Below are 52,766 nucleotides of genomic sequence, written 5' to 3' on the forward strand. Positions count from 1 at the left end.
CCAGGCCGCCCTCAGCCGGAGCCAAGATCAAAGAGCCAGCGCGCACCGTGGAGGTCGCATGCTTTCTTCGGTATTGCCTGTTCACCACCACAGACCAGTTGATCCTTATGGTGCAGCGCCGGATCGCCGATCTGTGGCGTCAGGCTGCCGCCGATGTCCCCGCTACCGTCAATTGGGCCGCAATGTACAAAACGCTGCTCGGCGAACTTGTTGCCTTGAGCGCGCAAGGTGCGGTGCCAGATGCTGAGTTGCGTGCCCGTCTTGAAGCCTTGATCACCGAAACCCAGAAACGCAAACCACCGAGCAGGGCCTCCCTGGTCCGCGAGGGATTGATTGATGGAATTCGCCCCGTGCGGTCGTTGCTCGTCGCCATTGCAAAGCTGCCCTGGCAGGCCACCGGCGAGCATCCTGCCATCGAGTACCTTGCCAAGCTGCAAGCTTTATATCTCAAAGGATCCAGAAAGCTGCCAGTTGAAGTGGTGGCACCAAGTCTGGGAATGATCTGGCAGGTTTCGATCTCCAGCCCAGACCGGGAACGGGCGTTTCAGGCGTTGGAGGTGGCCACCCTGTTTGCCCTGCGCCGCGCGGTGCGCAATGGCTCGGTCTGGATTGAGCACAGCCTGAGCTTTCGGGGTCGTGCGCGCTTGTTCTTCACGGACGAGCGTTGGCAGGCAGAGTCCAAGAAACACTATGCCCGTCTATCGTTACCCAGCAAGGCTGCCACTTTCTTGAAGCCTTTGCTGGCCAGAGTAACTGCCGGTGTCGATGCGGTGGCCGCTGCAGCCCGCAGTGGCGTACTGCGCGTGGATGATGAACTCCATTTGTCGCCATTGCCCGCAGAGGACGAAGACCCAGAAGTGACCAAGCTGCGCGCGGCTTTGGATCACCGCATCGGTGAGGTTCAATTGCCGGAAGTGATTCTGGCCGTTGACGCCCAGGTGCGCTTTAGCTGGATCATGCTCGGACGTGAGCCGCGCTCTACCGACGAGCTGCTGATGGTCTATGCCGGCATCATGGCCCACGGCACCAGTCTGACTGCGGTCGAATGCGCGCGCATGATTCCGCAATTGTCTGCCACCAGCATTCGCCAGGCCATGCGCTGGGCGCGGGACGAACGGCGTCTGAGCCAGGCCTGCCAGGCTGTGCTGGAATTCATGCAGCGACACCCGATTGCCGCCACCTGGGGGCGGTCCGATTTGGCATCTTCTGACATGATGAGCATGGAGACCACCAAACGGGTGTGGCAAGCCCGGCTTGATCCTCGGCGCAACACACCTTCCATTGGAATCTACTCCCATGTAAAAGACCGGTGGGGCATCTTCCATGCGCAGCCCTTTGTGCTCAATGAGCGCCAGGCGGGCGTGGCCATTGAAGGTGTCATCCGCCAAGAAAAGCTGGAGACCAGCCAGCTTGCTGTGGATACCCATGGCTACACCGACTTTGCCATGTCACATGCCCGTTTGCTTGGTTTTGATCTTTGCCCGCGGTTGAAGGAACTCAAACAGCGCCACCTCTTTGTGCCACGCGGCACCAAAGTGCCCGCAGAAATCGCTGCGGTGTGCGAAGCCAATGTCGACGTCGCTTTGATCGAAAAGCATTGGGATAGTCTGGTGCACCTGGCAGCCTCGGTCATGAGCGGACATGCCAGTGCGGTGGCAGCTCTTGCGCGGTTCGGTTCTGCCGCCCAGGGCGATCCAATCTATGAGGCTGGCGTGCAATTGGGGCGGTTGCTGCGTACGGCGTTTTTGGCTGACTACTTTGTCAAGGACGCTTTCAGGAACGAGTTGCGCCGGGTGCTCAATCGGGGCGAGGCTGTTAACGCCCTCAAGCGCGCCATTTATACCGGCCGGATCAGCCCGGCGCAGGCCAAACGTGTCGATGAAATGCAGGCTGTGGCCGATGCGTTGAGCCTGATGGCCAACATCGTGATGGCGTGGAATACCTCACAGATGCAGGCGGTCCTGGATCGCTGGTCGAACCGCCGCCAGGTCATTCCACCGGAACTGATCGGGAAGATTGCGCCCACCAGGCTGGAGAGCATCAACTTGCGGGGTGTGTTTCGCTTCCCGGTTGACCGCTATGCTGACCAAATCCTGCCTTCGCGGCCAAATGCATCGATAACTGGCACCAATGGATGAAACCGACCACGGTTTGACGCCACGAATCGCAGATTTGAAAGTGAACAGGAAAGTCAATGAAATCAACGATCTACCAACACCACCTCCGCGCCAGTGCTAGCTTTTCGTACCGTCACTTATTGCACTGAAAACGAGGAGACCCCTTACCGGATCCATGTCCGGGTTGCCACTTCATTCACGTGAAAAAGGTCACGCACCTGCTTTGCGAGCTATCCGCAAAATTCCTGCATTCGTCTACGCATCGCCTCAGGCCGCCTTGCGCGCGAACTGCGCGGCGAATCGTTCCCTCGCCTGCCGCTCCGCTTCGTCGGGATCCTCTAATGACTCGTAGGCGATCGTGTCCTTGGTGAGCAGCAACTGCATCACGTCGAGGTCAATCGAATGCTCGACCAAGGGCAGCTTGACCAGCACCATGCGCTGTTGGCCGATGCGATAGGCGCGGTCCTCGGCCTGTTCCTTGATGGCCCACGTCCATGGCAGACCACCGAAGAACACGTGGTTGGCCTTGGTCAGCGTATGGCCGACACCAGCTGCGGCGGTGGTCCCGATGAAGCCCGTGGTTTCCTCGTCGTTCTGAAACTGTTCCTTGGCACGCTGCCGCTTTGTGGGGCTGTCGGTGCCGACCATGGTCACGACCTTGTGGCCGATCCCGGTCAATCGGTCTCGATACAACTGAACCGTTTCCTTGAATTCGCAGAAGATGAGGAAGCTATCGTCTGGGCCGAGTTCGGACACCATCTGCACGATGCTGTCGACCTTCAATGCTTCGATCAGCATGCGCAGGCGGCTGATCTTGGGCAGCGCCAGCAGGCCGCCGTCGTTGGCCACGGCATCGTAGCGTTCGCGCAGGTCAGGCGGCAGCCGCAGGTAGACCGGCTGCACTTGCTTGCCCTTGAGCGTCTTCAGGACAAGATTCTTCTTGCGGCGCAGCATCCACTTGGATGTCGCCTGACGCAACTGGGCCCGGAATGTGGCGTCGCCCGTGAATTGCTGCGAAAACTGCTTGAGCGGCAGGTTGCCCAGCGGATGGCCGGACAGGCGCAACAGCGTGTGGAGCTCGGTTTCCCGATTCAGGATCGGCGTCGCAGTGAGCAGCATGCGGGTCTCGACGTGCACTGCGATGTCGAAGGCCTGCCGCGTGCGGATCGCGCTTGGGTTCTTGAGGTTGTGCGCCTCGTCTATCGCCAAGATCTGGAACTGGTCCGCATGGGGCACGATTTCGCCAAGCAGCCCGTAGCTCACGACGACCCACTGCGATGATGCGTTGTAGCGCTCCGTCGCGATCGTAGCCTCCGGCGCGACCATGCGAATCTCCCTCTCCCAGTTGTAGATCAGGCTCGTGGGGCAGACGATCAAAACGCGACCAACCAGCCCCTGCTGCACCATGCGCTGCAGGCGGATGACCATGGCGACGATGGCCTGCCGAGACTTGCCCAAGCCCATGTCATCGGCAAGCAATGCCGAGTTCTGGATCAGCAGGTGTCGGACACCGTCCCGCTGAAAATCGAACAGATCCGGGAATTTGCCGATCCAATGGCCGATTTCCGCCTCTGTAATCTCGTCGGCCGCATGTGCAGTGGTCTGAGCGAGATAGAGTTCGTTGGCGCTGTCCTCGCTGCCGGCTGAGAACTCCGGGACCGCATTGTTGAACGTCTGGATTGACGCGCCATCATTCCCGCCGGTCAGCGAAAACGCATCGTCGACCATGCTGTAGACACCGGCGACGAGGGTGACCTGATCCTCGGCGAGCATCAATTCGCGCAGCAAGTTCTCGCGCAGCATTTGCGGCGCGGTGGACATGAACTTCCACGCCCTCATCGGGGCGAGATACACGGCGCGCATGGCCTTGGCCATGGCTACCGTAGCCGGATGATAGGTCCCGACGAGCGCGGACGCCGCGCCGTGGAGCTCGTAGATGCTGTACTTGAGGCCGGCGGTAAAGGCCGAAGGCTGGACCGCCTCGGCGGCCGCTTTCACTTCCGTCTGGAATCGAGGCAACTCGCTACCGAGGTCGCGCTTGGAAGCGTTGCACAGCGCGCGGATCAGATCTTCGCCGGCGTTGTCGATGACGTGGCGGGGAATCCGCCAGTACCGGCGCAGTGCTGCCGGCTTTTGGTTCTCGCCGATGTAGCGAGCTTTGTAGACATCCGATTTCAGGATGCCGGGGTTCGTCTCGTGGTGCGCGAACTGTATGGCGTAGTCGAAACCGTCGTAGACGACAGATTTAACGAGTGGCCCGCCGCCGGCAGGCTTCGCGAGAGCGCGCAACACGAGTGCCATCAAGCGCCCTTCCTGTCGCGGGCAAGATAGGCCATCGCAGCGGCACGGGCCTTATCGATCGCCGGAGTCGGGTTGGTCACAACGCCTTCCGGCAACGGGATACCGAGGTGGTTGTGCAGGGAACGCAGCAGCTTGTTGTTCTCGCGTACGAGACGTTGCTGTGCGGGGATCTTGAGAAACCAGCACAATACCTCGCGGGCGGCGAGCACGACGACCGTCAGGATCAACAGGCCGGTCAGGGCGGAACCGAATGACATCGGTGGCATCAGCACACTCCAGTGGGCGCCTGCGGGCCTACAGCCCACGGGTCGGTGATGAGAGAGGATTTCAGGGCGCGCCAATGGCAGCCGCGATCGGCCAGCACGGCAGCGAGCAGCGGGAAGCTCGCACGGCCTTCCGCCCAGAGGGCGAACAAGGCCCGTAGGCGGCCATCGGGGCCCATGGCATCGATGGGATGCTCGATGCCGGCGATCTCCACCAGCACGCGTGAAAACTGGCCGTCGCTGCCAGCAATGCCGCCGCGCGCGTCGTCTACCGCCAAACCGATGTCACCGCCTGCCTGCGTAAGCAGCTTGGCCAAGCCGATGGCCAGTAGCGCCACAGGACCCAGTGCGGCGCCGCAAGCATGCTCGGGCACGGATACGTGAGCGACCGCCGCCAACATTTCGCGTAGGTCCCGGCCGCTGTCGTGTGAGTAGGTCGGAACACGTAGGTGTCGGTCGTGGGCAGAAAGGTGGCTCACGCGTCTCGCCCTCGGCGGCGCCCGCCATTGAATACTTTGTCGTAGAGCGACAGGATTGACTCCTCACCCTCACTACTGGCATCGGCCTTCGCGCGCAGCGCTAACTTCTCTCTAGCGACCCAGAGCTGGCGAAGCAACAAGGCGCCGCTGTGAGCATTCGCAATCTGCGGGTGCTTCTCTGGATCGGCCGCGCCGGCGTCGATTGCGGCCATGATGAGGTCGTGATCGGGCTGTGTCTGCAGATCCTGAACAGACTGGGCGCTGCGCTCGATACCGGGGACAAGGGCGGCCACATCCGGGCCATAGCAGACGACACCCTGCCTGTTCACGAGTTCAAGTACCTTGCGGCGCAGATCGTCGGACGTGGGGAGCGTATGCAGGTTGGCGGCTTCGCTGTCGGACAGTGCATAACGGTCCACAATCTCTTCAATGGCAACACGCGGGCGGCAGCGCGATTCCAGCAAGGATTTGCCGTCCTCGGCCACGATGGCGATCTCGAAGATGTCGAGTGAAGAGCCATGACCCACGGGCAAGATGTGGATCATTACCCGGGCCACTGGCTTTTCGACGGACTTGGGATCGATCACCACCGGTTTGTCGGCGTTCAGGCCTGCTTCGATGCCGGCACGCTCGTCTTCTGTGAACTTGAAGCTGTCGACTGCCTCGATCAGGCCCTTGAGGGCGCCATCAATGTTCGGCCGCTCTGCGGCGCGTTTGCGCGAGAGCTCGTACAGGTAGTGACTATAGATGCCGGCCACTTCCGTGAACGCCACCTGCCGCCCGACGTTGTCGATCAGGATGAAGAGCCGGCGATCCAGTACGCGCAGCCAGCCCATCTCGGCGGCCTGCAACACGCCCAGCGTGCGCGCCTGCTGGAGCATTGCATAGATGATCGTGCTGACATAAGCGTGGCGCTGCATGATCTCGCGGACCCTGCGCTTGCCCTTGTACTGCTTGAGCGTGGCGACGGCCTTGGTGGTATCCAGCGCGAACGTGTCGCTCGCCGCGTCGTATGACTGGGACTGCTTCCAGCATTCTGCCAACAGCGCAGTCGTGGCGCGCAGCGCGTCATCGTATTCGTCATCCGGCATGTCCTGATCCGTCGCGGCGATGCGCGGGGCGAGGATGGCCATCACCATCAGTTCGGTGCGACTGAGGTCCTTCCAGCTGCCGCGCCAGAGCTTCCCCATCTGGCCCCGGAATACCGCGCCTGCGCGTTCACGATTGACCGCGTAGTCACCTTCGGTCTTGGCCCGAACCATCAGCTTGTGCTTCATCACAAACTGCTTCTCGGTGTCCGGCATGCGGTATTTGCCCTCGTTGACCGATTTTTTGGTGAGGTCAAGCTTCCGGAAGAGCTGCGCATGCGGATAGATTTTGCCCATCGCATCTGTGAAGGTGTGCAACGTGTAGGGCTTCGGCCGAGCGAAATTTTTGTGATTCAGCGGGTTGGTGGCCAACGAGCGCCGCGCGATCCAGACGGCGAGCGGGATGATGCAGACAAAGGCGGTGAAGAGGTTCGCGTGCAGGCTCGACGTCGTCATATGCTCGATCTGCACCAGCGACGGATCGGAGACCAGAAAGAACGTGAACCACTGACGGAAAATTCCGGCCACCAGCCACGCACTGGCCAGCATCACCCCGATCATCATCAGGGGTGTCGCATATTGACGCAGCGGTGTTAGGCCTCGCAGTGGCAAGGAGAGGAAGCGTGCGATTACGCCTGTAGCGACGAGCACCCCGCCCGCGACGAGCGCGCCCCAGTGGCTGAGCACCACAAATGCTGCGAATTCGGCAACGCGGATATGGCCGTATGCGGTAGCGATGGCCGTGTGGAACCGGTCCCACAGGATCCACGCGAAGATGACAATCACGAAGACGCCGAAGATCAGCATCAACGGATCAATCATCGGCTTGGATTGGGATTTCTGGGAACTCATACGGCGGCCGCGAAGAGCGCAGTGGTCTTTTGGACGCGAGCGGCGTGCTCGGCGTCGCGTTGGAGGGCGGCGAGAATCGCCGAGATTTCGGTGTCTATTTGTTCAGCGCCGAGCTCAGCCGTGCGTTGCATCGTGCCCACGACGGCGGCGCGGACTACCTGCTGCAGCGCTGGGATAGTGATGCGCTCGACAGCGGCAGCGCGGGCGTCAAGATCGGCCGCCGCGACAGCAAACCAGCTGCAGATCAGCGCCGCGAAGTCATCAATGAGCACGGTGGGAATCTGCTCCAGATGCTGGGGTGCCAGCTGGGAGAGGCGTGCCAGATTTTCGTAGAAGGCTGCTCGACTCCTATCCGGTGCAGGGGGCTTTGCCTTGGTGCCGATATCCTCCGCCGTCGGCTTGGCGTCTCGGCTCCGATGGCCAGCCTTGCGCGCCACGCCCATATTGATTATGGCCTCCACGTGCGTACGCAACGCTTCCTGCAGCGTCGGCGCATGGCGTATGGTGGCCAGCATCTCACTAGCCTCACGCGCGATCGCTGCGCGGTTCTCAGGGAGGTTCAAGTCCCGCCCGGCGGTGAGGATCTTGGTGATCCGAGCCGACAGCGGCTCAGCGTGGGTGCCGATATACGCGGTCCATGCATCCAAGCCATTCGCGCGAACGTAGCTGTCCGGGTCGTGTTCGGCCGGCAGGCTGACGAAAGACGCGGTCTTGCGGTCGCCAATGACTTCCAGCACAAGCAGTGCGGCGCGGTTGGCCGCTTTCTGGCCGGCACCATCGCCGTCCATGGCAAACACCACATGGTCGGCCAGCTGAAAGAGACGCTGCAGCTGGTCACTGGTAATGCTGGTGCCCAGCGCGGCGACCGCGCGGCCTTCCCCATGCTGATGCAGAGCCACCACGTCCATGTAGCCTTCCATCACGAACGCGGTACGCGTGCGGCGGATCTCTTGCTTGGCCAACGCCAAGCCGTACAGTTCCCTGCCCTTGCGAAAGATGGTGCTCTCGGGAGAGTTCAGGTACTTCGGTTCCTCATTACCGACCGTGCGCCCGCCAAAGCCGATCACGGTGCCGGCCTCGTTTTGGATCGGGAACATGACCCGACGGCGGAACTTGTCGACGATCTCGCCGTTGGTGCGCTCGACGACGAGCCCCACTTCCACGAGATCCTTCAGCTTCACGCCGGGGAAGTGGGCAATCAGGTCACCGGAGGCGTAGCCGATGCCAAAGGCCTTGGCGGCATGGCCTGTCATCCCGCGCAATTTCAAATACTCCTTGGCCTGCGGACTGGCCCGCAGCTGACGCTGGAAGATGGTATCTGCGGTTGCCACGAGACTCTGGAGGTGCGTTTGGCGTGCCTGCGCCTGCAGGTCGGCGGGCGTTGGTACCTCGCGTTCCGGCATAGCGATGCCGGCGGACTGGGCCAGTTGCGCGACGGCTTCCGGGAAACTGTACCCGTCGTGGTCGATCAGCCAGTCAAAAGCGGTCCCGTGCGCGCCGCATCCGAAGCAGTGGTAGAACTGTTTGGTCGGAGAGACGGTGAAGGACGGCGATTTCTCGTTGTGGAACGGGCACAGGCCCATAAAATCCCGGCCCGCCTTGCGTAGTTGCACATAGGGCTGGATCAGCGCGACGATATCCGCGCGCTCGCGGATCGTGTCGAGAAAGGCCTGCGGAAATCGTTGCATCTCAGCGCCCTGCCGGCCTGCAGGTTAGCTGGCGGCCGTCGGCAGACACCGCAATCCCGGTAAGGCCTGCGTCGGCCATAACGGCCTGCAGATCCTGCGGCAGTTGCGAAGCGTAGACGCGCAGGGACTTGTTAAAGCGAAGCTGGTAGTGCGAATCCTGTCGGCTGACTTCGGTCAGCAGCAGGCGCTGGCCCATCGACACGGGGTGACGCAAGGCATAGCGTACGCCATCCTCTAAAGCCGGCACGTCGCCGTGAAACGGCAGGCCTTGCGGCTTAAAGACGGGACGCGGAAGCATCTGGCGTGGCTGGCAGTGTCGCAGCCCGGCGTAGATACCGTGCAATTGCGCAGCGTCGGGAACGGTCACTTCCCGATACAGCGTGGTCGTCAGCGCGCCGCCCCACGCCAGCGGGGGCAGCAACGAGAGCAGCACGGCAGTAAGAGTCAGAAGACGCATGGGCCCGGATGGCTGGAGACGATATGGGCGCATTATGCACTGCCCGGATAGAAAATAAAAACTAAATTCGCATCCAAAATAGTGTAAATATGAGACAACTAGCTTCGTTCCGGGAATTCGAAGGTAACTTTCCCGTCGCCGCCCAAAATCAGGGCGGCCGTGAAGGCCTTCTTGGTCTTCGTGCTCTTGAACTTCGAGATCTGACCGGTGCGACGATGGGTCAGCAACGCTGTGACATCGGCATCGGTCAGCCGGTAGCTCGCGGTTTCGCCGAAGATGATGAAATCGCAACTGCCACCCTTCGCCGCCCCCGCTTCGCACTTGAAGTGCTCCCCGATCTTGTAGACCTTGGCACTGCACTTGGGGCAGGCGCCCAGCGCCGTCGCGCCTTCCGCCGGCGCCGTGGGGCGCTCCGGAAACTCGAACTTCAGATCGGAGAAGTCTTCGGTCCAAACCAACCGGGCGGCGAACTTGTTACCGCTCTTCGTGCTGACAAAGCCTTCCAGTTCCGGGGACTTGCCTTGCAGGATCTGCCCCGCTTCGCGCTCGGAGATAGCGCGCTTGCACAGGTCGCGCGAGATCTTCACCGGGCATCCGTTGCCGACGCACTGGTAGGCGTACTTGCCGACCTTTACCGGGCTATTGCACTTGGGGCAAGCGGCGTCGAGCATCTTGGCCTCAGCCGCCGGCGTCGCAGCCGCCTTGGCACGCAGCGTGTCAATGGTCTGTGAGGCCAAGGCACGGATGCCGTCCATGAAATCGCGGCGGCTGAAGGCGCCTTGGTTGATCTGCTCCAGTTTGTGTTCCCACTCACCGGTCATTTCCGCAGAGGCCATAAAGCCGATACCGCTCTCGCGCAGGAACCGGATGCCATCCATGGCCTTGCGGGTCGGCACGAATTCGTTGTTCACGCGCTCCATGAACGGGACCTTGGGCTTGCCACCTTTGCCCTTGTTGTTGAGCAGGCCTTCAATGATGGCCGCTCGCGTGGCAGGGGTGCCCAATCCCTTGCCTTTCATGGCGTCCGCCAGTTCGGCGTCTTCGATGGACCGGCCAGCGTGTTCCATGGCCGACAGCAGCGAGGCATCGGTGTAGCGCTTCGGCGGCTGGGTCTCCTTGCCCTCAGCGCGAACGGATACCACCGTGGCCGACTCACCCGGAGTCAGCTTGACCAGCTGTTTCGATTCCTGATCTGCATCCTTGCCATAGACCTCAGTCCATCCCGGGACCACGAGCACGGTGCCTTTGGTCTCGAAGTACTCGCCCGCCACGATGGTCGTGCGCGTGGTCACCTCGCTCTCGGCGTCCGGATAAAACGCGGCGACGAAGCGTTTGGCGACCAGATCATAGATGCGCTGCTCGTCGGCGGAGAGGCCGCTGGGCGTGGTGAGGGTTGGGATGATCGCGAAGTGATCGCTGATCTTGCTGTTGTCAAAGATGCGCTTGTTTGGCACCACCCAGCCTTGGTCGACCGCCTTGCGGGCATGCGGCGCGAGCGCGCCTGCAATCTTGCCCAGCACCTGTTTGGCCGTGTCGACGTAGTCCTCGGGCAGCGCCTTGGCGTCGGTGCGCGGGTAAGTCAGCACCTTATGGGTCTCGTACAGCGCCTGAGCAATTTCGAGCGTGCGCTTTGCAGAAAGCTTGAATTTCTCATTCGCTACCCGCTGCAGCGTGGTCAGGTCGAACAGCGACGGCGGCGCTTGGCGCGTCGGCTTGGTCTTGTCGGTCACCGAACTCGGTGCGACGTTTTTGCAGCGATTGACGATCTCCTGCGCTTCCTCGGCCGTAAAGAAACGCTCGGCCTTCGCATCGCCATCGGCGCCGGGCTGGAAATGCGGGTTGTACCACCGCGCATCGTATTCGCCGGCGGCCAGTCCAAAGCGGCCGTGCACTTCCCAGTAGGCCCGAGGCTTGAAGGTGAGGATCTCGTTTTCGCGATCGACCACCATGGCGGTCACGGGGGTCTGCACGCGGCCGGCGTTCTGCACGTCGGCCTCGCCGAAAATGTGCTGCTGGAAGGCGGTCAGACCGCGCGTGGCATTGGCACCGATCAGCAGGTCCGCCTCCGAACGCGACAGCGCCGCGAAGAACAGGCCCTTCATCTCCTCGCTGGAGCGCATCGTGCGGTAGGCTTCGCGGATGCTGTCCTGCGTCATCGACTGCATCCACATGCGCTTGGACGGTTTCCGGCAGTCGTGGTACGCAATGATGTAGCGGTAGATCAGTTCACCTTCGCGCCCCGCGTCACAGGCATTCACGATGGTGTCCACGTCACCGCGCCGGAGCAGCTTGCCGATGGTCTTCAGCTGGGAGTGGGTCTTCTCGATCGGATTGAGCTGGAAGTGCGTTGCCATGATCGGCAGCTTCCACAGATCCCACGGGCGGTCGTCCTCGGGATTGAACGTAATCTCGACGAGGTGGCCAATGGCATTGGTGATGATGGCGTCGTCGCGTTCGTACCACTTGGAGCCGCCCTCCGTGACGTCGCGAAAGCCGCCGAGCGCCTTGGCGATGTCGGCGGCGACTGAGGGCTTCTCGGGAATAATCAGTACCTTGCTCATAGCGAGTCCTTTCAATGAGTCGGCGATGCATCGCCGGCCGACTGTTCGGCCGACGGCACCTTGGCTTTCACCGCGCGACGACGGACAAGGCTCTGAAGGCGGGCGCACAGGGTGCGGGCGAGCCGCCAGAGCCGGTGGTGGTCGGAGAGATAGCGCAGATAGGCGCGGAATTTGAGCCCCGGGTAGGAGCGGCGCACGGTGAGTTCGCCGTTCAACTCGGCTAGTTCGCCACCCTGCATGCCAAGGTGGATCTGGTTGGTCGAGTAGACGTGCATCACGTTCTCCAGCCATCCCTCGACGGAGATTGCGACCCTGCGCACGCCATTGTCGAAAAACGACCGCAAGAAGCCGACCTCTCTGCAAATGAGGAGCGGTTGCTCCGGGTGGCTCCCCTCCACGATGAAGACTTCACCGGTCACGCGGGAGACATAGCGCGCACCGATGAACGGATAGTCGCTGATGCGGCAGTCGTTGACGATCCACGACGGCACAAACGTGCCGATAGCGAGTTCCTCATTGCTGAGGCGGCGCACCTGCAATGCAGGGTCCTGCAGCTGCTCGCCAATCTTGCCCCGGATCTCGGTGAATACGCGATGCGGGTCCAGATGACGGCGCTTGTGTTGGTGTTCGACGCGCCTCGCCATCAGCCTGCATTCCCGGAAGGGGCCGACTGGGCTTCCCAGAGGCGCCAGCCACGTGTGAAGCAGGCGTAAGTGCCGGCACTGGCCACCAGCGTCAGGCCGAGCGAGATGGAAACGTTGCGGCCCAGAAAGAGACTGGCGAAGGCGATAAAATTGGTCGCCGAAGCGAGGCCGAACCACAGCATGGCCTCGCGCCTGACACGATCGCCCTGCTGCCAGAGGATCAAGATGCGCGTCGCGCCGGCATATAAGGCTGCTGTCGCGGCAAGCGTGGCGAACGCGGCGGCGGCTGCCGTGGCGTTCGGCAGCACGTTTGCGACCATGAGCCACCCGGCGGCGGCGGCCAGCACCAGAATCAACGCCTTCGCGTAGCGAGGCAGCGGCTTAGTTGGCATACTTGCTTTCATATCCGTAGGCGCCTTCCGGCATGTTGTCGAATCGTTGGTATTCCCCCAGCCACTGTGCTGGAGCGGTCCCGACGCCGCCCTCGCGGGCTTTGCCGATGATGATTTCGGCCATGCCCTTGTAGTCGCTGTCCGGGTTGTAGACCTCATCCCGATAAAGCAGGATGATGATGTCCGCGTCCTGCTCGATCGCGCCAGACTCGCGCAGATCTGAGGGAACAGGCCGCTTGTCCGCACGCTGCTCCACGCTACGGTTGAGCTGCGACAGCGCGATGACGGGGCAGCCGAAGTCTTTGGCGGTGCCCTTCAGCTTGCGGGAGATCTCGCTGATCTCCAACGCTCGGTTCTCGGCCGTATCGTCACCCTGCATCAGCTGGAGATAGTCGACAACGATCAGCGACACCTTTTGACCGGTTTGCTGCTCCAGCATGCGGACCTTCGACTGCAGTGTGGCGGGTGTGAGGGCTGCAGCGCTATCGATGCGGATGTTGGTGGGTTCATAGCGAGCGAAGAATGTCGTCAGACGATCGTATTCTTCGTCGATCAGCGTCCCTTTTTTGATGCGGTGGTAGTCGATGCGCCCTGCCGCACTTGCCGAGCGCATCACAAGCTTCACGAGTTCCATTTCGGCGGAGAAGACTGCGACTAGTGGGAGCCTGCCCTGTTCGTCCGGGTCCCCGAACATGCCGTGGTTGTCGGCGTATTGCATGCCGAGCACGGTCTTACCCATGCCCGGGCGGCCGGCGACGATGACCAGCTGTCCGGGTTCGAGGTCCCCGATGCGCTCGTCGAGGTTGTTGATGCCCGATCGCACGCCGCGAACGGTGCCCTCCTGCTTGCGCTGGAGGTGTTCGACCATCCGCCGCAGGTTGGTTTGCGCGTTGTCCAACAGTTCGATGTGGGTGGCCGTTGTCCCCACGCCCATTGCGGTCGCCTGCAGCTTGGCACCCACGTCCATGGGAGTCAGGCCGCTACCAATTTGTGGCAGCGTGCGCTGGATCTCCTCGATCTGTTTGGCGAGCTGTCGTCCCTTTGACTTTTCGGCGATGACCCGCGCGTACTGGTCGACGTTGGACATCGCGTACGGGGTCGCGGCGGCCTGCTGCAGGGTCTCGCGAAGCGAGTCGTGGAATCCTTGCTCGCCGGCAATCCGGTTGGCTAGCAGGACGTCGTCGATCGCCCCGCCCGCCTGCACCAGTGCCTGCATGGCGCGGAACGTCAGGCGCCCTTCAGCGGTATGGAAGTCCTCGGCGGTGATGTGGAGTGCGGCTCGGTTGTACGCGTCAACCGGCCGATCGCCGAAGAATGCTCCGATGAGGGCGTATTCGCTCTCCCGGGAGTAGATGGGCTCGCCAGCGAGCGGCGTCATTGGGCGGCCTCTGGGGGCTGGGGCGCTTTGCTCGCGGGCGCAGATCTGCGGGATTGCGCCGGCGCACAATCTTCCGGGCCAGCCAGTGCGGTTGGTGAAGCTGACAGCAGGCAGTCGCTTTCGCCGTCGGCGGTCGACCACAGCATGGCAGCGCAGATGACGGCCGTTACGCCGATGGCCACGAGCCTTTGCCGCACGGTTTGAGACAGCACAACCCCACTCCTGAAACTTGGATTGGCGTCGATGATAACGAAAAAAACATTATATTTCCATCCAGCAGTGCGGCAAAGTCATCGGGAAGACGGTAGATTGGTAGAAAAACCAACAATATTGGACGGATGTCCGTCTGTGGTGCGATGGCACGTTGCGTGAGGGGCTGGCGAAAAAAAACCGCGCCAACGGCGCGGTCAATCTCTACTCACGGTACTACTACCACTTCACGGTTCGGAAATCTGCGGGTTGCTCTGGCTCGGCTGCTGACGCCTGCCCTCAGTGAGGGCTGGCGTCAGGTCCTTGGCGATCGCAGCGAACAGGCGGTCGTAGGCCTCAGCGGCCACGGCGCGCTCGGGCCCGCGCGGATAGATCGAATGCGAGGCATGGGGCCTGTCCTGCGCGCCGTAGACCAGATACTGGCTCAGACGTCCTTCCTGACGCTCCACGATATCTTGCACGTAGGATTCGAAGCCGCGCGCCGCCATTTCGACCGGCGTACTCCAGTACGGCTTGGAGCGGAAGCCATCGTAGTACTTGGCATCCGTCAGCATCGACGTATCGTGCTTGTGCTTGCCCGGTTTGAAATTGGCGACGTCCGCCACGGCGTTGTCGGTCCGCTGCTTGTTGCTGATGGCCAATGACGCCACGACATTCAGAATGTGCCGGGCGGTGAGATCCTCGACATCGCCGCCGTATTCGCGATAGGCATCCACAATCGCGCCTTGGAAGCTATCCGCATTGGCGATCGACTGGATGCCGTATTCCGCCAGTTCCGGCACGGCGCACAGATGCTGAGCCAGTATGGCCTTGGCCCGGCCGCGAAAACCGTCGTCCCGGCGCTCGACAGGCAAGGTGCGCTCCAGCGCGGCCATGCGGCGGTTGAATTCGGCCGTCAGCGCCTCGGTGAGCGTGAGCCGCTGGCCGTGTTCAACCTGATGGCACATCCTCTGCGCGACCTCTTCCGGCGTCGCATCGCGCACGTTCAGGAAGGAGATCGTGCTCTGCAGTAGGAAGGCGACGCCCGCCCGGCCCGATATCAGCTTGCCAAGCGGCATCTCCGAAACGGGTTGCGTGCGCGACAGATCGTAATGCTGGGCCATCCAATAATCCAGCGCATGGAACCACTCGTGCGCGACCGATCCGGCGCCACTCATGCGGGTCAGGTTCATTACCGTCCGCATCGGTTCGAAATGGGCAGCACCGGCGCGATGCCCCCCGGCGCCACGGGCGCCAAAGGCGATCGCCATGGTCCCCCCCAGCCCCATGGCTTTGTCGGGCAGGCGCAGCGCTTGCGCGAGATCCGCAAAGCCATCGTAGGCGTGGTCGAGCACGATCTGCCGTTCATGCTGCGGCAGCCAGTTGCCATATTCCAGCCCGCGAAACCCAAAGCGCGTAAGGAACATCTCCTCGGTGACCGGTTGCCCGTCGCGGAAATCTGGCCCTCGGCGCGCAATGTGCGCGAGATGCTCGAATTCCGGTACCGGCTTGGGCACCTTCGCCGGCGCGTCCGCTGGCGCATCCGGTGCGGCGGCGGCTTCGGCCTTGAATGCCCAATCCCAGCCGAGCCCGGTGGCTGCGCGGGCACGATGAAGCGTGCGTTGCAGTTCCGGATAGTTGATATTCATCACGCCGTTCGGCATTGGCCTGCCGATGGCCTTCATCAGTTCGCGGCCAATGGCCCGGTAGCCCGCCCCGTCACAGAACCAGTGACTGCGGTCCCAGACATGGTACGGATCGTTGACGAGACCTGTCTGTGTGATGATCCGGTAGTAGGCGCCCGCCAGATCCTCGACCGTACGAACGTCTGCCAGCTCGATCTGGATCACCGTCGCGGCACGCACGAAACTCGCACAGCGTTCCGGCGTCAGCGGCTGCGCCGCGCGCGACCTGAGCATGTCCTGCTTGGTATTGAAGCCGCCGCGCTGGGGGTTTACCGGGAAGGCGTTGCGCAAATCCCGGATCAGATAAGCCACCTCGGGCGCGACACCGCGCTCGCGCATGGCGAGCAGGTCGAGCTTCGGCCAGACGTTGTCCTTGATGACGAGCTTGCTGAGTTCGCGCTCGTTCATGCTCGCGAGCTCTTCCTCGCGCAGACCGACCTTGGCCAGATCCTTACGGGCGCCCCCGATCTTTTCGCCGGCGTCCTCGCGCCGCCCTTCCGCCAATGGCGCACTGCGCTGCCGCACCGCGTCGATGACCGCCCGCACAGCCGGCTGAATGGGCTGCGCGGCAGCCAGCTCATGTTTCTTCTGCGCCAGCGTTTCCTGCAGCGTATTGCGGAACTGGGAGAGGAAGTGCAGGAAACCCCGGTCGAATGTCGTATCAAAGGCGCTGGGCTTGATGCCCGACAGGGCCATCAGTGATGCGGCATCGACCAGCCCCGCCTTCTTGCCGAACGGCTTCACGGCGAGCCGCATGGCGCCGGCAATGAAATCAAAGTCCTTGTCGACCTGCGAGACGAGCGTCTCGTTGTTCCACGACGCGGGGTCCAGCAGTCCTGCCGCATTCAGGCCTTCGTAGCGCTCACGCACCGCGTGCATGTGACGCAGGAACGTCAGGTGCGCTTGCGCACCCGGAACTTCCACCTCGGGCTCGGGAACATGCAGGGGATTGATTTCGAGGTAACGCGCGTCGCGCAACACCAGCAGTTGCTTGCCCGGATGGGCGTAGGCGATGGGGATACCCCATTCGAAGCGTTCACGCTCGACGCCTTCGATATCGCCATCGTTGGCCTCGACCGCCGCCTCATAGGTCGGGTAGACAATCGCGCAGGCCGACAGGCGAGGGGCTTTGATCGGATATCCGTCCATCCCAAGCGTGGCCATTCGGACGGCCGATTCGACGGCACGTACCGGGTGGAAGGCGCTGTAAGCACTGAGTATCGATGCCAGTTCTTCCTGCGGCATCTCGGCCTTGGGGACGTCGGTGTACTCCAGCACCAGATTGACTGGCAACGCGGACCGCTGTGCGGCCAGTGCGGCCATCCGGTCGCGCGGGATCGACCAGTACACCCCCGATTCTGCGCCGTCGAAACGCTGCAGGCGGCTGATGAAGCTGCGTACGGTGTCGGCCGTAACGTACTCGTGATCGAAATGCTTGATCTCGCGCAGGCCGAATTCCTTGACGTCGTCGGCATGCAAGGCGGGGACGAACCGGCGAATAAACGGCGCCGCGACGTCACCCATCGCGGGCGAATAGAAGTACAGGTGGCGCTTGGCCTCATTGGTCAACCGCTCGATCTCGCGGCGTGACAGCTGTTCCCCGACAGCGGCATCATGCGCTCGTTCGGCCCCGGACCGCACTTCGGAGGCGAGGTACGTAAATCCGACGTCGCGCATGACGCGCAGCAAGTCAGCCTGCGGGCCGAGACCGCTCTCGCGCGCGAAGCGTTCGCGGTCGAGGATGGCCAGCTTGAGAAAATTTCGCCCGACCGAGGGGTTCCACGCCACCGACAGGCGGGCGCCGAACCTCGTAAGATCGGGCCACCACATGCGCATGCTGGTGTCAGCCATGCTCGCTTTCCTCACCGTCACGACGCGCATCGTTGTCCTCGAAGTGGAGCCATTCGCCGCAGATGGGTGCGTGAAGCGACAACACGTCGACTGCACTCACTTCGTCCACAGCGCGCCCACGATGCGTGCCGCAAATGAATTCTTGTTGTTCCCGCGTCAGCGACACTTCGAGTTCTAGTACGGTGCTGACGAGGAGCTGCACGCGTAAGCGGTCTTCATCCCGTGGTGATTCCGCGACCGCCACTACCAGCATCTTTGCGGCAGCGGTGTCATCCAGTACAGCCCCGCCATGGCCCTCCAGTTGGAAGGGCATCGGCCAGTGGTGCGTGAACGTCGCCCAGAACAACTGCCCCTGCTGGACGGCATCTACGCCTCGATAGATGGAGGTCACGGTGTCAGCTCGGATCCGGTGCTCAGGCCAACCTTGCTCAGCAGGCGTTCGACCAGTTGCATCATCTGTTTGAGCTGCTCGCGCACGCGTTCCGCAATCGTGCGCAAATACACACCACGGTCTTCGCCAAAGCCCGGCAGATTGATGGTTTCATCGACTACCTTGGTGATGGCCTTGCTTACCCGTTCCCTGCTTTCATCGGTTGAGTTTGGGTAATCTTTAGTTACGCTTTTTACTCGGGCGTCGAAATTATCGCAGGCTTCTTGGTAAGCCCCCACGAGAGTGGGGTGCTTTTCCCATAGCTGGTCCATGCCTTCCTTGAGGGGGCGCAGGTCGGGATCGGTCGCGAGATTTTGCATGATGGTCTGCACCGGCATGCCGTGCTCGTGGGCGAACGACTGCATCTGGTCCTCCCAGACGGTGAAATCTTCGGTCGCGCGCAACTTGTCGGCGGCATCGACGACATCCTTGCAGGCGGCGTCGATCCGATCGAGCTTGTACTGGGAGATGAATTTGCCCGAGGTGTAAAGCGCAGAGGCCTCGCCGATCGACATCGCCTCGCCTGCTGGCACGGGCACCTGCGTCGCAGGTGCGGCGTCCAGTCCCATCTGCGCGTGCGTGCGCTTCAGGTGTCGGGCGGCGCTCGATAGGGCGAGGAACGGCATGGCGAGCCCTCGGCCGACCAGATCGGCCACGCCGGCACCAGCGCTGCTGCCGGCGGCCACCATCTGCTGCGGCGGCTGGCCTTGGCCGCGTGCAGCGCCCTTGCCGGCGTGCTCCGGGGTCGCGGGCGTCTGTGTATCATCGGCGTCCGCTTGCGGCTGCGCAGGCGTGCTGGCGGCCGCGCTCGGGACGGGGGCGCCGCCGTTAAGCGAGATCTTTAGGCGCTTGCCGCGCGGCGGCGCTGCGTTCTGACCGCTCAGCGCACGTTGGGTCGCCGCCAGTTTTTCGTCGAGCGTGCTTTCGCTGGAGACCTGCGGGACCGAGTCGAGCAACGCGACGCCCTTTGGCGTCGCCGTGCCAAGCTGGACCGCCTCGGGGGCGATCTCCTCCTTCGACATCTTGCACAGGTTCGCGAGATCGGCGATCGACTGGATGCTGGCAAGCGGATCGGCGGTCGGCCCATCCGTGGCCGGGGTCGCGGCCTGCGTGGCCGCGCTTTCTTCCTCCGGCGTCACAGGCGCCTGTACGTCGGCAGCAGCCGGCTCCGCCGGCGCGCCCTCGGGGGCCACCACCGCAACCGGCTCATCCGCCTGCGCAGCCGCCTCCAGTGCTGCAGCCGGGATCACGTCGAGCAGATCGGCAGCCGAATGCACATCGGCCAGCACGTCGGTGTCGGGCGTGTCCACGTCATCGCCGGCCAGACTCGGGTCGGCCAGCGGTTGGTCATTGTCTGCGCTTTTCAAAGAGCCGAGAGTAAGCTTCTTTGCCATGATTCACATTCCTCGTTGGGTTCCCACTTTGTCTTCGGCCGCCGCGTCCGGCGACCTGCCTCCCTGCCGCCTTAATTCGTCTTTCGCTGCGCTGCGACTGCGACCGCACGGCTGTACGTCGCGTCAACGCGCGGGTTGAAATACGCTTGCGTATTGAAGGCGAGGCGCGTGGCCAGCATGCCTTCCATCCGAGCGTACTTTTCTTGTATCCGGGCTCGCAGCCAGAGCTTGGCGCCCCGGATGCGGGCGATTTCGACCCATAAACCGCGAGTACTCATCTCGGTCAGACGAGTTTCCCATTCCGTATCGAGCGAGCGCCGCAGCATTTCGGCTTCGACTATCTGCTCCTCGCTCATGCCTTCGTACGTTTCGTACGGCGGCGTGTCCGGCATCCCGTAGCGCTCGGTTTCGGCGACGCTCGGCTGCGCGGCCTGCGCTTCCTTGGCCTGCTCGTCGGAGCTGGCCGCGTTCGGGTTGCTGCTCAGGCCGCCCCCCACCGGGGTTGGGGCCGCGCCACCGGTGCCTTGGGTCACCGTGCCGGCATCGGCCGTGTGAGGATAAGTCTTGCACATGTATGACAGCGGGTTGCGCATGTAGCGGCTGCGCGTGCTGTCGGTCCCATCGTTGGTCTCCCGCAGCTTGGTGCCGCCGTAGCCCGTCACATACTCCAGATGCAAGTGGACTGGCAGACCGTCGCTATGGTCCATGTGATTCGAAGTGCCCCCAGCGACCCCGATTTTATCCCCAGTTGCGACCCTTTTCTGCCCGACCCCCCCTTCGGCATCCTTGAAACCGATAGCGCCGCCGCTTTTGATCGACGGCTCGACCTTGGCCAAGTGGCTGTAGAGCAGGATGTCCCCGTTATCACGCTTGATCGCCACGCGGTTACCATAACCCGAACCCCAAAACCCCGCACCAATAACAGTGCCATTATCGGCGGCCAGCAGGTCGGCACCGGTATTTCCGTTGCGTGCGCGCATATCCACGCCCCAATGGGTCCGGGGCGCCGAGTAATGGCTGAGGTTCCGGGTCTTACCGAAGGTACTGGTTACGGTCACCGGATTCATCGCCACCGGGTCGGCCAGACAGGCATCGGCAAGAACCGAGGGCATCGCGGACGACACGGCGGCCCCCACCATCAACTGAGCAGCGGTCGGGATGCGCATCACTGCACCTTGGCCCGCGCGGCGCGGTCTTGAGCCTGCTGGGCGGCCGCGTCGGAAAGAACGGCGATCCCCTGCCCGCCGTTGACGCCCCCAGCGTTGCGGGCACGGGCGGCCAGCATGGCGGCCGTCAGGCCTTCCATGCGGCCGGCCTGTTGGTAGGTCTGGTTGAGCAGGTAGAGCTCGGTCGCGGACATTTTGGCGTATTCGACCAGCAGGCCGCGTTCGCTCATGGATGCCTTGCTCTTGGCCCACTCTTCGTAGTTGTCGCCGCCGGCGTAGGTGCCAATCTTGGCCTGCAGGGCGTCCAGCACGCTCTGGCCGGCTTGCCCGTCGCCGCGTCGCTCGGTCCACGACTGGATGCTCTTGAACGAGGCTTGGCTGACCGAGCGGATGGCGTCTTCGCTGCGCTTGGCGTCCAGATAGGACTGGCCTGCCGGTGTCTTGGCGGTTTCGGCCGAGATCGCGGTGCGCGGCACGCCAAAGAGGTTGTTCAGGAACGCATTCTTGGCGGTGTTCTGCGCCGAGTTAATATCCGCCGACGCAAAGAGATTGGCGGCGTCCACGTCGAGCCCCGCATACTGGCCGGCACTCGCGCACAGGCCGGCGGCCGCCTCGTCGGCCGTGCAATAGATGCCCTTGGCGTCCTGCAGCCGGCGCGTGAAAATCGCGGTCTTATCGCGGATGAAGCGTCCCGGCCCCGCGTCAAGTTCACGGATCACCTTGTCCTGCATATCGCGGGCGGCTTCACCAATGGCCACTGCTACGCCTTGCGAGCGCGTCACTTCCCCGCAGGGGTCGTAGCCCTGACCGGTCGCGGCGTTGTAGTCCATGATCGTGCTATGGACCGTTTCGCGTTGCGACAGGTCCGCAAACACGCTGGCCATGCCTTGCTTGGCCCCCATGTTGACCGTCGTTTCCTTTTCGGCCGACGCGTTGATCTGCATGGCCAGCACCTTCATGGCCGACTGCACGCGCATGCCGTTGAGCACGCGAGACACGGCATAGGTCTCCATCATGCCGTTCAGGGCGCCGGCGACCGTGCCGGCCGAGGCCGTGATACCGGTCGACCAGATGGAGTCGACCACAGCGGGGCAGCCCCAGCCAGCAGCGAGTCCGGAGGCGGACAGCAGGGTCGCCGAGACGATCAGCTTGTGGACGGTGTTGAGGCGCTTCATCGGGCCACCTTTCGTGCGGCTTCCTGTGCCAGCGCGACTTGTTCGGCGCGGGCGGCCAGTTGAGCCTGCCCGCCTTGATTTTCGAGCTCCAGCAGCGCCGCGAGATTGGCCTCGGTGCGCAGGTTGCTGCGCAGGTTCTGCTCCAGCTGCTTCAGTTGCAGGCCCTGAATCTTGACGATGTCCACCAGCACGCCCCGCTGGGCTTGGCTAGCCTGATCCTGCGCCCACTGCATGGCGCGCGAGGTACCGAAGTACTGGCCAATGCGTTCGGCCATCGGCGCATTCAGCGTCTCGGTGTCGATCTGCAGCGACTTGAGCGAGTTGGCGGCCAGCCCGAGGTAGGCATCCTTCTTTTTCTTTTCCAGCACATAGGCGCTGCCTTCCGGGGTATTTACGACCCCCTTGGGCAACGCGGCGTCGGGCATGCCGATGATGTTGTTGATGACGGCATTGCGTGCGGTCACCATGTCGGCCGACGTGTCGGTGTTGAAGATCAGTGCCGCATTGGTATCGCCACCGGGGATCTTGCCCACGCTGCTGCACACGCCGGCATCGACATCGGCCTGTGTGCAGAAGAGCTTGCGGTGCTGGTCCTCGCGGGCGCGTAGGATATCGGCCTGCACGCCGTAGCGCCCGCCGGTCGCTTCGACTTCGGTGCGCAGACGCGTGGGGACAGCGGTGCGGGCGGTGGTCTCTGCCTTGGCAAGCGTCTTCACCCCCGTTAGCTGGCCGCAGGGGTCAAAGCCCTGCGACGAGTAGTCGAGCATGATCTTGTCGACCAGCTTGCGGTCCGACACGTCCTTGACCACAGAAGCGAGTGCCTCCTCGGCCTGCGTGCTAACGCGGGTGTTCTTTTCCGAAGACTGCGCCAGCTGTTGGGTCATGACCTTGAGGGCCGAGATCATGTACTGGGTCTGCACGGTGTCGGTGGCGATCAACTGGGCGCCGATCGCGCCCACGTTTGCCACGAGCGCGGTCGCCGCCGCACCGGCAGCGGTTACCACGAGCGGTTCCGTGCCGCCACAGGATGCCCACGCCACGGTCGCGCTGGAGGTCAGCGCGACGAACGTGACGGCGGTTTTCTTCAAACGGTGCGTGCGGGTCATTGCGTATTGGCTGGTTTGCGGGCTTCGCCGGCAAGCTGCGGGGTATGAGCCTCGATCTGGCGCATGAACGAGAAGCGCGCCATCGAGAGGTAGGCTTCCTCCTTGCGCCGGACAGCTAAGGCGCTCACGCACTGGGCGTCCGTGCAGGCCCCGGCACGCGGCATGGCCTTGACCGGGACGATGTTCTTCACGTAATCGGTGGCCGCCTCGGTCTGATCCCAGCCGAAGGTCTTGCCCGGGGCCAGATGCATCGAATAGTCGCTGTCGCCGCCCTGCATGCCGTTGGCATTGAGCGTGCAATAGCCGGCTGACGCTTCGGACACGGTGCAGTACCGGCTCAGGTGCCGGCTGTTGCGATCGGCAAGCTGGGCGGCATAGGGAAATTTGGTCGCCTTGACCGTGGTGCCCAGCAGGCCGGAGACGCCGCCCGCGTTCACGCGCCCGGTGTCCGACGTTGTGTAGATGCGCTGCATCCCCGCCTGAGCACTCTGGCCCGTTTTACCGGACGTTTCCTGCACGGCTCCGGCCATGGCGAGCTGGTAGCACGGGTCCGAGAGCTGTCCCGTCGGGCCGAACTCTTCCAAGGACTTGCGCACCTGCGAGGTGTTGTAAATGTCCACGATGGCCGAGCCCAGCGCCTGCATGGCTTGCATGCGCAACTGGTTCTTCTTCTCCGCCGACGCCTCGGTCTGCTTGGCCACCGCCTTGTAGGTGCTGGCAAGCTGAGAGATCTGATAGATCCACGCCATCACGCCTTCGGCATGCGCGACGGCCGGCAGCGCCATGGACACCATGAGTGTCATGGCGCCCACCAGTCGGGAAACGCGGGTCCGCATTGTCATTACCGGCCAAACACAGAGGTGCCCACCGTGGCGGGCGTAACCGGCTGGGCCTGCTGCGGCTGCTGCTGGTATTGCGGCGCGGTCTGGTAACTGGTCATCGGTGCGGGACTGGCGGCCGGTGTGCTGCTGTAGGCCGTCGGGCTTGTCGGTGTCACCGGCGTGTTGGCCGGCGCCGTGATGGTTGTACCGCCACCGCTGATCGTGGTGCCGCTCGTGCCGGCCGGGGGGCTGTTGGGCATCGTGTTGGCCGGGATGCCGTCGAGCACGCCCTTGACGGTCACTTGGCCGCCATAGCTCGTGCCATAGGAGGCGACGCTCTGTCCCGCAATCGTGGTGTCGATCTGCGTCTTGAAGCCCGTCACGACGCCCACGGCATTGTTGTACTTGCCGATCACGTCGCCCATGGCGTTGCGCGCAGCCGTACACACCTTGCCCACCGCAGCCTCGCTGGCTGCCTTGATGGCGTATTGCGCGGCTTCGGTGATCCAGCCCACCGGATCCGGGATCAGCTTCGACAGGTCGAAGCTCGTATTGAGTAGCGAGTCGATACAGGAGCTGGCGGAGCCCACGGCAAAGTACTTCGAGACGTCGGTACCGGTCACGCCGATCAGCTGGATCTTGCTGTTCACGGCCTGCTGAATCGAGTCACTGATCGGGCACGGTGGCGCTTCGGTGTTGGCCGCTTGATATTGCTGCGCGGAGACGGACACGATGCCGACTGCGCAGGCACCGCCCACCGCCCACGCCAGCTCGCGCGGTTTCGGGAACTTCGCCGCGAGGCGGCGCAGATCGGGAAAGGCCATCACTGCACCTCCATATGTCGGCTGATCGCGCGCATGACCATTTCGGTGTTGTCCTTGCTGAAGGCGCGGGAAAGGATCTGCGTGCGGAACAGGGCGCGCACGCGGCGGAACATGAGCCCGGCGTTCACATCGTCGGTATCGTTGCTCTTGCAGTACGCCACCAGCTGCACGAAGAATTCGGGCTGCTGGGCCTGCAGCCCGTGCAAGATGTAGAAGACGCTGGACGCCTTGAGGGCGGCCATCGCCTGCACGAACGCATAGTTGTTCGGCTGGATGCTGTCCCGGTAATCCCGCAGGATGTCTGCGAGGCGGGCCAGCTGCGTGCGCAGACGCTCGCGGACTGCGGGCTCCTCCCGGACGTCGCTAAATCGCTGCACGGTCCACGACTCCACCGCATCCATGAAGCCAATCACCGAGAACAGCGTCGCGGTCCGGTCTACCTTCAGGAAGTGCTGATTGACGTGCGTGGGATCCAGCGAAAATTCCTTGAAGAACTCCGGCGCCTCACGAAAGGCTTCGTGCTCGGTCACCAGTGACTGGACAGCTGGTTCCACAAAATACCTCGCAGTAGTGGGAATTATTGGTATAGTCTAAGTGATAACGCAAAAAATTAAAACTATTTTTGTATTCGGAGCCGATATGAAAGTCTTTTCGTGGCTGGCCAAACGCCGTCAGGTCACACAAATGCTCGCGCACATTGACCACTCGGTGCGCCAGCGGCTGGCCGAGCGCGAGCCCATTTGGGCCGAGTGCAACGCCGACATCCAGCGGGACTACGTGCCAAGCACGCGACCGCCCGAGGCGAAGGCCGCTGGCAAGCCCAGCCCGGCCCCCGTCGAAGCGGTGCCGGAATACCTGCGTTGACCCGGTCACCCTGACAGCGGGCCACCCTGCCCCCTCGCCTGCCAAGCAAAACGGCCCGCGCTGCGGGCCGTTTGTCATGGGGTAGTCCATCGCCCTACTGGGTTGCGGCCGGCGCGCCCGTTGCAGGCGACGCCGATTCCGGCGATGCCGGTAATGCGGACGTTGTCGTGTGGCTCGCTGCCCGCACGCAGACATCCGACACCGCCGGGACCTCCTTGGCGCAGCGCGCCTTGATGGTCTGGGCGAGCTCCTCTTTCTTGCGGTCGCTCTCCGAGAGCGAGTACATGCAGAAGAGCACCGTGGCCGCCGCCAAGGCCAGCATGGCGATCGACGGCCGCCAGCGTCGCGCCCCATCCTTATTCGTCAACGTGTCCATATCCATCCTGTTGTGGCGGTACCGCATTCAGCCCAGTTCCGGGGACTGGCCCACCAGCCGGCGGGCATGCGCCGCGCCAGACCCTTAAGGTTTACGGCAACCCACCCTACCCACTAACCCACCCAGAAGTGGGATCCCTTATTCTTTTCCCGTCGGCAGAAGCCCCGCCGCCCTTGCACTACCTGCCGCCCGGCCGTGCCGAGACCGCTTCCATACTCCTTTGCGTGCAACCGCATCCACCCCGCAGCCCTTGCTGCGCACCACATGGCGCCGCAGGCGCCAACCGGCTTTCGCCGGCCTTGTGCTCACCTACCGATCCAACGGAACCCACCCCAGCCGCACGGCTGGCGGGGCGCCGGTGTTGCCGGCGCCCTTGCGTCACCACGCTCGTCTCTGCGGCCTCGCGGGCGCGCGCTCCCTGTATCGCTTCTGGCATTCTTTGACATTGCAATACCAACGCTGACATCGCACTGTCTGCCTTCCCATAGTGCAAGGCCGGATGACGCGGTCCGCCGTCGCTGACCTTCACCGTCACGGGGCCGACATGGCAGTACTGTGTAGCCGCGTGTAGATCTGCTGCGCGATGACGTAGTCGATCAGGTGTTTGCCATGCGGAGTCGCGCTCACGAAGGCCCGGATCTCCGCCGGTGAGAAGGAAAACCACGCCGGCAGTTTGAGCTTGCGCTTGGCCGCGCTGTCTGCACTGTTGCACTGCTCGCACACCACCGTCGCGGGAAACCGCCCATACGGCCCATTGAACTGCAGATGGTCGCCGCTGTGGTCGTGGTGTTTGTGGTACCCGCCGACCCAGCCGTAAAAGGCGTCTGGCCGGTGCGGGAAGCGCAGGGTCCAGCGCAGAATCTCGAATGTCGTGCGTGCGCAGCCCGGGCAGCGCCAGTCAGGCGGCAGCCCTTGAAAGATTAGCCTACAGTGCTGACCATCGAAGGCCGCAAAGTCGTCCGGCGTCGGTATCCGGCGATCGCGGTTGTGGTCGACCACTTTCTCACGGTCTCGGTCCCTCAGGCCCGTGCCCCGACACAGGATACAGCCCGGTTTTGGAGTGCGGGGTCGTTCCTGCGGTGGCACGCAGCGGCACAGGCTGCTGGCGCGCAACGCTTGAAGGGCGGGGAACGTGTCGGCGGGTGGAAGTGTCATGGTGCCTTCAGTTCAGGCGCTCGCCATCCAGCGCCACGCACCACTTGTGCGTGAGCGATGCACTGATCGCCTGCAGCAGGCGGTAGACGCCCCGCGCAGGCTTTGCCTCGACGCGCACCCCATCTACGCACAGGCCACAGTCCTGCCAATCAGCATAGACCGTGATCGTGTGCCGGTTCGTCGCGTGAGGGGCGAGAAACTGGCGCAGCGTGCGCAGGTAGCGCAGGGAGAACGTGGTATAGACGTCGGCAATCACCGCATCGAAGGCGGCGTCGACGGTGGCATCCAAGGTGGCGCGTTCAGGCAAGTCCCCGGGCCGCGCCGGTGTCCCGCCGGTCGGAGTCCATGCCCGGACGGCGTCGCGCAGCGCCAGCACGGCAAGCCCGGCGGGCGCATAGGCTGCATCAGCGCGCCCGCCGGCGGGCGCGCCCCTCACCTCCTGCAGCGCCACTGGCGCTCTGAATGCTTCGACAGACGACATGAACCCTCACCTCATGGGAGAACATCATGGCACCGATGATATATACTCGGAGAGTATCTGTCCACCATGGGCGGCTAGACGTTGATGGGCTCGTGTTGTGCCGGGAGCACGATGCCGGCACGATGCCACGTGAGAACCTCGCCGATGTACTGCCGCGCCATGCCGGGCATGTCGCGTTACTGGTTCGATGTGGACGGCAGGAGCCAGTTGTCCAGCGCACGCTTGCTGGCGCCAAACCGCGCGGCAAAGGCCGTGCGTCCGAGCTGGAGCTCGGCCATGGCTTCGCGCAGGAACTGTTGCTGCGGGCGCTCCGCCTCCCTCATATCGCTCACGTCCCACATAGCGCGCCGGGTGGCCATCCTCTTAGATCCAGCTTTCGAGGATGTTCGGGTCGTCCCGCTCACTGCGCGCAAGCCGAATAAGGCCCGGAGGCAGCTGGGCCCGCAAGGCGGCAAGCGTCTCGGCCTGCAGGATGTCATCGGTGAGTGTGTGGCCGTCACTGTCGACTTGAAACCGGCGCGCAACGAAGGGCGCAGCGCTGCCGGCTGGCATGGCGTAGACCGTCCAGATATCGAGGGCGTTATCTTGCGTCATCGTTCGCTCCGTGCGAGGTCAGCGTGCTCACGCGCGCTCGTCTGGGCGGTGCGGCGTCCCGCCAAAATTGTGACGGTTGTAGGCTTCCCGCAGTTGCGCGTCGGTCGTGTAGCGCGTTTCCAACCACGGGAACGGAATACGCAAGAAGTGGTTGTGCTCGGCCTCGGTGAGCTCGGTCCAGCGATAGGCATGCCCATCTTCGCCGGGCACTGCGAGCTCGCCGTTCCAATAGCGTTCGAGCGCGCGCAGGCGCTGCTGGCCGTCAAGCAACAGGTAATGGTTGTGATCGTTCGTATAGGACCAGTTGACCATGTACGCACCGGGACTTACTCCCATCCAGAGACTTTCAAGAAAGGCAATGCACTGATCGTCGCTCCAGCGCTCACCACGCTGGAAGTCGGGGAGCTTGAAGCCCAGCACGCGGCGTCCCGTGAAGGTCGGATCTTCGATGCGGTCCTTGTTCCACAGGAGTGCACTCAGCATGCCTTGCATGGCAGAGCCATAAAACCTGCGGGCGGGGTGGCGCAAGGGCGCGGCCGTATCGTTAGTCATGGGATGTCTCGGCGTGAAGGTTATCGGGCGGCTCAGGATGGCCGGCAGTTATCGCAATGCCCGTCGGGCGCGTCGCCTTCGCCGAGCAGTTCGTGGCTGTCCACGTACCAGTCGCAGCCGGGGCAGGCCTCGACGTTCGCGTCAAGCAGCAGCGTTTCGAGCGTCTGAACGTCCAGTCCGAACTGGGCACAGGCGCGGTCGAAGCCGTTCACGTAGCCGGTAACGAGGTCGGCGATGGCGGACAGGTGTGGATGGGGCATGGCAGCGCGCATGGGCAGCGGTGGCGATGATCTCATCATATATACTCCACGAGTATATTTCAAGATGGTAGCGGCAATGTGCGACGACCCGGCGCCGTGTCCCGCCACGGGGTCGGCCCCGCCCCTCCCCACACTCTACACCGGGCCTGCCGGCTGCGTAGACAGGGCTGACAGGGCTAACAGGGCTGACGGGGGGGCCGCCCCCAAGCGTCGTCCGGCCGAGACGGTCTCGGCATGGCGGTATTTTGAGGGACCTCTATCCCACGGTCCCGGTCGCCACGCGTGCCCCGTCAGGCCGGACTCACGAACGGCTCCAGCCACTGCGCCAGCCCCTCGCGCGCCAGCGCCGGGTCGGCCATCAGCGGCGCGTACGCCGGGCCCAGCCCTTCCAGATCGCCATACAGGTCCACCACCTGCGCACCGTACGTTGCCCAGTGATGAGTGAATCCGTAGAAGCGGCAGAGCGCCGCCGCGATGCCCAGATTCGAGACGAGGATGCGTCCAAAGGCGGCCTCGGCCACGCACCAGCAGTAGAGCGCGGCGCGCCGCGCGTCAACCTCGTCTCCCGCACTACCCTCGTTCTTCCGGCGCGTCACGTAGACGTCCTGATTGCCGATGTCGTAGTGATGCGTGATCCGGTAGACCACCGGCAGATCGACATCGAGCTCCTTGGCAGGGTCGAAATCGTCGTAGTGCAGCGCCTCGTCTTGCGTATTGTCTGAGGCATCCTGCGCATCCAGCGCGGTCACGCCGCCGGCCGCCGGCGCCAGCGTGTCGAGCCGCTGCGGCCGGCCTATCGCCGCCTTCATTCGGTTCCAGTCAGGAAAGTTCTCGGCGGCGGCCACGGCCTGCAGGCCGTGATTAAGCGGAATAGCGTGGCCCAGTGCGGTCAGGCGCGCGGCAATCCGTTCGCCCCGGCGCTTGGCCTCGTCATGGGAAAGCGTGCAGTTCATTCGTGATCCTAGGGGACCAGCGGATCCGCCGCGTGGCGGCTTTTGGCGCTCGCTCTTGCCAATCGCTGGTCAGGGACTCGGAACGATGGAAGGGGTTCGTACCCTGCCTTAACACCACCGCGAACGAATCGCGGCGCGAGCGGACGGCGGCAGGTGGCCTTGGCCAAGATCATCGCAGTTTCCACCCACAGTGACAAGGCAACGCGACGCCCATGCGAGTACGCTTCATGATCGTTGCGAAAATGCCTTCCATAGCGCGATCGCAGCCCCTTGCGTGTCAGTCAGCGCCAGTGGGCCTGCACCCACGCGCCCACCCATGGCGCAGCACGATAGAGCCCCCACAGCACGGCGGCGACGCAGAGCACCTTGACGCTCGCTGGCCAGCCCGCACCGGGCAAGTCCGGGGGGCCGTCTTGCCACGTGTTGTCGCGCGCATCGAGCGGTTCCCGTGGGGTGCGGCGCGCCGGGTCACGCAAGGCACGCGGCGTGTAGATGGCGGCCTTGAGCGCGCGCTCGCCGTCGGCGTCGCTGCGGCGCCAGCGCGCTCGCGTCTTGACGACGCGCAGTTGGCCGGGTCTGGGGTCGTTGGCGCGCGGCATCGGTATTATCTCAGAGGTGGCGGCGGTACCGGAGGACGCCCGAGCGGCGGTAGTACGGGACGCTGGCCGTGCACGGTGCGCGCGAGCTCCTCGACTTTTTCCCGGTAGACCAGATCCTGCGAGAAATCGATGTAAAGCCGTGTCGACAATGCGGGGATCTGGATGGGTTGCAAGCCGGGTTGACGAATGATCGGCACGAACTTGTCCGTGCCGAGCTGTTGCATCAGTTGCCCCATTACGAGCGTATGCTCGAAACCCACACCACCCCTACCGTCCAGCACCTTGCGCACATAGGTTTCGGTGCACACCATCACGACGCGATCGCTGGTGGTTACCCCGCGCCGCATGAAAGCCTCCAGATCCTCGCCCGGATTCACGTGCCACTGATCGAGCAGCACCTCGACCGCGTATTCGCGCAGATGAATCGCCAGCTGGGCGACCCACGCCTTGTGCGCCGGCGTGTCGTGCGAATACGAAAGGAAGACCGTCGGTGGGCGTGCGGCCACAAGCGGCGCCATGGCGCCGGCGGGGATGAGCCCCCCCTGCTCCAGCACGCGCGGGAGCGCCACGTTCTTGACGGCCCAGTGTGTGCGGTTCATTTCGTACCTTGCATCGATATCGAGCGCATAGAGCAGCTGCTCAAGTCGGTCCATGGGGATTGGGGGGATACGCGGATCCAGTTCGAACGAGATCCCATAACCGTCGTTGCGGTGGGTAATGCCGGTGATGCGCCCCACGCGCGCCGCCTTGCCGCAGTGCCGCTCATAGGCGAACAACGTAGGCAGTGACTGCAGCTGGCTAAACGACGCGTCAGACAGGGGGGTGAAGCGCGATTTCACGATGTCATTCGTGTATTCGAACAGACGATCCTTCCCCATGCTCCATGACAGGCCATCCCACGCCTCATGGTTCGCGCTGACCAGCAGGTTGTAATGCGTTGTCTCCAGACCCACGTCCCCTCCCGAAATCGATCGCCCGCCGGCTGGCGGATTGCGCTGCAATTATGACCTGCGCCACGCCAGCCGCCATCGCCGCGCCCCGTTGAGTATCGACTACTCGGGTCCGGACAATTCCAAGCCCGACAACAGGCCGACTGCGGCCAAGGATTCCATCCATTGGCGGACCTCCGACGACTCGGGAAAGTCCACCAGAGAGCAGAGCGTGAAAAGTCGGCCAACTACCAAGCGCTTCGCGGACTCCATATCGTCCACGGAGGGCGGATCTTCCGCGACCAGCAAGGCGAGCCATGCGTCGAGCGCATCGCGCGCTTCCGCCACCATTTGCGCGTGGAGCGATGGCGTATCGTAGTAGCGCGCGAGCTCCGTCACTTGTCGTCGAATACTCCACACCACGTGGGGGATCAAGGCTGCTCCTCTGTGGGCGCTATTCCATCTCGCAGGCGGGATCGATCTTCAGATTCTTGGGTTCGGGGCCCACGGACGTCTCGGCGGCCGTCATCGCGTCCCGCCCTGCAGCAGGGCCTCGTCGAGATCCGTATCCGTTTCCTGCAGCCGGCCGGCGAAAGGCACCGACCCATCCCCCTCATTCCAGTAGCCCTCCACCTGCATCTCTCCGTCCACTGGACGCAGGCGCATCTCCAGCGTGAAGGGCGCGCTGGCAACGCCCGCCTCGCTCGCGGTGAGCCCTTGGCCCGCGTACGTTTGACCGACGGTGCGGTGCAGACGGTGCTCAAAGCGCCAGTGCCCGTCGTCGGTCACCGACTCGCCCGCGACGATGAGAGCGTTGTCAAGCAGGCGCAACCGGATGACCTCCAGCGAGCAGCCTTCCCAGTTGGTATACGGCAGGCTGCCGGACCACACCGGCTCCATCGGCCCGACCCAGTGCACGCCGGCCGGCGCATGGTGGCGCTCAGGCACCACCAGCACACTGCGGCCCCGGGCAATCGCGTCGCGCACAAACTGCAGCTCTACCTCTCCCGGATCTGGGGACCGCAGGACGAAGCAGACAGGATCAAGTCGCCAGATTCGCGCCAGCACGCGACGGAATCCGTCGACGTCGTACGTCGCGCGGTCGACGCCCAGAATGGCCGATGCCGTGCCGGGCTGTGAAGCGGTTGTCATGTCCATGTTGATACGTTGCTGTAAGGTTGATCGTTGCACATCCACTCGACGCAGGGTAGGCAGGCCACCGAGCCCGCTGTACAGATCAGAATCGCCAGCGATCGGTGCCCCGGACGATTTGCTCAAAGTCGCCGTCATCCGACAGGATATCCGGAACCGTCTTGCGGTAGTACACGGCCCGCCAGTTCACGACAATCTCACGCTCGGGCTGGTGCCATGACACCTGCCCGCCGTTTCCTTTCAGCCCGAGATCGTCGATGCGATCTTGCACTAGCCCGATTGCGTCAATCGGCATACGAAAACGACGTGCTTGGGCGATTCGTACGAATTCCATTTCCTCGCGTTCGGCCGCGAATTTGCGCAGCATGCGTTCGCGCTGCGCGTTCACCGAGATTGTTCGGAGGGGCAATTCTTCGTCTGGCTCTAGGCGCTCCGATTCAAACGCGTCGTCAGGCGTCCACGTATCGTGGGCAATGAGCTTGGCGTGCCTGCGCCGTTCGCAAACCAGCCAGACGCCATTGCTGATTGGGGCGTGGCCATCATTCGGGTAGAAGACCGCTAGATGATAAGCCTGTGATCCACAGCAGAAGCACCGCTTGCGTTGACCGGCCTTCGGTCCGCTCGCAAACTCTTTGATGTCCTCGAACTCGTGTTTATATTGGCTTACGAGCTCAAAGTCGTTCCGAACTACGATGATGTTTTCGAAATGCCGATGGGCGTTCTTGCTCCAGTTGTAGCTGCCTGTGACGAGTACCGCGTCGTCGATGATGCAGAATTTGTGATGCATCAGCGCACCGCCACGTGGCGTCACCTGAAAGTGGTCGATCTCTGGTCGCGTGAACTCGTCTACGATGCCGATGTTCCGGCGATCATTGTAGTAAGCGATTTCAATTTTTACGCCGCGATCGGCTAGCGCATTCAGCGTGGCGCTGTACCGCTCAGCGGTCATCCACGCGATGCAGATCTGCACAGAGTATTGCGCCTGCATCATGGCGGCGATCAGTTGTTGCTCGATGCCTTCGAAATGCGCTGTAATCATTGGGTCAGACGGTTCGGATGAACGTAGGATAGCTGTCGAGACATCGCCTCATGGCGAAGGCGACTCCGTGATCGCGCTGGCGATCGTGCCGCCCGGCACATTGGCCGGTATCGCCACCGGCGCCACCGGCGCCGTCGGCAGGCGCAGCGAGAACGCACAGAACTGGGCCGCCGGCACATCGGCCTCCATGGCCTCGCGCAGCGCCGCGATCCCGGCGGCCTTGTCGGTGCCGGCGGCCTGCACGCGGGCGCTCATGCGGCGCGCCTGTGCCATCCAGCCCTCCGCTTGCAGTGCATCGGCAAACTGGTGAGTGATGCCGGCTTCCGGCAACGCGACGGGCAGCGTCATCCAGCCCCGCAAGAGGGTGAGGCGCCGGTGCTGGCGATCGCCCGGGGTGTCGCCCTGCGGACGCTTGGCAAACAGCAGCGCGAAATCGCTGGCCCAGTAGGCGGCCGCCTCGGGGTAGGCGGCGATCTCCTCGCGCACGATGTGCGCGTGATCGAGATCGTTGTTCAGCAGCATCAGCCCCGCGCGGATCCCATTGTCCGTGATGGGCGTGCCGTGCAGCCACTGCGCGTGGTCCACGTCATACCAGCGCACGTGCAGGAGTTCGTGATACACCTGATGTGCCTTGGTGTACGCGGGGCAATAGATGTGCCACGCCTTGCGCCCGGCCATCGCGTCGCTTCCGCACACGCGCGCGCCCTCGCCTGTGATGGGGCTTACCGCGCCAATGTGGATCTCCACCTGTACGCCGGCGCGCTGCAGCTGCTGCTGTAGCGTGGTCACCGGGGTCAAGTCGCCGACTACGGTCGAAAGGTCATACGCGAGCATGAGTACGCGTCTCCAGCGCAGGTTGCCCAAGGGCAAGGTTCAGTGTGGAATCCATGGGGTCGTGCATCAGCGGTCGATCGTGGTCTCGGAATGGCGGCCTTTTCCGGGCGGGCAGCCCGCTTAGTTTTCAACGCCGCCGTCTGCGTCCCTATTCGTATCAACTACCGCTTTGAACACCCGCTGAATTTCCTTGTTGCGCCGCGCGAGGATCGGCGCGCGCGGCACCTCACGCGCCATGCCGGTTACCACCTCCTCCCTTGGCTGGCCATGGCGGCAGCGCGGACACCAGTGCGGCCGCTTGATGGTGTTCGGCGTCGCCCACCACTGGTGGCCGTCCGCACACTCGAAAAGCAGGTGGTTCTTGTCTCCCCTATAGATCCGGGACAGGCACCGCCCCATGCGCGCCCGGGCAATTGCCTGTATCTCGGCCAGCCTTTGCGCCGCCTGCGCCGGGGTCATTGGCTTGGGCCGGTCCGCACAGACCGGACACCACGAGCCCCGGTGGCGCAGGTTGGCAGGCTGGGCCTCCCACTCGTGACCGGCGCCGCAGCGAAACAGGTGCAAGCGATGAATGCCAAGATAGGTGCGCGACAAGCATGCGCCACCCCGCGCGGTAGCCATGGCCTGCACGTCGGCCAGTGTCAGTGCCGAACTGTGGGCGGATCCACAGACGGGGCACCAGCGCCCCCGGTGCAGTACGTTTGTGGCCCGTGTCGACCATTCGTGTCCGGCGTCGCAGGCAAATCGCACGACCGATTTTGTATCGACGAAGTCGGTCGCGTCAGACAGACAGCGTCCGCCCTTGGCGCTTGCCAGTGCAACCAGATCGGCATGCGTGCGACTGGTCTTCACCGGTCCGCCGTGAACGGCAACGTCAGGAGGTCACCGAAATCCGCGATGTGGATCTCGATCTCGCGCAGCACGCACTCGCTGGTCCGTGCGTTAATCCAGTTGATCGTCTTCTCGAAACGCACCGATGGCAGGCGGGCGCGGATAAAACCGAAGAGCGCAACGCGGGACGCGTCGCAATCGAGCACGGCCACGTCCCCATCGTCGTCGGTGAGCACAAGACCGCGCGTGCGCAGGCTCTCGTGCCACTGGCGCTTGAGCTGCGTGGTCGTGTCGCGGGAGCGCTCGCCAAACAGGTTGCAGCACAAGGTCACGCGGCAGCCATAGGGGCTGAATGCCGCGCGGTCGGTAATGTGGCCAAGGCCTTCGTGGCGCCACCAGTTCTCCAGCCGCTTGTCGAGTGCCTGCAGGCCGAGCTGGACGGCCTCCGGCGCCTGCGCCTGTCCGATCTGGGCTTCCAGTTCGCGAACGCGCAGGTTGGCCGTGCGCAGGCTCCGACTGCGTTCCTCGCGCTCCTCGGCAAGTTCGCTGGGGATGCCCAGCACGGTGGCCAGCCCGGCCAAGGTATGTTCGGAGACGCGCAGACCCGTGATTGCGCGTTGCTCGGTCAGCGCCTTGCCCGGCTGCAAGGCATCGCCAAGCGTGTGCAGCGCGAGCTGCAGGTGTAGGATCTGTTCGAGCGCCTTGGCCCGGGCGTGTTCCGTCAGAGTGAGGGGGGTGTCGCTACCCACCAGCGCGGGGAACTGCAAGACCGTTTTGGACATGGGCGGCAGCCTCTCAGTGCCGGTGTTTCTCGGCTGCGGTAGCCTGCGCCCACTCTTCCAGCACGCGTCCGGTCCGCCCGTCTACAGTGCGGCCAAAGTCCGCGCTCAGGTAGGCGAAGTTGACGCGCAGCCGCAGCAGCCACAGCCACGGCGCCGAGCACGCCGGCGCCGCCGCGTCGCGGGAGTCATAGAACTGGAATCGGAAAGCCATCAGCACCCCTCGGGTTGATAAGAGAAACTTTAACGTTATTTTTCTATCAAACATGAGAAAATATCACTGTTTCTATGCACGAGGACCGATCAGGCCGATACCGGAGCAGCTGCTTGGGCCGGAAATTCGATGCCCAGATCTTCCAGCACCACAAAATGCCACTCGTACGGCGCGATCACGGCGAAACCGACCTCCTCAAGCGCGAGCGCGACGTTGAACAGATCCTCATAGTGCTTGTTCACATACGCATCGGCAATGGCACGCCGGGGCACGATCAATGTGGTGTGGGCGGGATCGAGGGCAAGACTTGTCGTCGGCACCCGCCATTCTCGCTCCCACGTCCAATCCCCATTGCGGCGGTCCGGCTGGTACCGCACGTAACGGTACTGCATGCTCGCTGGCAACGCGTCGTATTCATTTGGCGCACTATGAATCACCGGACGCCCGCCTTGGGCGTAAAGCCAGTCGCGGGTGACCATGACGCCAAATGGCTGGTACCGCATGGCAGTCGGATCGCTGGCCATCATCTGCGCCAGCGCCGTCAGCGGCGCTTCCGTGAAGCAGGCAACCGAGTGACCGCCCTTGATATCTTTCGTGGACCCTCGCAGCCGGCGTTCGTTCACGATGCTTTGCAGCACCTGCTCGGCCGACAGCTCCGCGCTGTCGCGTGTGAGATGGATCAACCGGTTGGAAAGATCGCCACGGATCATGGTGCTGGATTCCTTCAATAGGGTTCGTCTGCGGTCATCGCCGCGCGTATTGCCGAAGGTGGCCCGTCACGCTCACTTGAGATAGTCCGGACAGCCGTTCTCGGCGGCGCTTGGCATATGCGGGTCAACAAGATCGGCCATCACACTGGCCCCCGGGCCGTTATCGCTGCGCGTCAGATGATAGCCTCGACACTGGTTACAGCGGTAGACCCACAGGGGTGTGCCGGTCGCCTGCTGCCGCGTGGCGCCCCATGCCTTGGCGCTGAGCTCGTCGGCGAATCGCTGCTTTGACGAACACTGCTTGGCGCGCCGCAAGCGCGTCATGCCCTGCTCGCGCGTGGGCGCTGTCATAGCGGCGTCACGTCGCCCGGCTTCAGGATCAGGTTCATAAAGGTGTGCACGCTCAGCGCCACGCGCTTGCGCTTGGCCCGTCGCAGGATCTCGAACTGGTCGGCCGCATGCTCGACGATCAGCCCACAACCCTCGGGCACCTCGGCCGGCTGAATGAGGCCGGCCGGTGCGACGTAGTAGAGGGCATCGCTCACGGCGGCGTATCCGGCCCGCTTTTCGGGCTTGGCCACGTCCGCCAGAAAATCCGCGCGGCTCACCTTCACCTCGTCGACGCAGGGATAGATCCGCTTCTCGTCGTAGGTCGAGACCAGCGAGAACACATCGGGTCGCACCACGGCGCGCCCGCCGGCGGGCAAATTCACCACGAGCTCGATGTTTTCCCACGTAACACGGCCCGACCGGCGGCGCCAGTTCGCCAGCCGGCTGGCCAGATCGTGATGCGGCGAGCGTCGCTGGATCTCCCGCGAGAGCTCGACGGCCAGCGCCTGTTCCCCGGCCGGGGTGATCTTGAAGTTGGTACTCCCCAAGAGGGATTCGATGCGCGCGATGTAGCCATGCCCTACCAAGGCAAGGTCAATGCTGTCGCCATGCGCGGCCGAGCCGTAGCTGCGGCATTGGAAGAAGTGCCGCAGCCGCTTGAAATGCCGGCGCGACAGGACCAGATCGCTCGTCGCGGGGACAGGCGCCTCCTGCGGCGCCGGTGCCGGCGTCAGCACAAGGGCCACAGGAGGAGAAAGCGCGTCCATGTCGGGTCCGGATGGGGCACGGTCGTCCCGGTCGCATTAGCGACCGAGATAGCGCGCCTGAAACAGGTGCCACATGGCCACGTGGTGGAAGGTCGTGCCCCGGGCGCTGTAGCTGTTGAAAAAGCCACCGCCCGCCAGCAGCGCGCGCGCCGCGATGCGGTGGTGGCGCCGACGCTTGCGCTTGTCGGCCGGATAGCCCATTTGCTGGGCCTGTTCGACGGGCAGGATTTTCATAGATTGGCGCTTAGGGCCTGTAGATCTTGAGCTTGGAGTCGCTCAAGATCGCGTCAGCCTCTTCCTTGGTCAGACGATAGTGGCCGTAGAGCGCCGTCAGATCGGCGCCTGCCACCACCAGCGCATAGCGCGGCGCGGTGGCCGTACCAGCTCGGTAGGTCCACCGGACGAGCCGAACCGCCGCCCAGAAGCTCGCGGCGAACCACGTGATGATCCCCACCATATAGGCAGCCATCATGGACCACATCACGCCTCGCGGCTGCACCGCCATGACGCCGGCCAGATCGTAGAGATAGCGATCCAACAGGGCACCGAGCGGCATAATGAACAGTACGGCCACAGCAAAGATGACCATGATATCGGCGAAATCGCGCGCCTCCGCGCGCAAAAAATGGGTGAGCTTTTTCATGGTGTGGGCTCCGGTTCAGGCGACAGCCGGCGCACGCAGCGCTAGCCACGTCACCGCCTGCTTAACGTCGCCACGCTGGCTGACCAGTTCGGCCACCCGCCCCTCGGCCTGCGTGGCAGCGAGCGCCTCCGCCTCCCGCTTCCCCGGGTTCGCGGTGGCGATAATCAGGCAATCCAGATCGGCACGCCACGCCGTCTGCAGTAGCTGCGCAAACTCCTCATCCGACAGGACATTACTGTCGATGCCAACGAAATTCTGAATTGCGGTTGACGCCATACTTTTTTCTCCGTGTGGAAAGTGCGAGCCATGCCGGCCCCCTGCTGCTTCGAAGAGAATTTTAACGTTATTTTCCTATTCGCATATGGGAAAAATGAACCAACCCACCGGAATTTGCTAGCCATAGGCGCCAGCTCGCGGCTCGGCAGGGCGTCTGAGCGTTGCGCCTGCTCCAGCCCCATCTCCCGGGGGAGCCAGCCCCCGGCGTGCGCTGACCGCCTTGTTTCGTGCACGCAATGATTGGGGTGCTGTCATGTCATACTCCTCAAGTCGTTTGCCAAGTGGCCTTGGTGGCCTCGTTGGTGGTGTAGTCGTCGAGCAGCGCATTTACCTGCTTAACAATCGGCGCTCTAACGCGTGGCGCCACAGCTGGCCGTCACGGCCGTCGACATGGTGGCGTTGGCCGCGAACGCGGCGGCCTTGCCGACCGAGAGGCGCAGTTGTTGGGGCCGCCGGCTGCGGGCCACTCAGGCGTGCACGCGTGCCTGCGCGCCGAATATCTGTTCGGCCCATGTGTGCGCCAGTTGCTCGGCGCGCGAGCGGTCGTCCATCGGGGGCACCACCGGCAGCGCCGCGCTCCCGGCCCTCTGGGCCACCACCTGCCAGCGATGAATGGAAGGCACCGCCTGCAGTTGGACTTCGGTCACACGGGCGACCGGCACGAACTGCGTGCCCCATGTCGTGACATGCTGCAGACTCGCACCCTGCAGCACCGACACCGGAGTTTCTGCCGTCGGGCGGGAATGGGCCGGCGACACGGTGTGGCCCGCGCCGAAGCAACGGGTTGCCCAGCCAGCCGCGCGGCGCAGCGCGTCGTCTGCCGCGCTGGCGGCGAACGTGGCCAAGCGCACGCGCTGGGTGAGATCGATCTCCGCCATCACGACCCATTGCCGCCCTTCGGATTGTGCCAACTGGGACACCGTCAACTCGGTCAGGCGGGAAAGCGGCACGTATCGCGCGGTGCCGTCCGGCGGCGTCACGGCCAGATGGTGATCGTGAAAGACAATCGTGTTCTCTTGCAACATCCACTCCTATCAAGAAAGCGCCGGACCGCTACGGTCCAGCCACATGTCGGCCAACAACGCCCACGGGGCCGCCACCCAGACAACGCCTATCACCTGCTGCGCCCACGGCGACAGGATGACATCCACCACAGCGAGCGGTTGCACGCGACGCGTGCGATCAGGTTCAGGAGAGGTCATTGATGCAAGGTGACGGGAAAGCACATAACGTCATATTATATACTCTAGGAGTATATTGCAAGTGATGCTCGCGGGTCGCCGTGCGTGTTGCGCTGACGCTGGGGGCGCCGCCGGCGAGCGACGACGCACCGTCGTGCTATCGGCAAGCCGGGGCCCCGCCTCAACCCCGCTAATTGGGGGATCGGCGGCCATGCCGGTAACTGGCACCCGCAAGCGACCCGCCCGTTCTGGTGGCAGCTCAACGCCCGTCCTACTCTCTGTCACCCGCACAGATGTAGTGGTTACAACACTTATGAAGGATCGCGGCGCCTGTGACATAGATGGTGCTTGCCAATTCCATGTTTTCCCCTAGTCTCTTCCCTTGAGGGCGCTCTCTGGACTGCCGTGGGAATTGGGCGACGGCGCGGAACATTTTTTCTTAGGAGTCGCCGGTGACACTTTCGATCTCCGTTACCCCCATTCCCTACCCGCATGATGGTCCTCAAACGATCGGGGACCCCCAACTGTTTCCGTTGTCCATCAACTCCCACGGCACCGTCGCCGGTGTGCTCAACAGTGTCACCAAGACTGGCGATCGGTATCACTATGGATACTGGGCCTATAAAAACGGGCAAACGCGATTCATAGATCCACCGGTCGTGCTTCCTAACGGGGGACATACATGGCCAATTCGGATATTGAATAATCAGGACGTCATGGTTGGCGCGAAAGCCGTCCAATGGGGCGGCGCGAAGATTTTTACCTTTGATCTGAAAAACGACGCAATCAGCGAAGCAGCGACACCGACCGGCACGCATCAATTCGGCGGCTACTCCATTTACGATGACGGCTCCATTGAAGCGAACGTCGACGTTTCCACAACCTATGCCCTCCGAGCATATATGGTCGTCGGCACGCAATTTACGCCCGAAACGATAGAGGGATTCCAGTTTCTTTTGCTCAATCGCACCTCACAAAGCGGGCGGTCTGTCAGCTACAGCGCATACCCAAATGGAGCGCCCCCTCACTCTGATTCCATAACGTTACTAAGGCGAGATCGAACATTTGTCGAGGACCTTGGAACGTTAATCGTCGTCGATGTGAATGATGATTTCGACATCGCGTTCATTGATCGGAATCGACCCCAATACAATGGAATTATCCCTGCGTCATCATTCCGGATAGACGGTATGCGATTTGACATTCCGCAGCCGATATTTCCGAACAAAGTGGCTAATGGCAGGGAGTCGCGTGTCAGCCCGACAAAGTTCGTGGTTGGCAGTTATGTGGACGTGAATATATCGCCTCCTGCTCCGACGGAAGAGGGGTTTTTCCTATGGCATCAGGGACACTTCATTGACTTGATGCAGCTTCCCGACTTCCAAACGCTCCGCCCTACCTATAGCAGCGTCACGCCAGTTAATGAGCTTTCGCAATTCGCATTCGCGTGCAGGGATTATACGAAGAGCACCGATGCCACGATGCATGCCTATATTTGTCGTGTTTGGCTGTAAACAACTCGGGGAACGTTAGAAGACGCTATGGAGGCGTTATGGATACGCAAGCGGAATTTGAAAAAGAGATCAAGGATGCCGTAAAGAGGCTGACTGGCGCTCACATCAACCCGAGTGGCGGCGCGTGTTACGTGCAGCGAGGCACCTTCCGCACCTGTTTCGACAACGTCACGGCCGCAGACTGTGAAACCATCGCCCACGGTGCGAACGCGATCGTGACCGCGTACGTGCCCGGTGCGGCCTGTCAGTTGTAAGGGCGAAAGATCCGGGCAACGGCAATTCGCCGTGCCTACTGGATCAGTGGGGCGGACGCCTCCTCCAATTGGATCTGGCCCGTCTCCACCATGGTCGTAACCGCGTGCACAAGCGCGGCGCTTGCGCTTGTCGAGAGCCGCAACCGGGCCGGAATCGCCCGTCGCTCCATCTCGATTTCCACAAGGTATTCGATGATGAGTTCGCCGCGTTGTCCGTCGACGGACACGGCCTGCAAGCCGTCGATAGGCAACTCGAATGCGCTTAGGTCGAGCGGGCTGTCGGACATAATTCCTCCTCAGTCGCCGACCTTGCCACGCACGTAGTTGAATACGGTGCTCGCGGCATTAAAGGCAAGGCCCGCATCGACGTCGTCGAGCAATTCCTCGTTCGGATGCGCAGCGCTCGCCTGATTGCGCAGCGTGTTCACTGCATCGAGCGCACTGGCCAAGCTGACGGCCACCTTACTGATGGTGTCTGCATGGGGTCCTGTCGCCGCGAATGCCGGGTGTTTGGTACGGATCAGCTTATAGAGCTCAGTCATGCTCGGCTGGGCACCGTAGGCCAGCTTTGCCTTGTCGCAAACTTCGCGCAGGTACCCGTGGAGGGCTGTGTGCACGCGGTCCACAGCACTGGCCGCGCCATGCTCGGCTAGCAGCGTGTCCGCATTCTTGAGCGCTGTCTTGATAACCTCCAGCGTCGACTTGCTGGGCGTCTTCACGGGGACGTGCGGCACCTCTTCATCCAGTACGATGGCCAAGAGTTCCGGGGCCTCTCGTTTGAGACGAACGTGCAATGCCTCATCGGTCAATAGCGCCGTCAGCGCCTCCGGATGGTACGTGAACAGGAATTCGAGCGTCTGCAGAATACCGTGCCCATAGTCCGAATTGTGATACTTGGCCGAGTTCAATAGTCCACTGTTGGCGTAGATCTCCTCGATATCGTGCTCGCGCCCAAACTTCGCCCAGTCCGATTCGTCGAATCGATTTTCGAGCACCTTCGTGAACGTGACAAATGCCTTGTTACGTTTCTTGGAATCGTCCAACAACTTCTCAAGTGCCGACATATATTTCCCAACTCGTAATCTATTCCACATGAAGAGCGGCCTGCCAATAACCCACTCGAACCAATTCACCCACCGCGCGCAGCGCCCGGGCACCGTCAGGTGCTAGCGATTCCCAAAGTCATTCCGTTGCCGCCGCGTCGCATAGCGCCCGGTAAGCCTGCTCGACGGCGCGCCGCGCTTCGTTAGCGGAGCGAAATGCTATGGACGGCGACTGGACGATATTGAGGGCACGGGTCGTGGTAGAGCCCCGCTCCCAGCCACATCCCAGATGAAGCCCGGCATGGAGACCACCCACTGCGCCTGATGGGCGGCACGACGGACCGTGGCCAGCACGCAATCTGTGCCGATGGCCGCCGTGTACACACGGCGCGGGACACCGGACCAGCGCAACGTGCCACGCGGCACATTGCGTACCGCGCTATCGAGCCAACGCCCTTGATCGCAAACAATATCCATCCCGTCACCTCAAACCGAAGAAATCCGTCGCCAAGGGAAGCCGTTGGAGATCACGCGCCGGCCTTCCTAACCAGCCAATAACCAACCCCAACCCACCCCAGCCAAGGGCTGGGAAGCGCGACAGCGCCAAGACACCGGAATGTTGACGTCGTGCCCGAACACCCCAGCATGTAGCGCCACCGCACCCTGTTACAGCGGATACGGTACCAGTTTCGTGTTGACCGGGATAAAGCCCTTGCCACGCGCCAACGGATGGCTCGGGACTCCGCCCTGCGTCAGCCGAAGCATCATCGGCCGCACGCCCGCCTCGCGCATCAGCGCTTCGACGGCCTGCACCCGGCCCGGCAACCGCCGGCAATCCGCACCCCACGCACACAGCACCAGCTTGACGCGTCCGAAGAAATCCCGCAGGTGCCGGTCATTGTCCGGGCCGATCGGGTCGGCCACCTTCAGGAGGCCCGCCGGATCTGTCGACCGCAATGCCGCGAGGTTGGCCACCAAGATCCCGCCATAGCCATTGAATCGCGCGATCTGCATCACCTTGTTAATGGTCATGTCGCCTTGCTCGGCATCGGCCCGGCTCGGGTTGACCATCAGTACACCCATCAGCGGCAGGGCGGGATCCCAGATCCGCCAGAGGAGATACCGGAACAGGCCGCAATCCGAGAGCACCGCGCCCTTCTCCATCGGGACTTCTTCCCTCGCCGTCATGTCGCCTGCGCGCGCGATGCACCCCGCAGCCCACGCAAGAGCCACGGCAGAATATCCGCCGCCGCGATCAGCAGCATGAGTGCGAACAGGCCATACGTCTGCAGCGTGGCCTCACCCGGCGATTGCTTGCCCAGCAACGCGGGCATCTTTTCCACCACCAGCACCTGCCCCTCCGGCATCTGGACATCGTACGAGCGCGTGGCCACACTGCCTGTCGCCGTGACATCCCGATACAGGCAGCCGCTCCCCATGGCTTCGGCCCGCTGCGTCACCGGCAGACAAGAACCGGGCACGAGTGCATCGACGTGCGGGTACCGCATCGAATAGCCCAGACCTTGAAACAAGGCCCAGAACAACAGCCCGCGAATCGCAATGCCGATCATTGCGCGGACCTCGCCGTACACGTAACGAAATAGGAGGGGAAAACCATTGCTCTACTCACTCTCTGTCGTCATTTCCACGCCCGTCATTTCTTGGGCGGCTCACGATCACCGCGCCCGGCCAAAAGGTTGGCGCGATCCGTCCAGTACTGCGCCTTGGCGTAGCAAGCCTCGGCTTTCACCCTGTCGCCACGCTCGGCGGCTTCGTTGCCATCAGCCAGCCAGTGGTTCGCCCGCGTTTCCGCGTCGAGCAACCGCTCTTTCACGGTCTTGGCAGGCTTGCCCGTAGCCGCGCTGCCGTTGTTCGTGCGCATGGTACCCGGCATGGTGACCGCCTCACGGATCGTCCGCTCAACAGCAGCGCCTACGCGGTCCCGGATCTGTCTGAGCGCCGTCTCCGACTGCTCCACTTGCGACCGGTTCAGTGCCAGCATCTGCTTGACCTCGGCCAAGGTATCCACGACAAAGAGCACCGTCCCGGGCGAGCAACTTGTGGGCCCGTCCGGATTTTCGGTGAGGTCCTCCACCGGCATCAGCGTCACCAGCGGCAGCGTCTGGCTCTGCTTCAGGCCCGTGATGGCCCACGGCCCATCAAACAGCGACAGCGGGTCGTTGGGCAGGCACAGCGCATAGCGCCCGGTATCGGCATTAGTGACCGGCGCGGCCGGCGACACACGGCGGATGCTCATGTTGGGTCCTGTTGCGGGGCGCCCGGCTCGGGGACTTCCCCATAGATCACGGCCAGATCGAGACACTGGCCGTCACACTCCGGACAATGCCCGCTGTCGGTATGGTGATGCTCGCCCTGCCAGCTGCAGGCCTCGCATTCGACCACGCGGGTAGCACGCTGCATCATGCTCGGTGGCTCACTCGCGCCGCATCAGACCCAGACCGCCCAGCCCGCACAGCAGGGTCAGGCCAACGCTGATCCAGCGGAACACTGCGAAGCCGGGCTGCACATCGAAGTTCGGGCTATTTGCCACAATCGAGACGACCCAGATTGCGAGATTGCCCGCCACCAGCAGCCCACCAGCTCCAGTTGTTGTCGAAATGTCCATGTCGTGTATCCGGCGGTTCATGTGAGCGAATAGGGCCAGGGCTTCACCTGCCGGGCCCGCCTTCTAGCGCATCATACCCATACTCGGGGAGTATATCAACCATGATCTGGCGAGTCGTACTTGGGCGACGACCCCTACTGCCCCGTCGCGTCGGCGGCGCCCGGCTCAATTGGGTCGCCTCGCCGGCAATCCGAAAAGAAGTCTTCGGAGGAAATCGAGGCGCAGCCCTTGACCAGCAATGGGGCACGCACCGGCCGCAGCGTGATGCGCGCCGCGTCCTCGGGTGACATCGGAAAGAATGGCCCACCCGGTTCCTTGTGCAGGTAGAACTCCCCAATTTTTGCCTCGCAATGCTTGCAATGGTTCATGGCGAAATGACCGCCGGCGGTATTGCTGTAGTCCACGTGATAGCCCGGGCAGTGGGCGGCGATCACCTGCCGCACCGACCCGGCTGTGGCCGTCAGGTCGCTCACGAAACTGCCCGCCTCGGCGACCTCCCACGCGAGCGCCGCCTCGGGGCCTTCGCTAGCCTCTGGCAGGTCGTACCACGCCAGATGCCCAGCCGGTACCGCCAGCGCGTAGACCGGGGTCACGCCATCGCATTGCCAGCAGCGCTCGACGCTCTGCGCGACGTAATAGTGCGGCGCGATCACGTCGGGCAGCCAGTCGACCAGATCCTCCAGACGGCTGCCGGGGCCCGCAAACCAGCCGCGCGGCCCCTCCGACCAGACGGCACCGGCGGCGGCCGCGTCCTCGCGGCGGCCGGCGGAGAGCAACAGCGGGATCCGCTCGAAGCTCAGGCGGCCTGCGTCGTCGGCCCAGCCGCCGCCAAACCAGCCCATGGCCAGATAGTCCGATAACGCGATCATCGTGCCTCCAAAGTCGTCATGGGCTGGAATGGGCCCACGCTCGCCATTCTCCCAGAAGATGGGTCACCGACCGAGGACGGGCGCCGCCGGCGTCGTCGGGACCGGCCCCGGCGCCGGCGGCAGCAATTGCGGCGACGTCGCCGCCGCGCTGGGCAATTCAGGTGGCAAACTGAACGCCCCGACCGGGACGATCTCCCAGCCCATGCGTTCGCGCAGCTCGTTGTGGCGACAAGCGTAGGTTGTGGACGCACGTCCATCCGGATCCCTTGTCTCCAGCAGATAGCCCTCGCTGTACGCCCGGTCCTCGGCGAAGCAGAATGAGGCGGCGTCGCGCGCCTGCCCATCGGCCACGGCACGCACGGCGATCGCCCGGCCGATGCTTTCGGCCACCCCCGTGAACAGGACGCCAACGGCCACGCAGGGGGCGATCAGCAGCAGGATGACAAGGCGCATATCGAGCGGCGCGCGCTCAGGATTGGTTTGGGTTGACATGATGATGTAAAGAAATCGCGAGGAAATGGTGCAATGGACTGGCGCGGCCGGCGGCGGCGGTCACACGGGTGCGTCCGGTGCGCTGCGACAGTCGTCGTGGCCAATCCGGTTGAATGCAGGGTCGTACTTTTTCCAGCACTCATATTCGGCCCACGTGAGGTGCTGGTTGGCGCAGCCCAGACAGGCGCATTCCCGGCCTTCGGCGCGCGCCGCGCACCAGCGATCGCGCACGCCGTGCGCGGCGACCTTGGCGGCCACCGCCGGATAGTCGGCGGCATCGAGCCCTTCGGTAATGGTCAGTGCAGTCATGATTTTCGTGTCTCGGAATGGCGGGTCTTTCCGGGAGCAATTAGTGGCGCAGCCGTTTAGCCTCTAGCGCTACGCGCAGCGCGGAAAGCCCGGCCGTATCATCAACGATCGCATTCAGTTCGCCGTGGCTCGCTTGGCCCGCGTTTGCCTCATCAATCATCACATATGACATTTCGAGGCTCTCGCGCAGCGATGCGATCATTTGCCACCCTTCCGATACGGTGTCGGCGGGAGACGTTTGCCCGTTTGGGGTGCGCCAGCTGCCTTCATACCAAGTCGACATGAAGGGTTGATTGTCGGCTCTGCGCACGAACCAATAGGTAACGCAGGACGCACCGCCATTGGGCGGGAACCCGTCAAAAACCAGAGGCAGTTCGTCAAACTTTGGATATGCCGATCTCTTGCCGTACCACGCCGGGTTGTACGGCACGGACACCCGCCGAACTGTGAGTTGATGCGCCGGAAGGAAAGCCGAAAAGGACCAAGGCATGCCTCCAGCCTCAAGAACAAAGCCACCAAGGCCCACATCGAAGTGAGCGCCAGATGCGAGTAGGTGGGCATGCGCTGCACTGTCGATGGGCCTGTCATCCGCTCGGACGACAATTTGCGCTTCGGTCCATTCTTGAACGAGGTACTTCAACTCCACGGCATTATTCCTCAACGCCGCGTCGCAGCACGGCGCGCTCGTCATTGATGTGGGCAAGACCCTCGACCCTACGCACCAAGCGAATGTCGCCCTGCGCTGCCACGCCAAGTTGGCGGCGCAAGCGCTGTGCGGTCGCCTCGGCAAAGCGGTTGACGAAGCCATACCGGGCGCCCGTCACCAGCGCGTTGAGCACTGCCGTGATGCCGCCCATCACCAGCAGTGCGACAGCCAGCCGGCGCGTCATGGTGCCGAGTTCGGCGGCCGTGGCCGCTTGCAAGGCACGCAATGCCTGCATCGCCGACTCCGGCGCAAACATGGCGACCACCAGCAGTCCCCAGACGGTCAGGGTGGGCACCGGCATCAGCACGGCATCCAAGCCGCGCGCCAGTACGCCGATGCTGTTACGGAACTGGGCCGTATAGAGGCGCATGTCTGTGAACACGACGAGCCGGATCCCCGCATACTCGGCGTCGCTCACTTCGCCCACCCTGACGCCATTGAGCTCCACGGTCCATTGCGGACCGCTGGACGCTTCCGCGCGCCGGTGCAGCGCCGCCATGTAACGCCGACGCTGGAGCGCGGTCAGGTAGCCGGCCGCCAAGCTGCCGACGATCGCCTGCGGGATGGCCCCGAACAGCAGACAGCACGCCATCACGGCCGCCGCCGCCCATGCGCCGGCCATACAGTCGGCGCGCTGCAGGTCTTTCCATGCCACTTTCATGATTGCCTTCCTCTTCTAAAGCTACCGTTACCGTATGTGAGTGGCTCGCGCTTCAGCCGACTTGCCGTGTCTGGCACACCATGCCGCTGGTATTGCGCAAGGCCACCACACGGGTGTGCTCGGATAGACGTGTCCGTTGGACATCCAGCTGCACTGCTTGACCGTCGGCCAGTCGCGCGTAGCAGTTCGCCTCGACCTGCACGGCCACCACACTGGCGGCGACAGGCTCGCCGGCGGCATGGGCCATGGCCAACCCGACGCGATAGGTCGGTGCATGCCGCACCGGTAACAAGATCGGGAGGCCCAATACCGCAGGGAACATCGCCGCCCCTTGCCGAGCCAGTAGCTGGGTGCGCTGGGTAACCATGGCCGACCGGGCTTCGCTCGGCAGGCCCTCAAGATCGTAGGCCTTGAGCGCACACGCCGTCACAACGGCGACAATGCTCACCGCCAATCCCCCGATCAACAGCTGCATGCGTCGGACTCCATCGAAGCGGCGTCGCGCGCGGCACGGGCCTCGTGACGATCGCCCACCACGAGCGCCACCACCAAGCCCGCCGCAAACATCGAGATTGCACCCGACAGCATCAACATTCCCAACAGCGTCGGGATCGCGGACAGCACCATAACCGCCGCCGCGATGCGCACCAACAGACGGAACCTCGCCTTGCGCTGAACCCAAAGCAGGCACAGCGCTGCTAGCACGGGTACAGCAACCGGGATCACCACCATCAATTCTTCATGCCACATGTTCATTCCTTGCTAATGCCCCATCCGACAGGACAAGGCAGTGAATTGCTGCAGACAAACGCGTCCCTCTGCCTCAGGCGCGCGGCGTCTCGCTGGCCAATGCCAGCCCGAACTGCACGAACCGCTCAAACCACGCTTGCACTTGCGCCAGTGTGAGCGCATCCACGTCCACATCGATCATTGCCGTTCGCGAAGCCCAGAATCACCAGCTGGCAGCCGTTGGCGTCCGCGCTGAAATCATCGATATATGCCTCGCCACGCCGTGGCACGAATTCCATTGAAACGTGCGCGCGATCGTCGATCTCGTCGGTGTAGACCGTCGCGTGGAACCCTTGCGCCTGCATGGCGGCGGCTTGCTCCTGCAGGTAGGCCGCCACGCCCACGGCGGCGAAGCGCTTGCGCGCATGGGCGATCTGGCGGCGTCGCGTGGCAGTCTCGCTCGCTGCGTGTGCCGCAAGATGGGCAAGCGCCTGCGCTTTTACGGGTTCCATCGAATGGAGAATGCGGTCGAAATCGGTCATGATTTGCGGATGTGAGATACGGCGTCTTTTTCGTTTAACGGCAGGCGCTTATGCGCCTGCCGGTCAAGTTCGACACGACACGGTGGGCCATCGAGCACCTGCACTGCAAACGCCAAGGTTCGAGCCGAGAGGCGCGTGCGCGCCACGTCGACGAGCACCGAATCGCCACGAACGTACTGCGCTGGGCATTCCGGGGCCACCGCGACACTCAACTTTTCGGCGGGAATGCCCACGCCCCCGACGGGCTTTAGGTCCAGCACCAAGCGGAACACCGGCGAGACCGACGCTGACGCAGCAACCTCGGTAAGCGGGACAACCGTCGCACGTACCGTCACGCGGTGCAGCCCCAGCGTGTCATAGCCCGCGTAGCCACTGGTGTCCACGAGGCCAAGCAGCGCGAGTGCAAGGGTCATTTGCAGCAGGAAGGCGCTCAAACGGCCACCACGAGGCTGGACTGGCATGCTGTCCCCTTCTCAAGAAGGATGGATCAACGATGTCGGGCGTCGCGCTCCTTTTGGTAGTTCATGGCGAACTCGACGAATCGCTGGAACCACTGGCGAACGTGGTCTAGCGACAGCTCGGCGATGGTCGTCGCCGGCAGCATCTGCCGGTTGTTGGAGTGGCCCGTGTAAATTTCGGCCTTCACTGCCGCGTCGGACCACGTCACAATGTGAAGCGTCACCGTGTTGGGGCCACCGATGCCCTTCTCGTACAGCTCATGCGGCGCGGGAACAAACTCGATAGACGTCTGCACGCGGTCACTGAGGTCGTTGTCATACACCTTCACCCAGTAGTGCGCGGCTGCCATGGCCCCGGCCTGTTCCTGCAGGTAGCTGCCGACGCCTGCCTCATTGAAGCGGCTTCGGGCATACCGAATCACCTCGGTACGCTGCGCTTGCTTCGACGCCTGCTCGATCGCGACGTCTGCGGCGATCTCGGCTTCGCTAGTCTGGATCTCGGTCAGGATACGCGTGAAATCGTTCATAGAGATTGGGCCGCTGACGCGGCCTCGCGGGAAGTGGATCAGGAATCTGCGCAGTGCACGCCCAGCACAATCGACACCTTGTCGCTCGTCACCGGCGCATTCACGCTGCGGTCAATCTCGCGCTTGAACGATTCCACGTACTGCGTGCAGATCATGACGTGGGCACCCTCTACATGACGGGTCTTGGCAAGACTCACTTCCTGTCCGGCGACCGTCACACGATCGAAGCTCAGGAGCTCTTCGCGCGGCGTTGCATTCGCAGCGACGGCGCCTTGAGCGAATACGGCCATTGCGGCCGCCGGCATCAGGGTACGAATTGACATAATTTCTCCAAAGTTGGTGATACCGGTTGGCTAAGGCTTACGCCATGCCCCCCGGGTGCTAGCGGCGGCGCAGATATCGCCAATGCAGCATGGCGGCAATCAGCACCATGAGGACGGCGGCTGCCGCGAGGGAGCACCACGCGGCAATTCTGTACTGCCCGGCCGTCACGGCCACGAATTCGATGAAGATCAGCAACGCCACCAGCCCGTTGCCTTTCGGCTGGACGCCTCGATACAAACAGAGGAGCGAGCTCAACGCCACAAGCAGGTCGATCAGCAGCACAGGGACATTCCTCACACGGTTGCCGATTCAGCGGCGGCGCCATACCACGCGTCCCGCACGTCCGGTCCATAACCCGGACGCCAGAAGACTTCTCCGACGTAGGCAATGCCCACTAGGCTCGAACCATGTTCTCGGTCGGTCCAGATCCCGATGGTGGTGTCCTGACGGATCTGCGACTGCTGGATAGCGCGTTCCGTGGCCACGCGCATGTCCGCAATCACGGGATCACGCGGATCGATCTCGAAGAGGTGACCCACCTGAAAGGCAAGCGCTGGCATCGTCAACGTCCCCCCGTCACCCGGGCCGGTGCGTCGCTCATGCGATCGCATTCCACCGTGAGAGCCCCTTCGATGCGGACGTTGACCAACTGGCAGGGTGCGGCGGGCGCGCCCTGCGATGTCACTGCCCCGGACGGGATGGTCGTAGGCTCGCTGCAGGTCAGGTTGCCGGAGCCGGACAGCGCGATCCCGCTGCCGATTCCGCACAGCCGCTGACCCGTCGGCGGCGCCTGCGGCGCGATCGGCGTGCCCGTCATGTCGACCGCTTGCGCAGCAGGCATCCCCAGCATCAGTCCCGCTAGCGCGGCAATGGCGGCCAACGGGCCCCCAACACAAGTTCGCGCGTCATGTCGCATGATCCGGCTCCGACTCACTTGGTCAGCGCGATCGGCTGGCTCACCGTCAGCCGGACGAGGGCCGGCTGCGGGCCGGGCCGGACCGGCACCTCGGTCGTCTCGCCATAGCGCAGGAGCACATCCGTTTCCATGGCCTGCCCCTCGGTATCGATCAGATCCGCGCTGCAGTTCCCCGACTGGAAGTGGCGGATTTGCTTGAGCTTGGTATCGCTCAGTTTCACGCGCACGATGAAGCCGTCAGCGGTGACCGACTGTGGCTCGATCGCAAAGTGCGTCCCGACCTCGACCGGCTCATTGCGCAGTTCCACATGACCCTTGGTATCCGTGCAGGCAACAGCGGCGGGAATCGACCGCGTCGTCGCGAACTGGAAAGGACCGATCTGGCCGTCCTTCAGATCCCGGGGAAGCCAGTGCCC

69 protein-coding genes (1 of these 69 running past the window's edge) are annotated in these 52,766 nt (G+C 63.3%); 4 read left to right on the forward strand and 65 right to left on the reverse strand.

What is annotated here, in order from left to right:
• Positions 1–2,138: Tn3-like element IS1071 family transposase (locus tag LDO41_RS27005; protein ID WP_223993954.1), on the forward strand; the 2,138-nt coding region annotated here is incomplete at its 5' end.
• A 246-nt stretch (positions 2,139–2,384) separates the two neighbouring features.
• On the opposite strand, the gene LDO41_RS27010 is transcribed toward LDO41_RS27005, so the two are convergent.
• The 19 genes from LDO41_RS27010 to LDO41_RS27100 form a co-directional block, all read right to left on the reverse strand.
• Entirely contained in the window at positions 2,385–4,418 is a 2,034-nt protein-coding gene (locus tag LDO41_RS27010; protein WP_223993956.1) for a DEAD/DEAH box helicase, read from the reverse strand.
• The gene (locus LDO41_RS27015) at positions 4,418–4,675 is read right to left on the reverse strand and encodes a hypothetical protein (RefSeq protein ID WP_223993958.1); all 258 of its coding nucleotides are present in this window, start codon (positions 4,673–4,675) and stop codon (positions 4,418–4,420) included. The genes LDO41_RS27010 and LDO41_RS27015 overlap by 1 nt, the downstream gene beginning before the upstream one ends.
• An 8-nt stretch (positions 4,676–4,683) precedes the next feature.
• Complete coding sequence (locus tag LDO41_RS27020) at positions 4,684–5,055, reverse strand: hypothetical protein (RefSeq protein ID WP_223993960.1); 372 nt, start codon at positions 5,053–5,055, stop codon at positions 4,684–4,686.
• Between the two features lie 101 nt (positions 5,056–5,156).
• Entirely contained in the window at positions 5,157–7,100 is a 1,944-nt protein-coding gene (locus LDO41_RS27025) for a secretion/conjugation apparatus DotM-related subunit (protein ID WP_223993962.1), read from the reverse strand.
• Complete coding sequence (dnaG, locus tag LDO41_RS27030) at positions 7,097–8,788, reverse strand: DNA primase (protein ID WP_223993964.1); 1,692 nt, start codon at positions 8,786–8,788, stop codon at positions 7,097–7,099. The genes LDO41_RS27025 and dnaG overlap by 4 nt, the downstream gene beginning before the upstream one ends.
• 1 nt (position 8,789) lies before the next feature.
• Positions 8,790–9,245: a hypothetical protein gene (locus tag LDO41_RS27035; protein WP_223993966.1), complete on the reverse strand. Its 456-nt coding sequence runs from the start codon at positions 9,243–9,245 to the stop codon at positions 8,790–8,792.
• A gap of 98 nt (positions 9,246–9,343) precedes the next feature.
• Positions 9,344–11,914: a DNA topoisomerase gene (locus LDO41_RS27040; RefSeq protein WP_223993968.1), complete on the reverse strand. Its 2,571-nt coding sequence runs from the start codon at positions 11,912–11,914 to the stop codon at positions 9,344–9,346.
• Positions 11,818–12,450, reverse strand: coding sequence for a hypothetical protein (locus tag LDO41_RS27045; protein WP_223993970.1), 633 nt, complete (start codon positions 12,448–12,450; stop codon positions 11,818–11,820). The genes LDO41_RS27040 and LDO41_RS27045 overlap by 97 nt, the downstream gene beginning before the upstream one ends.
• Positions 12,450–12,842, reverse strand: coding sequence for a hypothetical protein (locus LDO41_RS27050; protein ID WP_223993972.1), 393 nt, complete (start codon positions 12,840–12,842; stop codon positions 12,450–12,452). Before LDO41_RS27050 ends, LDO41_RS27045 begins: the two co-directional genes overlap by 1 nt.
• On the reverse strand, positions 12,832–14,220 hold the full coding sequence (locus LDO41_RS27055; protein ID WP_223993973.1) for a replicative DNA helicase: 1,389 nt from the start codon (positions 14,218–14,220) through the stop codon (positions 12,832–12,834). The genes LDO41_RS27050 and LDO41_RS27055 overlap by 11 nt, the downstream gene beginning before the upstream one ends.
• A gap of 437 nt (positions 14,221–14,657) precedes the next feature.
• Positions 14,658–17,945: an LPD1 domain-containing protein gene (locus tag LDO41_RS27060; RefSeq protein WP_223993974.1), complete on the reverse strand. Its 3,288-nt coding sequence runs from the start codon at positions 17,943–17,945 to the stop codon at positions 14,658–14,660.
• Complete coding sequence (locus LDO41_RS27065) at positions 17,938–18,336, reverse strand: hypothetical protein (RefSeq protein WP_223993975.1); 399 nt, start codon at positions 18,334–18,336, stop codon at positions 17,938–17,940. The genes LDO41_RS27060 and LDO41_RS27065 overlap by 8 nt, the downstream gene beginning before the upstream one ends.
• Entirely contained in the window at positions 18,333–19,769 is a 1,437-nt protein-coding gene (locus LDO41_RS27070; RefSeq protein ID WP_223993976.1) for a hypothetical protein, read from the reverse strand. The genes LDO41_RS27065 and LDO41_RS27070 overlap by 4 nt, the downstream gene beginning before the upstream one ends.
• A gap of 71 nt (positions 19,770–19,840) precedes the next feature.
• Positions 19,841–20,935: a M23 family metallopeptidase gene (locus LDO41_RS27075; protein ID WP_223993977.1), complete on the reverse strand. Its 1,095-nt coding sequence runs from the start codon at positions 20,933–20,935 to the stop codon at positions 19,841–19,843.
• On the reverse strand, positions 20,935–22,110 hold the full coding sequence (locus LDO41_RS27080) for a hypothetical protein (RefSeq protein WP_223993978.1): 1,176 nt from the start codon (positions 22,108–22,110) through the stop codon (positions 20,935–20,937). Before LDO41_RS27080 ends, LDO41_RS27075 begins: the two co-directional genes overlap by 1 nt.
• Entirely contained in the window at positions 22,107–23,216 is a 1,110-nt protein-coding gene (locus LDO41_RS27085; protein ID WP_223993979.1) for a hypothetical protein, read from the reverse strand. Before LDO41_RS27085 ends, LDO41_RS27080 begins: the two co-directional genes overlap by 4 nt.
• Positions 23,213–24,019 (reverse strand): hypothetical protein, encoded by an 807-nt coding sequence (locus LDO41_RS27090; RefSeq protein WP_223993981.1) that lies wholly within the window; start codon positions 24,017–24,019, stop codon positions 23,213–23,215. Before LDO41_RS27090 ends, LDO41_RS27085 begins: the two co-directional genes overlap by 4 nt.
• A gap of 38 nt (positions 24,020–24,057) precedes the next feature.
• Positions 24,058–24,861, reverse strand: coding sequence for a hypothetical protein (locus LDO41_RS27095; RefSeq protein ID WP_223993983.1), 804 nt, complete (start codon positions 24,859–24,861; stop codon positions 24,058–24,060).
• Positions 24,861–25,415, reverse strand: coding sequence for a type IVB secretion system protein IcmW (locus LDO41_RS27100; RefSeq protein ID WP_223993985.1), 555 nt, complete (start codon positions 25,413–25,415; stop codon positions 24,861–24,863). Before LDO41_RS27100 ends, LDO41_RS27095 begins: the two co-directional genes overlap by 1 nt.
• An 85-nt stretch (positions 25,416–25,500) precedes the next feature.
• Here LDO41_RS27100 and LDO41_RS27105 point away from each other — a divergent pair, with 85 nt between their 5' ends.
• Positions 25,501–25,725, forward strand: coding sequence for a hypothetical protein (locus tag LDO41_RS27105; RefSeq protein WP_223993987.1), 225 nt, complete (start codon positions 25,501–25,503; stop codon positions 25,723–25,725).
• A gap of 94 nt (positions 25,726–25,819) precedes the next feature.
• Here the strand turns inward: LDO41_RS27105 and LDO41_RS27110 are convergent, their stop codons facing one another.
• The 24 genes from LDO41_RS27110 to LDO41_RS27225 all read right to left on the reverse strand — a co-directional run bounded on the left by LDO41_RS27110 (position 25,820) and on the right by LDO41_RS27225 (position 40,224).
• Positions 25,820–26,092 (reverse strand): hypothetical protein, encoded by a 273-nt coding sequence (locus tag LDO41_RS27110; protein ID WP_223993988.1) that lies wholly within the window; start codon positions 26,090–26,092, stop codon positions 25,820–25,822.
• Between the two features lie 540 nt (positions 26,093–26,632).
• Positions 26,633–27,100 carry a hypothetical protein gene (locus LDO41_RS27115; protein WP_223993990.1) on the reverse strand — a complete coding sequence of 156 codons (468 nt, stop codon included), beginning with the start codon at positions 27,098–27,100 and terminating at the stop codon, positions 26,633–26,635.
• A gap of 163 nt (positions 27,101–27,263) precedes the next feature.
• Entirely contained in the window at positions 27,264–27,737 is a 474-nt protein-coding gene (locus LDO41_RS27120; protein WP_223993992.1) for a hypothetical protein, read from the reverse strand.
• A gap of 176 nt (positions 27,738–27,913) precedes the next feature.
• On the reverse strand, positions 27,914–28,096 hold the full coding sequence (locus LDO41_RS27125; RefSeq protein ID WP_223993994.1) for a hypothetical protein: 183 nt from the start codon (positions 28,094–28,096) through the stop codon (positions 27,914–27,916).
• 4 nt (positions 28,097–28,100) lie between these two features.
• Positions 28,101–28,331 carry a hypothetical protein gene (locus LDO41_RS27130; protein WP_223993996.1) on the reverse strand — a complete coding sequence of 77 codons (231 nt, stop codon included), beginning with the start codon at positions 28,329–28,331 and terminating at the stop codon, positions 28,101–28,103.
• Positions 28,332–28,358: 27 nt separating this feature from the next.
• Complete coding sequence (locus LDO41_RS27135) at positions 28,359–28,883, reverse strand: DUF262 domain-containing protein (protein WP_223993997.1); 525 nt, start codon at positions 28,881–28,883, stop codon at positions 28,359–28,361.
• A gap of 32 nt (positions 28,884–28,915) precedes the next feature.
• On the reverse strand, positions 28,916–29,143 hold the full coding sequence (locus LDO41_RS27140; protein WP_223993999.1) for a hypothetical protein: 228 nt from the start codon (positions 29,141–29,143) through the stop codon (positions 28,916–28,918).
• 290 nt (positions 29,144–29,433) lie between these two features.
• Positions 29,434–30,096, reverse strand: coding sequence for a hypothetical protein (locus LDO41_RS27145; RefSeq protein WP_223994001.1), 663 nt, complete (start codon positions 30,094–30,096; stop codon positions 29,434–29,436).
• 281 nt (positions 30,097–30,377) lie between these two features.
• A complete protein-coding gene (locus tag LDO41_RS27150; protein WP_223994003.1) occupies positions 30,378–30,695 on the reverse strand; it encodes a hypothetical protein in 318 nt (105 codons plus the stop codon).
• 5 nt (positions 30,696–30,700) lie between these two features.
• Positions 30,701–31,696, reverse strand: coding sequence for a toll/interleukin-1 receptor domain-containing protein (locus LDO41_RS27155; RefSeq protein ID WP_223994004.1), 996 nt, complete (start codon positions 31,694–31,696; stop codon positions 30,701–30,703).
• A gap of 51 nt (positions 31,697–31,747) precedes the next feature.
• Positions 31,748–32,059 (reverse strand): hypothetical protein, encoded by a 312-nt coding sequence (locus LDO41_RS27160; RefSeq protein ID WP_223994005.1) that lies wholly within the window; start codon positions 32,057–32,059, stop codon positions 31,748–31,750.
• 90 nt (positions 32,060–32,149) lie between these two features.
• Positions 32,150–32,782 carry a hypothetical protein gene (locus tag LDO41_RS27165; RefSeq protein WP_223994006.1) on the reverse strand — a complete coding sequence of 211 codons (633 nt, stop codon included), beginning with the start codon at positions 32,780–32,782 and terminating at the stop codon, positions 32,150–32,152.
• 79 nt (positions 32,783–32,861) lie between these two features.
• A complete protein-coding gene (locus LDO41_RS27170; protein WP_223994007.1) occupies positions 32,862–33,815 on the reverse strand; it encodes a phospholipase D-like domain-containing protein in 954 nt (317 codons plus the stop codon).
• Positions 33,816–33,863: 48 nt separating this feature from the next.
• A complete protein-coding gene (locus LDO41_RS27175; RefSeq protein ID WP_223994008.1) occupies positions 33,864–34,649 on the reverse strand; it encodes a hypothetical protein in 786 nt (261 codons plus the stop codon).
• Positions 34,650–34,769: 120 nt separating this feature from the next.
• A complete protein-coding gene (locus LDO41_RS27180) occupies positions 34,770–35,501 on the reverse strand; it encodes a hypothetical protein (protein ID WP_223994009.1) in 732 nt (243 codons plus the stop codon).
• Positions 35,498–36,262, reverse strand: coding sequence for a hypothetical protein (locus LDO41_RS27185; RefSeq protein ID WP_223994010.1), 765 nt, complete (start codon positions 36,260–36,262; stop codon positions 35,498–35,500). The genes LDO41_RS27180 and LDO41_RS27185 overlap by 4 nt, the downstream gene beginning before the upstream one ends.
• Positions 36,263–36,275: 13 nt before the next feature.
• The gene (locus LDO41_RS27190) at positions 36,276–36,473 is read right to left on the reverse strand and encodes a hypothetical protein (protein ID WP_223994011.1); all 198 of its coding nucleotides are present in this window, start codon (positions 36,471–36,473) and stop codon (positions 36,276–36,278) included.
• Between the two features lie 89 nt (positions 36,474–36,562).
• Entirely contained in the window at positions 36,563–37,183 is a 621-nt protein-coding gene (locus tag LDO41_RS27195) for a hypothetical protein (RefSeq protein WP_223994012.1), read from the reverse strand.
• 72 nt (positions 37,184–37,255) lie between these two features.
• Entirely contained in the window at positions 37,256–37,534 is a 279-nt protein-coding gene (locus LDO41_RS27200; protein WP_223994014.1) for a hypothetical protein, read from the reverse strand.
• Positions 37,531–38,280 carry a hypothetical protein gene (locus tag LDO41_RS27205; protein WP_223994016.1) on the reverse strand — a complete coding sequence of 250 codons (750 nt, stop codon included), beginning with the start codon at positions 38,278–38,280 and terminating at the stop codon, positions 37,531–37,533. Before LDO41_RS27205 ends, LDO41_RS27200 begins: the two co-directional genes overlap by 4 nt.
• A 36-nt stretch (positions 38,281–38,316) precedes the next feature.
• Positions 38,317–38,514 (reverse strand): hypothetical protein, encoded by a 198-nt coding sequence (locus tag LDO41_RS27210; protein WP_223994017.1) that lies wholly within the window; start codon positions 38,512–38,514, stop codon positions 38,317–38,319.
• Between the two features lie 10 nt (positions 38,515–38,524).
• Entirely contained in the window at positions 38,525–38,923 is a 399-nt protein-coding gene (locus LDO41_RS27215) for a hypothetical protein (protein ID WP_223994018.1), read from the reverse strand.
• Positions 38,924–38,938: 15 nt separating this feature from the next.
• The gene (locus LDO41_RS27220) at positions 38,939–39,199 is read right to left on the reverse strand and encodes a hypothetical protein (protein ID WP_223994019.1); all 261 of its coding nucleotides are present in this window, start codon (positions 39,197–39,199) and stop codon (positions 38,939–38,941) included.
• Between the two features lie 467 nt (positions 39,200–39,666).
• Entirely contained in the window at positions 39,667–40,224 is a 558-nt protein-coding gene (locus LDO41_RS27225) for a hypothetical protein (RefSeq protein WP_223994020.1), read from the reverse strand.
• A gap of 608 nt (positions 40,225–40,832) precedes the next feature.
• Here LDO41_RS27225 and LDO41_RS27230 point away from each other — a divergent pair.
• Together LDO41_RS27230 and LDO41_RS27235 are read left to right on the forward strand one after the other, a co-directional pair.
• Complete coding sequence (locus LDO41_RS27230) at positions 40,833–41,894, forward strand: hypothetical protein (RefSeq protein ID WP_223994021.1); 1,062 nt, start codon at positions 40,833–40,835, stop codon at positions 41,892–41,894.
• 38 nt (positions 41,895–41,932) lie between these two features.
• The gene (locus tag LDO41_RS27235; RefSeq protein ID WP_223994022.1) at positions 41,933–42,148 is read left to right on the forward strand and encodes a hypothetical protein; all 216 of its coding nucleotides are present in this window, start codon (positions 41,933–41,935) and stop codon (positions 42,146–42,148) included.
• A 35-nt stretch (positions 42,149–42,183) separates the two neighbouring features.
• Here LDO41_RS27235 and LDO41_RS27240 read toward each other — a convergent pair whose 3' ends face one another.
• From LDO41_RS27240 to LDO41_RS27345, 22 genes are all read right to left on the reverse strand, one after another.
• Positions 42,184–42,435 carry a hypothetical protein gene (locus LDO41_RS27240; protein WP_223994023.1) on the reverse strand — a complete coding sequence of 84 codons (252 nt, stop codon included), beginning with the start codon at positions 42,433–42,435 and terminating at the stop codon, positions 42,184–42,186.
• Positions 42,436–42,444: 9 nt separating this feature from the next.
• Positions 42,445–43,212, reverse strand: a complete 768-nt coding sequence (locus LDO41_RS27245) for an abortive infection family protein (RefSeq protein ID WP_223994025.1) — start codon at positions 43,210–43,212, stop codon at positions 42,445–42,447.
• A 645-nt stretch (positions 43,213–43,857) separates the two neighbouring features.
• Positions 43,858–44,379 (reverse strand): DUF1643 domain-containing protein, encoded by a 522-nt coding sequence (locus LDO41_RS27250; protein ID WP_223994027.1) that lies wholly within the window; start codon positions 44,377–44,379, stop codon positions 43,858–43,860.
• The gene (locus LDO41_RS27255) at positions 44,376–44,762 is read right to left on the reverse strand and encodes a hypothetical protein (RefSeq protein WP_223994028.1); all 387 of its coding nucleotides are present in this window, start codon (positions 44,760–44,762) and stop codon (positions 44,376–44,378) included. Before LDO41_RS27255 ends, LDO41_RS27250 begins: the two co-directional genes overlap by 4 nt.
• Positions 44,763–44,845: 83 nt before the next feature.
• Complete coding sequence (locus LDO41_RS27260; protein ID WP_223994029.1) at positions 44,846–45,448, reverse strand: hypothetical protein; 603 nt, start codon at positions 45,446–45,448, stop codon at positions 44,846–44,848.
• Positions 45,445–45,615, reverse strand: coding sequence for a hypothetical protein (locus tag LDO41_RS27265; RefSeq protein ID WP_223994030.1), 171 nt, complete (start codon positions 45,613–45,615; stop codon positions 45,445–45,447). The genes LDO41_RS27260 and LDO41_RS27265 overlap by 4 nt, the downstream gene beginning before the upstream one ends.
• A 10-nt stretch (positions 45,616–45,625) precedes the next feature.
• Positions 45,626–45,817, reverse strand: a complete 192-nt coding sequence (locus LDO41_RS27270) for a hypothetical protein (protein WP_223994031.1) — start codon at positions 45,815–45,817, stop codon at positions 45,626–45,628.
• 134 nt (positions 45,818–45,951) lie between these two features.
• Complete coding sequence (locus tag LDO41_RS27275; RefSeq protein ID WP_223994032.1) at positions 45,952–46,686, reverse strand: hypothetical protein; 735 nt, start codon at positions 46,684–46,686, stop codon at positions 45,952–45,954.
• Positions 46,687–46,749: 63 nt separating this feature from the next.
• On the reverse strand, positions 46,750–47,178 hold the full coding sequence (locus LDO41_RS27280) for a hypothetical protein (protein WP_223994033.1): 429 nt from the start codon (positions 47,176–47,178) through the stop codon (positions 46,750–46,752).
• A gap of 60 nt (positions 47,179–47,238) precedes the next feature.
• Positions 47,239–47,487: a hypothetical protein gene (locus LDO41_RS27285; protein WP_223994034.1), complete on the reverse strand. Its 249-nt coding sequence runs from the start codon at positions 47,485–47,487 to the stop codon at positions 47,239–47,241.
• A gap of 40 nt (positions 47,488–47,527) precedes the next feature.
• Positions 47,528–48,133, reverse strand: a complete 606-nt coding sequence (locus LDO41_RS27290) for a hypothetical protein (RefSeq protein WP_223994036.1) — start codon at positions 48,131–48,133, stop codon at positions 47,528–47,530.
• A 4-nt stretch (positions 48,134–48,137) separates the two neighbouring features.
• Positions 48,138–48,854, reverse strand: a complete 717-nt coding sequence (locus LDO41_RS27295) for a hypothetical protein (RefSeq protein WP_223994037.1) — start codon at positions 48,852–48,854, stop codon at positions 48,138–48,140.
• Between the two features lie 52 nt (positions 48,855–48,906).
• On the reverse strand, positions 48,907–49,329 hold the full coding sequence (locus LDO41_RS27300; protein ID WP_223994039.1) for a hypothetical protein: 423 nt from the start codon (positions 49,327–49,329) through the stop codon (positions 48,907–48,909).
• Positions 49,317–49,604, reverse strand: a complete 288-nt coding sequence (locus tag LDO41_RS27305; protein ID WP_223994041.1) for a hypothetical protein — start codon at positions 49,602–49,604, stop codon at positions 49,317–49,319. The genes LDO41_RS27300 and LDO41_RS27305 overlap by 13 nt, the downstream gene beginning before the upstream one ends.
• 125 nt (positions 49,605–49,729) lie before the next feature.
• Complete coding sequence (locus LDO41_RS27310; protein WP_223994043.1) at positions 49,730–50,125, reverse strand: hypothetical protein; 396 nt, start codon at positions 50,123–50,125, stop codon at positions 49,730–49,732.
• Positions 50,122–50,586 (reverse strand): hypothetical protein, encoded by a 465-nt coding sequence (locus LDO41_RS27315; RefSeq protein WP_223994045.1) that lies wholly within the window; start codon positions 50,584–50,586, stop codon positions 50,122–50,124. Before LDO41_RS27315 ends, LDO41_RS27310 begins: the two co-directional genes overlap by 4 nt.
• A 26-nt stretch (positions 50,587–50,612) precedes the next feature.
• Positions 50,613–51,110 (reverse strand): hypothetical protein, encoded by a 498-nt coding sequence (locus LDO41_RS27320; protein WP_223994047.1) that lies wholly within the window; start codon positions 51,108–51,110, stop codon positions 50,613–50,615.
• 38 nt (positions 51,111–51,148) lie between these two features.
• Positions 51,149–51,433: a hypothetical protein gene (locus tag LDO41_RS27325; protein WP_223994049.1), complete on the reverse strand. Its 285-nt coding sequence runs from the start codon at positions 51,431–51,433 to the stop codon at positions 51,149–51,151.
• 58 nt (positions 51,434–51,491) lie between these two features.
• Entirely contained in the window at positions 51,492–51,716 is a 225-nt protein-coding gene (locus LDO41_RS27330) for a hypothetical protein (RefSeq protein ID WP_223994051.1), read from the reverse strand.
• An 11-nt stretch (positions 51,717–51,727) separates the two neighbouring features.
• Positions 51,728–51,994, reverse strand: coding sequence for a hypothetical protein (locus tag LDO41_RS27335; protein WP_223994053.1), 267 nt, complete (start codon positions 51,992–51,994; stop codon positions 51,728–51,730).
• 2 nt (positions 51,995–51,996) lie between these two features.
• Positions 51,997–52,314, reverse strand: a complete 318-nt coding sequence (locus LDO41_RS27340; RefSeq protein ID WP_223994055.1) for a hypothetical protein — start codon at positions 52,312–52,314, stop codon at positions 51,997–51,999.
• A gap of 50 nt (positions 52,315–52,364) precedes the next feature.
• Positions 52,365–52,766: the 3' portion of a hypothetical protein gene (locus LDO41_RS27345; RefSeq protein ID WP_223994057.1), read on the reverse strand. 174 nt of this gene lie beyond the right edge of the window; the window shows 402 of its 576 coding nt (coding positions 175–576); its start codon lies beyond the right edge, outside the window — the gene reads right to left on this strand; it ends in the stop codon at positions 52,365–52,367.

This window comes from Cupriavidus pampae (assembly GCF_914271485.1).
GTDB classification, from domain to species: domain Bacteria; phylum Pseudomonadota; class Gammaproteobacteria; order Burkholderiales; family Burkholderiaceae; genus Cupriavidus; species Cupriavidus pampae.

What these genes read in the sequence shown, in the direction of transcription:
- LDO41_RS27010 (WP_223993956.1), bottom strand. Translation starts at nt 4,418, where the DNA reads ATGGCACTCGTGTTGCGCGCTCTCGCGAAGCCTGCCGGCGGCGGGCCA.
- LDO41_RS27015 (WP_223993958.1), bottom strand. Translation starts at nt 4,675, where the DNA reads ATGTCATTCGGTTCCGCCCTGACCGGCCTGTTGATCCTGACGGTCGTC.
- LDO41_RS27025 (WP_223993962.1), bottom strand. Translation starts at nt 7,100, where the DNA reads ATGAGTTCCCAGAAATCCCAATCCAAGCCGATGATTGATCCGTTGATG.
- dnaG (WP_223993964.1), bottom strand. Translation starts at nt 8,788, where the DNA reads ATGCAACGATTTCCGCAGGCCTTTCTCGACACGATCCGCGAGCGCGCG.
- LDO41_RS27035 (WP_223993966.1), bottom strand. Translation starts at nt 9,245, where the DNA reads ATGCGTCTTCTGACTCTTACTGCCGTGCTGCTCTCGTTGCTGCCCCCG.
- LDO41_RS27045 (WP_223993970.1), bottom strand. Translation starts at nt 12,450, where the DNA reads ATGGCGAGGCGCGTCGAACACCAACACAAGCGCCGTCATCTGGACCCG.
- LDO41_RS27050 (WP_223993972.1), bottom strand. Translation starts at nt 12,842, where the DNA reads ATGCCAACTAAGCCGCTGCCTCGCTACGCGAAGGCGTTGATTCTGGTG.
- LDO41_RS27055 (WP_223993973.1), bottom strand. Translation starts at nt 14,220, where the DNA reads ATGACGCCGCTCGCTGGCGAGCCCATCTACTCCCGGGAGAGCGAATAC.
- LDO41_RS27060 (WP_223993974.1), bottom strand. Translation starts at nt 17,945, where the DNA reads ATGGCTGACACCAGCATGCGCATGTGGTGGCCCGATCTTACGAGGTTC.
- LDO41_RS27070 (WP_223993976.1), bottom strand. Translation starts at nt 19,769, where the DNA reads ATGGCAAAGAAGCTTACTCTCGGCTCTTTGAAAAGCGCAGACAATGAC.
- LDO41_RS27075 (WP_223993977.1), bottom strand. Translation starts at nt 20,935, where the DNA reads ATGCGCATCCCGACCGCTGCTCAGTTGATGGTGGGGGCCGCCGTGTCG.
- LDO41_RS27080 (WP_223993978.1), bottom strand. Translation starts at nt 22,110, where the DNA reads ATGAAGCGCCTCAACACCGTCCACAAGCTGATCGTCTCGGCGACCCTG.
- LDO41_RS27085 (WP_223993979.1), bottom strand. Translation starts at nt 23,216, where the DNA reads ATGACCCGCACGCACCGTTTGAAGAAAACCGCCGTCACGTTCGTCGCG.
- LDO41_RS27090 (WP_223993981.1), bottom strand. Translation starts at nt 24,019, where the DNA reads ATGACACTCATGGTGTCCATGGCGCTGCCGGCCGTCGCGCATGCCGAA.
- LDO41_RS27095 (WP_223993983.1), bottom strand. Translation starts at nt 24,861, where the DNA reads ATGGCCTTTCCCGATCTGCGCCGCCTCGCGGCGAAGTTCCCGAAACCG.
- LDO41_RS27105 (WP_223993987.1), top strand. Translation starts at nt 25,501, where the DNA reads ATGAAAGTCTTTTCGTGGCTGGCCAAACGCCGTCAGGTCACACAAATG.
- LDO41_RS27120 (WP_223993992.1), bottom strand. Translation starts at nt 27,737, where the DNA reads ATGTCGTCTGTCGAAGCATTCAGAGCGCCAGTGGCGCTGCAGGAGGTG.
- LDO41_RS27125 (WP_223993994.1), bottom strand. Translation starts at nt 28,096, where the DNA reads ATGGCCACCCGGCGCGCTATGTGGGACGTGAGCGATATGAGGGAGGCG.
- LDO41_RS27130 (WP_223993996.1), bottom strand. Translation starts at nt 28,331, where the DNA reads ATGACGCAAGATAACGCCCTCGATATCTGGACGGTCTACGCCATGCCA.
- LDO41_RS27135 (WP_223993997.1), bottom strand. Translation starts at nt 28,883, where the DNA reads ATGACTAACGATACGGCCGCGCCCTTGCGCCACCCCGCCCGCAGGTTT.
- LDO41_RS27140 (WP_223993999.1), bottom strand. Translation starts at nt 29,143, where the DNA reads ATGCCCCATCCACACCTGTCCGCCATCGCCGACCTCGTTACCGGCTAC.
- LDO41_RS27145 (WP_223994001.1), bottom strand. Translation starts at nt 30,096, where the DNA reads ATGAACTGCACGCTTTCCCATGACGAGGCCAAGCGCCGGGGCGAACGG.
- LDO41_RS27150 (WP_223994003.1), bottom strand. Translation starts at nt 30,695, where the DNA reads ATGCCGCGCGCCAACGACCCCAGACCCGGCCAACTGCGCGTCGTCAAG.
- LDO41_RS27165 (WP_223994006.1), bottom strand. Translation starts at nt 32,782, where the DNA reads ATGGACATGACAACCGCTTCACAGCCCGGCACGGCATCGGCCATTCTG.
- LDO41_RS27170 (WP_223994007.1), bottom strand. Translation starts at nt 33,815, where the DNA reads ATGATTACAGCGCATTTCGAAGGCATCGAGCAACAACTGATCGCCGCC.
- LDO41_RS27175 (WP_223994008.1), bottom strand. Translation starts at nt 34,649, where the DNA reads ATGCTCGCGTATGACCTTTCGACCGTAGTCGGCGACTTGACCCCGGTG.
- LDO41_RS27185 (WP_223994010.1), bottom strand. Translation starts at nt 36,262, where the DNA reads ATGTCCAAAACGGTCTTGCAGTTCCCCGCGCTGGTGGGTAGCGACACC.
- LDO41_RS27190 (WP_223994011.1), bottom strand. Translation starts at nt 36,473, where the DNA reads ATGGCTTTCCGATTCCAGTTCTATGACTCCCGCGACGCGGCGGCGCCG.
- LDO41_RS27195 (WP_223994012.1), bottom strand. Translation starts at nt 37,183, where the DNA reads ATGATCCGTGGCGATCTTTCCAACCGGTTGATCCATCTCACACGCGAC.
- LDO41_RS27200 (WP_223994014.1), bottom strand. Translation starts at nt 37,534, where the DNA reads ATGACAGCGCCCACGCGCGAGCAGGGCATGACGCGCTTGCGGCGCGCC.
- LDO41_RS27205 (WP_223994016.1), bottom strand. Translation starts at nt 38,280, where the DNA reads ATGGACGCGCTTTCTCCTCCTGTGGCCCTTGTGCTGACGCCGGCACCG.
- LDO41_RS27210 (WP_223994017.1), bottom strand. Translation starts at nt 38,514, where the DNA reads ATGAAAATCCTGCCCGTCGAACAGGCCCAGCAAATGGGCTATCCGGCC.
- LDO41_RS27215 (WP_223994018.1), bottom strand. Translation starts at nt 38,923, where the DNA reads ATGAAAAAGCTCACCCATTTTTTGCGCGCGGAGGCGCGCGATTTCGCC.
- LDO41_RS27220 (WP_223994019.1), bottom strand. Translation starts at nt 39,199, where the DNA reads ATGGCGTCAACCGCAATTCAGAATTTCGTTGGCATCGACAGTAATGTC.
- LDO41_RS27225 (WP_223994020.1), bottom strand. Translation starts at nt 40,224, where the DNA reads ATGTTGCAAGAGAACACGATTGTCTTTCACGATCACCATCTGGCCGTG.
- LDO41_RS27235 (WP_223994022.1), top strand. Translation starts at nt 41,933, where the DNA reads ATGGATACGCAAGCGGAATTTGAAAAAGAGATCAAGGATGCCGTAAAG.
- LDO41_RS27240 (WP_223994023.1), bottom strand. Translation starts at nt 42,435, where the DNA reads ATGTCCGACAGCCCGCTCGACCTAAGCGCATTCGAGTTGCCTATCGAC.
- LDO41_RS27245 (WP_223994025.1), bottom strand. Translation starts at nt 43,212, where the DNA reads ATGTCGGCACTTGAGAAGTTGTTGGACGATTCCAAGAAACGTAACAAG.
- LDO41_RS27250 (WP_223994027.1), bottom strand. Translation starts at nt 44,379, where the DNA reads ATGACGGCGAGGGAAGAAGTCCCGATGGAGAAGGGCGCGGTGCTCTCG.
- LDO41_RS27255 (WP_223994028.1), bottom strand. Translation starts at nt 44,762, where the DNA reads ATGATCGGCATTGCGATTCGCGGGCTGTTGTTCTGGGCCTTGTTTCAA.
- LDO41_RS27260 (WP_223994029.1), bottom strand. Translation starts at nt 45,448, where the DNA reads ATGAGCATCCGCCGTGTGTCGCCGGCCGCGCCGGTCACTAATGCCGAT.
- LDO41_RS27265 (WP_223994030.1), bottom strand. Translation starts at nt 45,615, where the DNA reads ATGATGCAGCGTGCTACCCGCGTGGTCGAATGCGAGGCCTGCAGCTGG.
- LDO41_RS27270 (WP_223994031.1), bottom strand. Translation starts at nt 45,817, where the DNA reads ATGGACATTTCGACAACAACTGGAGCTGGTGGGCTGCTGGTGGCGGGC.
- LDO41_RS27275 (WP_223994032.1), bottom strand. Translation starts at nt 46,686, where the DNA reads ATGATCGCGTTATCGGACTATCTGGCCATGGGCTGGTTTGGCGGCGGC.
- LDO41_RS27280 (WP_223994033.1), bottom strand. Translation starts at nt 47,178, where the DNA reads ATGTCAACCCAAACCAATCCTGAGCGCGCGCCGCTCGATATGCGCCTT.
- LDO41_RS27285 (WP_223994034.1), bottom strand. Translation starts at nt 47,487, where the DNA reads ATGACTGCACTGACCATTACCGAAGGGCTCGATGCCGCCGACTATCCG.
- LDO41_RS27295 (WP_223994037.1), bottom strand. Translation starts at nt 48,854, where the DNA reads ATGAAAGTGGCATGGAAAGACCTGCAGCGCGCCGACTGTATGGCCGGC.
- LDO41_RS27300 (WP_223994039.1), bottom strand. Translation starts at nt 49,329, where the DNA reads ATGCAGCTGTTGATCGGGGGATTGGCGGTGAGCATTGTCGCCGTTGTG.
- LDO41_RS27305 (WP_223994041.1), bottom strand. Translation starts at nt 49,604, where the DNA reads ATGTGGCATGAAGAATTGATGGTGGTGATCCCGGTTGCTGTACCCGTG.
- LDO41_RS27310 (WP_223994043.1), bottom strand. Translation starts at nt 50,125, where the DNA reads ATGACCGATTTCGACCGCATTCTCCATTCGATGGAACCCGTAAAAGCG.
- LDO41_RS27315 (WP_223994045.1), bottom strand. Translation starts at nt 50,586, where the DNA reads ATGCCAGTCCAGCCTCGTGGTGGCCGTTTGAGCGCCTTCCTGCTGCAA.
- LDO41_RS27320 (WP_223994047.1), bottom strand. Translation starts at nt 51,110, where the DNA reads ATGAACGATTTCACGCGTATCCTGACCGAGATCCAGACTAGCGAAGCC.
- LDO41_RS27325 (WP_223994049.1), bottom strand. Translation starts at nt 51,433, where the DNA reads ATGTCAATTCGTACCCTGATGCCGGCGGCCGCAATGGCCGTATTCGCT.
- LDO41_RS27335 (WP_223994053.1), bottom strand. Translation starts at nt 51,994, where the DNA reads ATGCCAGCGCTTGCCTTTCAGGTGGGTCACCTCTTCGAGATCGATCCG.